Annotated in this window: 58 protein-coding genes and 5 tRNA genes (1 of these 63 running past the window's edge); 13 read left to right on the forward strand and 50 right to left on the reverse strand. The window is 66.5% G+C overall.

Translation table 11 applies throughout. From position 1 onward, the window contains the following. Positions 1-425: 425 nt before the first annotated feature. From ubiB to rlmE, 10 genes are all read right to left on the reverse strand, one after another. Positions 426-2,105, reverse strand: a complete 1,680-nt coding sequence (gene ubiB, locus ABE483_RS13285; RefSeq protein ID WP_346465508.1) for a 2-polyprenylphenol 6-hydroxylase — start codon at positions 2,103-2,105, stop codon at positions 426-428. 36 nt (positions 2,106-2,141) lie between these two features. Next, complete coding sequence (locus ABE483_RS13290) at positions 2,142-2,636, reverse strand: CinA family protein (RefSeq protein ID WP_019183317.1); 495 nt, start codon at positions 2,634-2,636, stop codon at positions 2,142-2,144. Positions 2,637-2,776: 140 nt separating this feature from the next. Further along, the gene (hflX, locus tag ABE483_RS13295) at positions 2,777-4,087 is read right to left on the reverse strand and encodes a ribosome rescue GTPase HflX (RefSeq protein ID WP_313217881.1); all 1,311 of its coding nucleotides are present in this window, start codon (positions 4,085-4,087) and stop codon (positions 2,777-2,779) included. Between the two features lie 26 nt (positions 4,088-4,113). Then, a complete protein-coding gene (gene hfq, locus ABE483_RS13300; protein ID WP_123728913.1) occupies positions 4,114-4,395 on the reverse strand; it encodes an RNA chaperone Hfq in 282 nt (93 codons plus the stop codon). 107 nt (positions 4,396-4,502) lie between these two features. Continuing rightward, complete coding sequence (miaA, locus tag ABE483_RS13305) at positions 4,503-5,456, reverse strand: tRNA (adenosine(37)-N6)-dimethylallyltransferase MiaA (RefSeq protein ID WP_346463711.1); 954 nt, start codon at positions 5,454-5,456, stop codon at positions 4,503-4,505. Then, positions 5,456-6,355 carry a dihydropteroate synthase gene (gene folP / locus ABE483_RS13310; protein ID WP_346481849.1) on the reverse strand — a complete coding sequence of 300 codons (900 nt, stop codon included), beginning with the start codon at positions 6,353-6,355 and terminating at the stop codon, positions 5,456-5,458. Before folP ends, miaA begins: the two co-directional genes overlap by 1 nt. 57 nt (positions 6,356-6,412) lie before the next feature. After that, complete coding sequence (locus tag ABE483_RS13315) at positions 6,413-6,916, reverse strand: hypothetical protein (protein WP_346481850.1); 504 nt, start codon at positions 6,914-6,916, stop codon at positions 6,413-6,415. A gap of 107 nt (positions 6,917-7,023) precedes the next feature. Next, positions 7,024-7,209 (reverse strand): hypothetical protein, encoded by a 186-nt coding sequence (locus tag ABE483_RS13320; protein ID WP_019183322.1) that lies wholly within the window; start codon positions 7,207-7,209, stop codon positions 7,024-7,026. A gap of 103 nt (positions 7,210-7,312) precedes the next feature. Then, positions 7,313-9,259, reverse strand: a complete 1,947-nt coding sequence (gene ftsH / locus ABE483_RS13325; protein ID WP_313211994.1) for an ATP-dependent zinc metalloprotease FtsH — start codon at positions 9,257-9,259, stop codon at positions 7,313-7,315. Positions 9,260-9,312: 53 nt separating this feature from the next. Then, a complete protein-coding gene (gene rlmE / locus ABE483_RS13330; protein ID WP_121041780.1) occupies positions 9,313-9,945 on the reverse strand; it encodes a 23S rRNA (uridine(2552)-2'-O)-methyltransferase RlmE in 633 nt (210 codons plus the stop codon). Positions 9,946-10,010: 65 nt separating this feature from the next. Here rlmE and yhbY point away from each other — a divergent pair, with 65 nt between their 5' ends. Next, positions 10,011-10,316, forward strand: a complete 306-nt coding sequence (gene yhbY, locus ABE483_RS13335) for a ribosome assembly RNA-binding protein YhbY (protein WP_019183325.1) — start codon at positions 10,011-10,013, stop codon at positions 10,314-10,316. Positions 10,317-10,329: 13 nt separating this feature from the next. Further along, positions 10,330-10,704, forward strand: a complete 375-nt coding sequence (locus ABE483_RS13340) for an Mth938-like domain-containing protein (RefSeq protein ID WP_123728906.1) — start codon at positions 10,330-10,332, stop codon at positions 10,702-10,704. Positions 10,705-10,756: 52 nt separating this feature from the next. Here the strand turns inward: ABE483_RS13340 and ABE483_RS13345 are convergent, their stop codons facing one another. The 4 genes from ABE483_RS13345 to surE are packed head-to-tail and all read right to left on the reverse strand — an operon-like array spanning position 10,757 to position 13,620. After that, complete coding sequence (locus ABE483_RS13345) at positions 10,757-11,536, reverse strand: peptidoglycan DD-metalloendopeptidase family protein (RefSeq protein WP_313211998.1); 780 nt, start codon at positions 11,534-11,536, stop codon at positions 10,757-10,759. Further along, complete coding sequence (locus ABE483_RS13350; protein ID WP_121041774.1) at positions 11,533-12,147, reverse strand: YqaA family protein; 615 nt, start codon at positions 12,145-12,147, stop codon at positions 11,533-11,535. Before ABE483_RS13350 ends, ABE483_RS13345 begins: the two co-directional genes overlap by 4 nt. 19 nt (positions 12,148-12,166) lie before the next feature. Continuing rightward, positions 12,167-12,844, reverse strand: a complete 678-nt coding sequence (locus ABE483_RS13355) for a protein-L-isoaspartate(D-aspartate) O-methyltransferase (RefSeq protein WP_313217871.1) — start codon at positions 12,842-12,844, stop codon at positions 12,167-12,169. Next, positions 12,841-13,620, reverse strand: coding sequence for a 5'/3'-nucleotidase SurE (gene surE, locus ABE483_RS13360; RefSeq protein WP_313217870.1), 780 nt, complete (start codon positions 13,618-13,620; stop codon positions 12,841-12,843). The genes ABE483_RS13355 and surE overlap by 4 nt, the downstream gene beginning before the upstream one ends. Positions 13,621-13,806: 186 nt before the next feature. Between surE and ABE483_RS13365 the strand changes: the two genes are divergently transcribed. Then, a complete protein-coding gene (locus ABE483_RS13365; protein WP_346465499.1) occupies positions 13,807-14,346 on the forward strand; it encodes a Smr/MutS family protein in 540 nt (179 codons plus the stop codon). A 224-nt stretch (positions 14,347-14,570) separates the two neighbouring features. Here ABE483_RS13365 and truD read toward each other — a convergent pair whose 3' ends face one another. From truD to ABE483_RS13415, 10 genes are all read right to left on the reverse strand, one after another. Next, the gene (truD, locus tag ABE483_RS13370) at positions 14,571-15,608 is read right to left on the reverse strand and encodes a tRNA pseudouridine(13) synthase TruD (protein ID WP_346463713.1); all 1,038 of its coding nucleotides are present in this window, start codon (positions 15,606-15,608) and stop codon (positions 14,571-14,573) included. Next, the gene (ispF, locus tag ABE483_RS13375) at positions 15,605-16,102 is read right to left on the reverse strand and encodes a 2-C-methyl-D-erythritol 2,4-cyclodiphosphate synthase (RefSeq protein WP_123728899.1); all 498 of its coding nucleotides are present in this window, start codon (positions 16,100-16,102) and stop codon (positions 15,605-15,607) included. The genes truD and ispF overlap by 4 nt, the downstream gene beginning before the upstream one ends. 37 nt (positions 16,103-16,139) lie before the next feature. Then, positions 16,140-16,838 (reverse strand): 2-C-methyl-D-erythritol 4-phosphate cytidylyltransferase, encoded by a 699-nt coding sequence (ispD, locus tag ABE483_RS13380; protein ID WP_313212036.1) that lies wholly within the window; start codon positions 16,836-16,838, stop codon positions 16,140-16,142. Then, positions 16,835-17,185, reverse strand: a complete 351-nt coding sequence (gene ftsB, locus ABE483_RS13385; RefSeq protein ID WP_121041759.1) for a cell division protein FtsB — start codon at positions 17,183-17,185, stop codon at positions 16,835-16,837. The genes ispD and ftsB overlap by 4 nt, the downstream gene beginning before the upstream one ends. A gap of 4 nt (positions 17,186-17,189) precedes the next feature. Beyond that, entirely contained in the window at positions 17,190-18,476 is a 1,287-nt protein-coding gene (eno, locus tag ABE483_RS13390; RefSeq protein ID WP_121041757.1) for a phosphopyruvate hydratase, read from the reverse strand. A 70-nt stretch (positions 18,477-18,546) separates the two neighbouring features. After that, a complete protein-coding gene (locus tag ABE483_RS13395; RefSeq protein ID WP_346481851.1) occupies positions 18,547-18,960 on the reverse strand; it encodes a hypothetical protein in 414 nt (137 codons plus the stop codon). Then, entirely contained in the window at positions 18,960-19,790 is an 831-nt protein-coding gene (gene kdsA, locus ABE483_RS13400; RefSeq protein WP_088433181.1) for a 3-deoxy-8-phosphooctulonate synthase, read from the reverse strand. Before kdsA ends, ABE483_RS13395 begins: the two co-directional genes overlap by 1 nt. Positions 19,791-19,895: 105 nt before the next feature. Beyond that, on the reverse strand, positions 19,896-21,560 hold the full coding sequence (locus tag ABE483_RS13405) for a CTP synthase (RefSeq protein WP_313212006.1): 1,665 nt from the start codon (positions 21,558-21,560) through the stop codon (positions 19,896-19,898). After that, entirely contained in the window at positions 21,557-21,817 is a 261-nt protein-coding gene (locus tag ABE483_RS13410) for a hypothetical protein (protein ID WP_313212007.1), read from the reverse strand. The genes ABE483_RS13405 and ABE483_RS13410 overlap by 4 nt, the downstream gene beginning before the upstream one ends. 259 nt (positions 21,818-22,076) lie before the next feature. Further along, positions 22,077-22,316: a hypothetical protein gene (locus ABE483_RS13415; protein ID WP_346481852.1), complete on the reverse strand. Its 240-nt coding sequence runs from the start codon at positions 22,314-22,316 to the stop codon at positions 22,077-22,079. A 163-nt stretch (positions 22,317-22,479) separates the two neighbouring features. On the opposite strand from ABE483_RS13415, the gene parE reads away from it, so the two are divergent. From parE to ABE483_RS13430, 3 genes are all read left to right on the forward strand, one after another. Next, positions 22,480-24,369 carry a DNA topoisomerase IV subunit B gene (gene parE, locus ABE483_RS13420; protein WP_313212009.1) on the forward strand — a complete coding sequence of 630 codons (1,890 nt, stop codon included), beginning with the start codon at positions 22,480-22,482 and terminating at the stop codon, positions 24,367-24,369. Positions 24,370-24,476: 107 nt separating this feature from the next. After that, on the forward strand, positions 24,477-24,920 hold the full coding sequence (locus ABE483_RS13425; RefSeq protein WP_346481853.1) for a GNAT family N-acetyltransferase: 444 nt from the start codon (positions 24,477-24,479) through the stop codon (positions 24,918-24,920). Between the two features lie 41 nt (positions 24,921-24,961). Beyond that, entirely contained in the window at positions 24,962-25,534 is a 573-nt protein-coding gene (locus ABE483_RS13430; RefSeq protein ID WP_346481854.1) for a GNAT family protein, read from the forward strand. 105 nt (positions 25,535-25,639) lie between these two features. On the opposite strand, the gene ABE483_RS13435 is transcribed toward ABE483_RS13430, so the two are convergent. Together ABE483_RS13435 and ABE483_RS13440 are read right to left on the reverse strand one after the other, a co-directional pair. Continuing rightward, the gene (locus ABE483_RS13435) at positions 25,640-26,761 is read right to left on the reverse strand and encodes an inorganic phosphate transporter (protein ID WP_121041745.1); all 1,122 of its coding nucleotides are present in this window, start codon (positions 26,759-26,761) and stop codon (positions 25,640-25,642) included. 13 nt (positions 26,762-26,774) lie between these two features. Continuing rightward, the gene (locus ABE483_RS13440) at positions 26,775-27,401 is read right to left on the reverse strand and encodes a DUF47 family protein (protein ID WP_121041743.1); all 627 of its coding nucleotides are present in this window, start codon (positions 27,399-27,401) and stop codon (positions 26,775-26,777) included. A gap of 282 nt (positions 27,402-27,683) precedes the next feature. On the opposite strand from ABE483_RS13440, the gene ABE483_RS13445 reads away from it, so the two are divergent. Together ABE483_RS13445 and ABE483_RS13450 are read left to right on the forward strand one after the other, a co-directional pair. After that, positions 27,684-28,994, forward strand: coding sequence for a hemolysin family protein (locus tag ABE483_RS13445; RefSeq protein WP_346481855.1), 1,311 nt, complete (start codon positions 27,684-27,686; stop codon positions 28,992-28,994). Then, on the forward strand, positions 28,978-29,634 hold the full coding sequence (locus tag ABE483_RS13450; RefSeq protein WP_313217854.1) for an exopolysaccharide biosynthesis protein: 657 nt from the start codon (positions 28,978-28,980) through the stop codon (positions 29,632-29,634). The genes ABE483_RS13445 and ABE483_RS13450 overlap by 17 nt, the downstream gene beginning before the upstream one ends. 103 nt (positions 29,635-29,737) lie before the next feature. Here the strand turns inward: ABE483_RS13450 and ABE483_RS13455 are convergent, their stop codons facing one another. The 4 genes from ABE483_RS13455 to ABE483_RS13470 form a co-directional block, all read right to left on the reverse strand. Further along, positions 29,738-30,247 carry a pyridoxamine 5'-phosphate oxidase family protein gene (locus ABE483_RS13455; RefSeq protein ID WP_121041737.1) on the reverse strand — a complete coding sequence of 170 codons (510 nt, stop codon included), beginning with the start codon at positions 30,245-30,247 and terminating at the stop codon, positions 29,738-29,740. A gap of 97 nt (positions 30,248-30,344) precedes the next feature. Beyond that, positions 30,345-31,337 (reverse strand): LLM class flavin-dependent oxidoreductase, encoded by a 993-nt coding sequence (locus ABE483_RS13460; protein WP_346465493.1) that lies wholly within the window; start codon positions 31,335-31,337, stop codon positions 30,345-30,347. A gap of 138 nt (positions 31,338-31,475) precedes the next feature. Beyond that, a complete protein-coding gene (locus ABE483_RS13465) occupies positions 31,476-32,228 on the reverse strand; it encodes a sulfurtransferase (protein ID WP_313212017.1) in 753 nt (250 codons plus the stop codon). Between the two features lie 49 nt (positions 32,229-32,277). Then, on the reverse strand, positions 32,278-32,643 hold the full coding sequence (locus tag ABE483_RS13470; protein WP_313212019.1) for a DUF6164 family protein: 366 nt from the start codon (positions 32,641-32,643) through the stop codon (positions 32,278-32,280). Positions 32,644-32,710: 67 nt separating this feature from the next. Here ABE483_RS13470 and ABE483_RS13475 point away from each other — a divergent pair, with 67 nt between their 5' ends. Together ABE483_RS13475 and ABE483_RS13480 are read left to right on the forward strand one after the other, a co-directional pair. Then, the gene (locus tag ABE483_RS13475) at positions 32,711-33,151 is read left to right on the forward strand and encodes an FKBP-type peptidyl-prolyl cis-trans isomerase (RefSeq protein ID WP_346463725.1); all 441 of its coding nucleotides are present in this window, start codon (positions 32,711-32,713) and stop codon (positions 33,149-33,151) included. A 10-nt stretch (positions 33,152-33,161) separates the two neighbouring features. Beyond that, positions 33,162-34,409 (forward strand): TIGR03862 family flavoprotein, encoded by a 1,248-nt coding sequence (locus tag ABE483_RS13480; protein WP_313217849.1) that lies wholly within the window; start codon positions 33,162-33,164, stop codon positions 34,407-34,409. Between the two features lie 107 nt (positions 34,410-34,516). Here the strand turns inward: ABE483_RS13480 and ABE483_RS13485 are convergent, their stop codons facing one another. The 8 genes from ABE483_RS13485 to ABE483_RS13520 all read right to left on the reverse strand — a co-directional run bounded on the left by ABE483_RS13485 (position 34,517) and on the right by ABE483_RS13520 (position 41,970). Then, entirely contained in the window at positions 34,517-34,996 is a 480-nt protein-coding gene (locus ABE483_RS13485; RefSeq protein WP_346465487.1) for a GNAT family N-acetyltransferase, read from the reverse strand. After that, positions 34,993-36,615 carry an FMN-binding glutamate synthase family protein gene (locus ABE483_RS13490; protein ID WP_346481856.1) on the reverse strand — a complete coding sequence of 541 codons (1,623 nt, stop codon included), beginning with the start codon at positions 36,613-36,615 and terminating at the stop codon, positions 34,993-34,995. Before ABE483_RS13490 ends, ABE483_RS13485 begins: the two co-directional genes overlap by 4 nt. 31 nt (positions 36,616-36,646) lie before the next feature. After that, positions 36,647-37,933 carry a nucleotide sugar dehydrogenase gene (locus tag ABE483_RS13495; protein WP_313212025.1) on the reverse strand — a complete coding sequence of 429 codons (1,287 nt, stop codon included), beginning with the start codon at positions 37,931-37,933 and terminating at the stop codon, positions 36,647-36,649. A 303-nt stretch (positions 37,934-38,236) separates the two neighbouring features. Beyond that, the gene (locus ABE483_RS13500) at positions 38,237-38,692 is read right to left on the reverse strand and encodes a BLUF domain-containing protein (protein WP_313212027.1); all 456 of its coding nucleotides are present in this window, start codon (positions 38,690-38,692) and stop codon (positions 38,237-38,239) included. 107 nt (positions 38,693-38,799) lie between these two features. Next, positions 38,800-39,831, reverse strand: coding sequence for a TraB/GumN family protein (locus ABE483_RS13505; protein WP_346481857.1), 1,032 nt, complete (start codon positions 39,829-39,831; stop codon positions 38,800-38,802). Between the two features lie 96 nt (positions 39,832-39,927). Beyond that, positions 39,928-40,014: transfer RNA gene (locus ABE483_RS13510), tRNA-Leu, on the reverse strand. A 64-nt stretch (positions 40,015-40,078) separates the two neighbouring features. Continuing rightward, positions 40,079-41,488 (reverse strand): oxygen-independent coproporphyrinogen III oxidase, encoded by a 1,410-nt coding sequence (gene hemN / locus ABE483_RS13515; protein ID WP_313217843.1) that lies wholly within the window; start codon positions 41,486-41,488, stop codon positions 40,079-40,081. Between the two features lie 44 nt (positions 41,489-41,532). After that, positions 41,533-41,970, reverse strand: a complete 438-nt coding sequence (locus ABE483_RS13520; protein WP_313212030.1) for a group III truncated hemoglobin — start codon at positions 41,968-41,970, stop codon at positions 41,533-41,535. Positions 41,971-42,158: 188 nt separating this feature from the next. On the opposite strand from ABE483_RS13520, the gene ABE483_RS13525 reads away from it, so the two are divergent. Further along, positions 42,159-42,452, forward strand: coding sequence for a hypothetical protein (locus ABE483_RS13525; protein WP_121041710.1), 294 nt, complete (start codon positions 42,159-42,161; stop codon positions 42,450-42,452). A 2-nt stretch (positions 42,453-42,454) separates the two neighbouring features. After that, positions 42,455-43,543, forward strand: coding sequence for a 4Fe-4S dicluster domain-containing protein (locus tag ABE483_RS13530; protein WP_313217840.1), 1,089 nt, complete (start codon positions 42,455-42,457; stop codon positions 43,541-43,543). A 55-nt stretch (positions 43,544-43,598) separates the two neighbouring features. Here the strand turns inward: ABE483_RS13530 and ABE483_RS13535 are convergent, their stop codons facing one another. The 7 genes from ABE483_RS13535 to ABE483_RS13565 form a co-directional block, all read right to left on the reverse strand. After that, positions 43,599-43,847: a hypothetical protein gene (locus ABE483_RS13535; protein WP_019183363.1), complete on the reverse strand. Its 249-nt coding sequence runs from the start codon at positions 43,845-43,847 to the stop codon at positions 43,599-43,601. Between the two features lie 270 nt (positions 43,848-44,117). Beyond that, on the reverse strand, positions 44,118-44,579 hold the full coding sequence (locus ABE483_RS13540; protein ID WP_313217838.1) for a BLUF domain-containing protein: 462 nt from the start codon (positions 44,577-44,579) through the stop codon (positions 44,118-44,120). 149 nt (positions 44,580-44,728) lie between these two features. Further along, on the reverse strand, positions 44,729-46,783 hold the full coding sequence (locus ABE483_RS13545) for an ATP-binding protein (RefSeq protein WP_346481858.1): 2,055 nt from the start codon (positions 46,781-46,783) through the stop codon (positions 44,729-44,731). Next, a complete protein-coding gene (locus ABE483_RS13550; RefSeq protein ID WP_346481859.1) occupies positions 46,773-48,362 on the reverse strand; it encodes an ATPase domain-containing protein in 1,590 nt (529 codons plus the stop codon). Before ABE483_RS13550 ends, ABE483_RS13545 begins: the two co-directional genes overlap by 11 nt. Before the next feature lie 42 nt (positions 48,363-48,404). Beyond that, positions 48,405-48,478, reverse strand: a tRNA-Cys gene (locus ABE483_RS13555). Positions 48,479-48,555: 77 nt separating this feature from the next. Beyond that, a tRNA-Gly gene (locus ABE483_RS13560) sits at positions 48,556-48,631 on the reverse strand. Between the two features lie 147 nt (positions 48,632-48,778). Next, positions 48,779-48,854, reverse strand: a tRNA-Gly gene (locus tag ABE483_RS13565). A 203-nt stretch (positions 48,855-49,057) separates the two neighbouring features. Here ABE483_RS13565 and ABE483_RS13570 point away from each other — a divergent pair. Then, positions 49,058-49,411, forward strand: a complete 354-nt coding sequence (locus tag ABE483_RS13570) for a hypothetical protein (RefSeq protein ID WP_346481860.1) — start codon at positions 49,058-49,060, stop codon at positions 49,409-49,411. Positions 49,412-49,502: 91 nt separating this feature from the next. Here ABE483_RS13570 and ABE483_RS13575 read toward each other — a convergent pair. The 5 genes from ABE483_RS13575 to kdsB form a co-directional block, all read right to left on the reverse strand. Further along, positions 49,503-49,578: transfer RNA gene (locus ABE483_RS13575), tRNA-Gly, on the reverse strand. Between the two features lie 46 nt (positions 49,579-49,624). Beyond that, positions 49,625-50,248, reverse strand: a complete 624-nt coding sequence (pgsA, locus tag ABE483_RS13580) for a CDP-diacylglycerol--glycerol-3-phosphate 3-phosphatidyltransferase (RefSeq protein WP_088433209.1) — start codon at positions 50,246-50,248, stop codon at positions 49,625-49,627. A 9-nt stretch (positions 50,249-50,257) separates the two neighbouring features. Further along, positions 50,258-52,105, reverse strand: a complete 1,848-nt coding sequence (gene uvrC / locus ABE483_RS13585) for an excinuclease ABC subunit UvrC (protein WP_346481861.1) — start codon at positions 52,103-52,105, stop codon at positions 50,258-50,260. Beyond that, complete coding sequence (locus ABE483_RS13590; protein WP_346481862.1) at positions 52,102-53,517, reverse strand: hypothetical protein; 1,416 nt, start codon at positions 53,515-53,517, stop codon at positions 52,102-52,104. The genes uvrC and ABE483_RS13590 overlap by 4 nt, the downstream gene beginning before the upstream one ends. A gap of 46 nt (positions 53,518-53,563) precedes the next feature. Continuing rightward, positions 53,564-54,182 carry the 3' portion of a 3-deoxy-manno-octulosonate cytidylyltransferase gene (kdsB, locus tag ABE483_RS13595; protein ID WP_313213044.1) on the reverse strand. The gene runs 155 nt beyond the window's last position, so the window shows 619 of its 774 coding nt (coding positions 156-774); its start codon lies beyond the right edge, outside the window; it ends in the stop codon at positions 53,564-53,566.

Consider the following 54,182-nt stretch of genomic DNA (forward strand, 5'->3'; position numbering starts at 1 on the left):
GAGCAAGGTGGCGCTGGTAGCGGTCATGCGCAAGATGCTGGTCATCCTCAACGCCCGCAAGCGGGACGCCGAGGCCGCGTTGGTCTGCACCTGATAAGACAGTTGCTACCCATGGAAGCGGTGACGGGCTGGAGCAGCCACGCATGGCGTGGCTCTACCGGTGGGTGCGGTGACGGGCTGGAGCAGCCACGCATGGCGTGGCTCTACCGGTGGGTGCGGTGACGGGCTGGAGCAGCCACGCATGGCGTGGCTCTACCGGTGGGTGCGGTGACGGGCTGGAGCAGCCACGCATGGCGTGGCTCTACCGGTGGGCAAATAGTGACGGGTCGTCAGGCAGGAGCGTCCGACCAACGGTCGGACCTACACGTAATCCCCCGCTTGCGCGGGAGATTCCGGGGATCCTGCGGATCCCAGCGGTAAGAACCCTACGGGTTCTTGCCGCTGCGCCAGATCGAAAACAGGATCCACACGCCACAGAAGCCGGCACCGATGAAGCCGGCCACGCCAAGCGCGAGCAGCCAGCGGCTGGAGATGCCGCCGACACTGTGCATGACGATCGAGGAGCCGATGATCAGCGCGGCGGTCACGATGCCCATCACCAGCCGGTTCGCCGCGCGGTTGACCTGGTCGCCGAAGCCCTGCAGCGCCGTGGTTTCAATCTTGAGCTGGAGCCGGCCGCGGCGCGCCATCTGCAGCAGGCGGCGGACATCGCGCGGCAGATCGCCGACCAGATCCATCACCCCGACCAGGCTGCGCTTGCCGCGCTTGAGCATCGCGCCGGGCGAGTAGCGTTGCCACATCACCCGCTCCAGATACGGGCGCGCGGCGCTGGCCATATCGAACTGCGGGTCCAGCTGGCGGCCCATGCCTTCCAGGGTGAGGAAGGTCTTGATCATCAGCGCCAGATCGGCCGGCAGGGTCAGCGCGTACTGGCGCAGCAGCTGGGTGATGTTGCCCAGCATCAGGCCCATGTGCAGGTCCTTCAGCGGGACCCCGCGGTACTGGTCCACGAAGGTGCTGATGTCCTGCTGTAGGCGCGACTCGTCCACTTCCACGCCACCGGCCCAGTCCAGCAGCACGTCGGCCACCTGCTCCGGCTCCTGGGTGACCAGGCCATGCAGGAGCTGGGCAACCTGGAAGCGGCGCTGCTCGGAGATCGCCCCGACCATGCCGAAATCAATCACGCCGATGCGGCCATCCCGCAGGTAGATGATGTTGCCCGGGTGCGGATCAGCGTGGAAACAGCCGTCCTCCAGCACCATCTTCAGCACGATGCGCGCGCCGGTGCGGGCCAGCTGCACGCGGTCCAGACCGGCCGCATCGACGCCGACCAGATCGCGGCCGGGAATGCCGTCCACGAAGTCCTGCACATTGAGGCTCTCGCAGGTCCACTGCCAGTGCACGTTGGGGATCAGGATGTCGTCGCGGCCCTGGAAATTGCGCGCGATGCGCTCGGCATTGCGGCATTCGGCGGCAAAATCCAGCTCGCGGCGCAGCGACACCTGGAACTGCTGCACCACCTCGGCCGGCCGATACCGCTGCAGATCGGGCAGGCGCGCCTCCACGATCTCGGCCAGCCGCGCCAGCAGGCGCAGGTCGGCTTCGATGACGTCACGGATGCCCGGACGACGGATCTTCAGCACCACGGCGGTGCCGTCATGCAGCGTTGCGCGATGCGCCTGTGCCAGCGAGGCCGCGGCCATGGGCGTTTCATCGAGCCACGCGAACACCTCGGTGGCCGGTGCGCCGAGATCACGTTCGAGCTGCTCACGCACCTGTGCATACGGCAGCGCGGGCACGGCGTTCTGCAGTTCGGAGAACTCGGCGATCCAATCCGGCGGGAACAGGTCCACGCGGGTGGCCAGCACCTGGCCGAGTTTGACGAAGGTGGGGCCCAGGTCTTCCATCGCGCGGCGCACGCGCACAGGCGCGGTCATCCGCAGCATCTGCTGGGTATCGTTCCAGTGCAGCAGGCGGCCAGCGCGTTCGAGCACATCGGCCAGGCCGATGCGGCGCACGAGGTCGCCGAAGCCATAGCGGATCAGGACCGACGCGATTTCCTGCAATCGCCCCAGGTCACGCACGGTACCCAGCGTTTCCCACATCGGCCCACTCTCCTGTCAGCACACCCGGTCAGGATGTCACAACAGCGGGAAGATTCCCGTCAGCGCCTGCTGCACGGTCTGCCGCCGTATGGCTTCGCGGTCGCCATCGAACTGGAACAGCTGCGCACGCGCGTAGCCGCCACGGCCCTTCCAGCCGATCCAGACGCTGCCGACCGGCTTGTCCTCGCTGCCACCGCCCGGCCCGGCAATGCCGGTCACCGCCACGGCGATGCCGGCACCGGAATTGATCAGCGCACCGGAGACCATTTCCAGCACGGTCTCGCGGCTGACCGCGCCGAACTGTTCCAGCGTCTGCGCGCGCACGCCCAGCAGGCGTTGCTTGGCTTCGTAGCTGTAGACCACCATGCCGCAATCGAAGAACGCCGAGGAGCCGGCGATATCGGTCATCGCCTTGGCGATCCAGCCGCCACTGCAGCTTTCGGCAGTCACCAGCTGCAGCGAGGCCTGCTGCAGGCGCTGGCCCACGTCACTGGCGAGGGCGCCCAGCTCGGCGTCGGAAGGAACGGTCATGGGGAGTCCTGGATCAACGGGGGGACGAACGCCCCCTGTTTTAGCCGAAATCGTGAGTGATGTCGTGTGTTGCCGGGTGCGACGGAGGGCGAAGCCCCGCCGGGAGAATCATGGGCGCCAGCCAGCGGCCGGCACCCGCATCACCATTCCGGAAGCTTTTCCGGAAGCATCGCGCGGATCGGTTCGCCGCCCTCGCCAGCCGCCAGCTTCTCGGCCTCGGCGATCGGGATCTCGACCTGCAGCAGCCAACCGTCTTCGTCGGTGGCTTCGCTGCGCACGACCTCCAGCTGATGCAGGCGCGAACGCAGGCGACCGGCACTCGGCGGCAGCCGCAGCTCGCCACTGACGTGCTGCAGGCCCAGGCGCTTGCCCAGCACGGACTGCAGCAGCGGCAGGCCAACGTTGTCGCGGGCGGAAATCCAGACCCGCTCGCGGCGCGCGTTGTCGGGGATGCCGTCCTGGGCATCGTGACGCACGTCGGCCCCGTCGATGCGGTCGATCTTGTTGAACACCAGCAACTGCGGCAGATCGCCCGCGCCGATGGCGGTCAGCACTTCATCCACCTGTGCGATGCGCTCCTCACGGTGCGGATCGGCCGCATCGACGAGGTGCAGCAGGAAGTCCGCTTCGCGGGCTTCGGACAGGGTCGACCGGAACGCGGCCACCAGATCATGCGGCAGGTCGCGGACGAAGCCGACGGTATCGGCGAGCACCACGCTGCCGCCCGGCAACGCGATGCGGCGCACGGTCGGGTCCAACGTCGCGAACAACTGGTCCGCGGCGAAGGCCTCGGCGCCAGTCAATGCGTTGAACAGGGTCGACTTGCCGGCGTTGGTGTAGCCCACCAGCGCCACGCGCGGCAGCTCGCTGCGCAGGCGGGCACGACGCATCTGGGTGCGCTGCACTTCCACCTTTTCCAGCTTCTTCTGCAGCTGCTCCACCCGCTTCTGCAGCAGGCGGCGATCGGTTTCCAGCTGGGTTTCACCCGGGCCGCGCAGGCCGATGGAACCACCACGCTGGCGCTCCAGATGGGTCCAGCCGCGGATCAGCCGCGTGGACATGTGTCGCAGCTGCGCCAGCTCCACCTGCAGCTTGCCTTCGTGGCTGCGCGCACGCTGGGCGAAGATATCCAGGATCAGCCCGGTGCGGTCGATCACGCGCCGTTCCAGGAACCGCTCCAGGTTGCGCTCCTGCCCCGGCGACAGCGCATGGTTGACCAGGATCAGGTCGGCGCCGGTGGCATCGGCCGCGGCCTTGACCTCGTCCAGCTTGCCGCTGCCGATCAGGATCGACGGATTGGGCCGATCGATGCGCGCGGTCAGCGTGGCCGCGATGCTGGCCCCGGCGGAGCGGGCCAGATCGGTGAACTCTTCAAGCACGTCATCTTCGAGCCGGCCGGCATGCGGCTGGATCAGGAGTGCGTGTTCGCCTCGCTTGGAACGGTCAAACACGCAGTTCTCCAGAATTCTTCACGCAGTCACTCAACGTCGTCATCACCTTGGACGCCATCGGCGCCATCATTGGATTGCACATAACCACCTCCGGGCCCGACCTTCACGTTGCGCGCCGGCACCACGGTCGAGATGGCGTGCTTGTACACCATCTGGCTCACCGTATTGCGCAGCAGCACCACGAACTGGTCGAACGATTCAATCGTTCCCTGCAGCTTGATGCCATTGACCAGATACACCGACACCGGCACGCGTTCGCGCCGAAGTGCATTCAGAAACGGATCCTGCAGCGATTGCCCCTTGGACATTGCACACTCCTGATTATTGTTTTTATGGTCTTCCGGCAGTTACCACGGCCCCCGCCGCCCGCCGGAACCCTTGATGGTACACGGGGTGGGCGGGTGAAGGCGTGGACTCAGCGTGCGACGAAGGTCGACACCGCATCCGCCAGGGAAGCCCTGTCTAGATGGGGATCGAACCAGCGCGCATCAAGCTCCCCGCGCAGCCAGGTCAGCTGGCGCTTGGCGAGCTGGCGGGTGGCCTGGATGCCGCGCTCACGGAACGCCTCGGCCGTGCCCTGCCCGTCCAGATACTCCCAGGCCTGCCGGTAGCCCACCGCCCGCACGGCCGGCAGATCCAACGGCGCGGCCACCTCGGCCATCGCCGGCAGGGCCCGCAGGGCGTGGACTTCGTCCAGGAAGCCGTGATCCAGCATCGCGTCGAAACGGGTTTCGATGCGCTGGTGCAGCACCGTGCGCTCGCGCGGCGCGAGAATCAGTTTGAGCGCCCGTACCGGCAGCCGGTCGACGCCGGGCAGCTTCTGCCATTCGCTGATCGGGGTACCGGTCAGCCGATGGACTTCCAGTGCCCGCTGGATGCGCTGCGGGTCGGTGGCGTGAATGCGCTTTGCCGCGGCCGGATCGATGCCGGCCAGTTGGGCATGCATTGCCGCCCAGCCCTGCTCGGCCGCCTCGGCGGCAATCTGTGCGCGCACCGCCGGATCGGCCTCGGGCATCGGCGACAGGCCCTGTAGCAACGCGCGGAAATACAGCCCGGTGCCACCGGCGAGGATCGGCATGCGACCGCGCGCGATGATGTCGCGGACGGCCCGCGCCGCGTCGCTGGCGAACTCCGCCGCCGAATAGGTCTGCCACGGGTCGCGCACATCGAGCAGATGGTGCGGCGCCTGTGCGCGCTCGGCCGCATCGGGCTTGGCCGAGCCGATATCCAGCCCGCGATAGACCAGCGCCGAATCGACGCTGACGATCTCACCGTCCAGCTGCTGGGCCAGTGCGATCGCGGTGGCGGTCTTGCCTGACGCGGTCGGGCCCATCACCGCGATCGCCAGCGGGCGCTGATCGACGGCCATCAGTCCTCGTCCGGCCAGCGCGGCATCGCCGGGGCGGCGGACACCCGCGGCATCGGCACGGCATCGACCGCGGCCCACACCCTCAGCGCATCGACCGTGGCGGCGACATCGTGCACACGCAGCAGCATCGCGCCACGCTGGGCCGCGATCAGGTGCGCGGCGACCGAACCGGCCACGCGGTCACGCGGCTGCTCACGACCGGTCAGTTCACCGATGCTGCGCTTGCGCGACAGGCCGGCCAGCATCGGCACGCCCAGCTCGAGGAAGCGCTCCGAGCGCGCGAGCAGGATCATGTTGTGTTCGGTGGTCTTGCCGAAGCCGAAGCCCAGATCGATGATCAGATGCTTCTTGGCCACGCCGGCCATCTCGGCCTGGAACATGCGCTCGGTCAGGAAGCGATGCACCTCGGCGACCACGTCATCGTAGTGCGGGGTGTCCTGCATGCTGCCCGGCTCGCCCTGCATGTGCATCAGCACCACCGGCACGCCGAGTTCGGCGGCGGCGTCCAGCGCACCGGGCTGGCGCAACGCATGGATGTCATTGATCAGGCCGGCACCGGCCGCGACCGCTGCGCGCATCACCTCGGGCTTGAAGGTGTCGATGCTGATCGGCACGGTGGTTTCGCGTGCCAAGCGCTCGATCACCGGGATGACCCGGCGCAGTTCTTCATCCAACGGCACCGGCGCACTGCCTGGCCGGGTCGATTCGCCGCCGATGTCGAGCAGGTCCGCGCCCTCGGCCACCAGTTGCAGGCCGTGCGCGACCGCAGCCTCCACGCTGTCGTGGTCACCGCCGTCGGAGAACGAATCCGGGGTGACGTTGACGATGCCCATGACCCGCGGGCGATCCAGCCGCAGCAGCCGGCCGCCGCAATCGAGCTGGGGGGAGATATCGAACATGGGCAGATCCACGAAGTACGCCAGCGCGTAGTTTACGCTGGCGCACCGGACCGGCTGTCAGAGGTCGCCGAGGCGGGCCCCATCGACCGGCTTGGCCAGCCAGATCGCCAGATCGTTGCCGATCGCATTGACGGTGCGTTCAAGCACGTCGCAGGAGCCCTTGAAGCCGGCAAACGCGCCACCGCGCGACACGCGGCGTGCGGTGACCGTGGCCACCTGCTGGCCGTTCTCGAACAGCACGCCGCGCACGGCCGCCGACTTGAAGTGGCCGGTGAACGCATTGCCTGCGCTCTGCGCTTCCACCAGCTCCAGCTTCAACGCGTGCCCGCTGCCGGTGTTCACCGGATCACTGCCGAAGACGATGGTGTTGCCATGCGCCGGGGCATTCTTGCCCAGCGCGGTCGCCAGCTGCGCGCCCATCCGGCACTCGGCCTTGATGTTCTCGGCAATGATCGCCGACTCGTTGAACGGCACCGGATCCTGCACGTGGATCTCGGCCGCCATGACCGGCGTGGCACAGCACAGCAGCGCAGCAACGGCTGCGCGCATCGAATGACGCATGAACATCCCCCTGGAAAGTGTGTGGGCCGATCCCCCGGCCATGCCCGACCGCGGCATGCGGCGCGGGCACGCGCATCGTGCCCACTGCCGGCCGCGCACGCAAGCACTCAGCGCTGGCGGCGCTTGCGCTCCACGTAGACGGTCTTGGCGATGCTCATCAACACGCCAACCGCGATGCCGATGCCGGCGCCGAGCAGGAAGTTGTCGCGGGTCAGGCCGATGGCCACGCCAATGATCGTGGCGATCACCATTTCAGTGGTGTGCGAGATCGGCTGCGGCGGGGGTGCGGACATGACGACTCCAGAACGAGGGGCGAAAACGGACCGTCATTATGACCTGCCCGAAACGACGAAGGCCGGGTTTCCCCGGCCTTCGTCACTTACGTGGGCAACACCCTCAGATCTGCTCGGCAGGACCGGCGATCGGCGACACGGGACGGGCATCGCCCCCCTTGTCGTTGTTGTTGCCGCCATCCTTGTTGCTGGCGGACTTGTCCCAGCCCATCGGCGGCGGCGGATCACGGCCTTCCATCACGGCATTGATCTGCGGCGCATCGATGGTCTCGTACTGCAGCAGCAGCTGCGACATCGTGTGCAGCTTGTCGAGATTGGCCGTCAGCAGTTCGGTGGTACGGGCGTACGCCTTGTCCAGGATGCTGCGGACCACTTCGTCGATGCGGCGCGCGGTGTCATCCGACACGCTCTTGTGCTGCGTCACCGAACGGCCGAGGAACACTTCATCGTCCTCTTCACCGTAGGCGATCGGGCCGAGCTCGTCGGACAGGCCCCACTTGGTGACCATGTTGCGGGCCATCTTGGTGGCGCGCTCGATGTCGTTGGAGGCACCGGTGGTGACCTTGTCGGTGCCGAAGATCAGCTCTTCGGCCACACGACCGCCGTACAGCGAGCACAACTGCGATTCGATCGCCACCCGGTTCATCGAGTACTTGTCGCCTTCCGGCAGGTACATCGTCACGCCCAGCGCACGACCGCGGGGAATGATGGTGACCTTGTAGACCGGATCGTGCTCGGGCACCAGGCGACCGACGATGGCGTGGCCAGCTTCGTGATAGGCGGTGAGCGTCTTTTCTTCTTCGCTCATCGCCATTGAACGACGTTCGGCACCCATCAGGATCTTGTCGCGGGCACGGTCGAAGTGGTCCATGCGGACTTCCTTCTCACCGCCGCGCGCGGCGAACAGTGCTGCTTCGTTGGCCAGGTTGGCCAGGTCCGCACCAGAGAAGCCCGGGGTACCGCGCGCGATCACCATCGGCTCGACATCGTCGGCCAGCGGCAGCTTGCGCATATGCACCTTGAGGATCTGCTCGCGGCCCTTGACGTCCGGCAGGCCGACCACGACCTGGCGGTCGAAACGGCCCGGGCGCAGCAGCGCCGGATCCAGCACGTCGGGACGGTTGGTGGCGGCGATGACGATCACGCCCTCGCCTCCCTCGAAGCCGTCCATCTCGACCAGCAGCTGGTTCAGGGTCTGCTCGCGCTCGTCATGACCGCCGCCGAGACCGGCGCCACGGTGGCGACCGACGGCGTCGATTTCATCGATGAAGATGATGCACGGCGCCTGCTTCTTGGCCTGCTCGAACATGTCGCGCACGCGGCTTGCGCCGACGCCGACGAACATTTCCACGAAGTCCGAACCGGAGATCGAGAAGAACGGGACCTTGGCTTCACCGGCGATCGCGCGGGCCAGCAGCGTCTTGCCGGTACCCGGCGGACCCACCATCAGCACGCCGCGCGGAATCTTGCCGCCCAGCTTGGTGAACTTGGTCGGGTCGCGCAGGAAATCGACCAGTTCGCCGACTTCTTCCTTGGCCTCGTCGCACCCGGCAACGTCGGCGAAGGTGACCTTGATCTGGTCCTCGCCCTGCAGCTTGGCCCGCGACTTGCCGAAGGACATTGCGCCCTTGGCCCCGCCGCCACCGCCCTGCATCTGGCGCATGATGAATATCCAGAAGCCGATGATCAGGATCACCGGGAGGAAGTTCATCAGGATCGCGCCCAGCGAGATGCCACTGGAGGGCTCCTCCTGGACGATTTCCACGTTCTTGCCGCGCAGCACGTTGATCAGGTCGCGATCGAACGGGGCGGTGATGGTGGCCGACTGGCCGCCACGGGTGGTGTAGGAAATCTGATTGGTGCCGCCACGCATGTCACCGCTGAAGGTCACCTTCTGGACGTTGCCGCTGTCCACCTGGTCCAGGAACTGCGAGTACGTCGCGCCCTGTGCGCCGGCTCCGCTGCTCTTCGGCGAGAAGCTCTGGAAGACCACCATCAGCACGACGGCGACGACCACCCATAGCAGGAGGTTCTTGGTCAAGTCGTTCATCCTCATTGGCTCCGGTGTTCCTCTAATTCCTGACGCGATTCGTATGGTTGAGCTTACTTGATCTGCGCGCGTTTTCCCTGCCCCAAGGCGTACACCTCGGGCGAGCGCTTCCGGGAGGCTTCAGGCTTGCGGATCACTACTTTGTCGTACCGGCGGCGCATTTCGCGCACGTAGTCGTCAAAGCCCACGCCCTGGAACAGCTTGATCAGGAACGCGCCACCCGGCTTGAGATGGTTGTCGGCAAAATCCAACGCCAACTCCGCCAGGTGCATCATCCGCGGTTGGTCCACCGCATCCATTCCACTCTTATTGGGGGCCATATCCGAGAGCACAAGGTCTACCGGCTGATCCCCCAGCATGGCTTCGAACTCCGATAGGACGGCTTGCTCCCTGAAGTCACCGTGAAGGAACTCCACGCCGGCCAGCGGCGGCATCTCCAGGATGTCCAGCGCCAGCACCCGGCCGGTATCGCCGATCTGGCGGCGGACCTGTTGGGACCAGCCACCCGGGGCGGCGCCCAGATCGACCACGACCATGTGCGGCTTCAGCAGCCGATCGCGCTGCAGCAACTCCTCCAGCTTGTAGGCCGCGCGCGAGCGCATGCCCTCGGCCTGGGCCTTCTTCACGAAGGGGTCGGCGAAGTGCTCTTTCAACCAGCGTTGACTGCTTTTGCTACGGGTTGCCATTGAGATGCGGGTCGGATGGGGAGGTCATGATACCCTGATCGCCCCAGTTAACCGCTTGTTCCTGAATGGCTATCGCCCTGACTTCTTCCCAAACCCGTTTCCTCCGCGGCCACGCGCATGATCTGAAAGCCCTGCTCCAGATCGGCGGCAAGGGGGTGACACCGGCCTTCCTGGCTGAACTGGAAGAGGTGCTGGAGCGCCACGAGCTGATCAAGGTCAAGGTTGCCGCCGAAGACCGCGAGGCCCGCGACGCCCTCATCGCCGAGCTGGTCAGTGCCAGCGAAAGCGCGCTGGTGCAGCGTATCGGCCACGTGGCCGTGCTGTACCGCCCGAGCAAGGAACAGCGCCAGATCGTCCTGCCGCGCGGCTGATCCCGGAACGCCCATGCAGCTGAGCCACGAAATCCCCGACTACGCCTACGCCCTGCGTGCCGCCGATGGCCGCAGTGCGAAAGTGAATGACCGGACCCTGGCCGCGAGTTTCATCCTCGCCCCGGACACGTTGATCGAAGCGTGGCCGGTGGCCGATATCGCCCAGTTGACCCCGGAAGACCTGCAGCCGGTGCTGGCACTGAACCCCGCGCTGGTGGTGCTGGGCACGGGCGACACCCAGGTGTTCCCGCCGGCCGCGGTCATGGCCGCGTGCCTGACCCGCGGGATCGGCCTGGAAGTGATGAACAACCCGGCGGCGGCACGGACCTTCAACATCCTTGCCAGCGAGGGCCGCAAGGTGGCCGCGGCGTTCATCCTGAAGGGGTGAGACCGGGATTTCCGTTCAGAAAAGGCCGCCCTTGAGGCGGCCTTTTTCGTGCTTACTTCGGCGGCAGGTACAGCAGCGGGTCGACCGGCTTGCCGTTGTAGCGGATCTCGAAGTGCAGCATGTCGCGTGCGGCGCCGGTGCGGCCCATCTCCGCGATCTGCTCGCCGGCCTTCACGCTCTGGCCTTCGTTGACCAGGCGCTTGCGGTTGTGACCATACGCTGACAGCCACTGATCGCTGTGCTTGATGATGATCAGCTCACCGAAACCGACCAGGCCGGCACCGGAGTACACCACCACGCCGGCGGCGGTCGCGCGGACCGGCTGGCCACTGGTGCCGGCAATGTCCACGCCCTGCTTGGTCGCTTCACCGGCGACGAAACGGCCGACGATCGCGCCATCGGCCGGCCAGCGCCAGCTGATGTTGCTCTTGATCGCGGTGGTCGGCGACGGGGTGGCGGCCGGCGCGGTGCTGCCCGGCCGCGGCGCGGTGACCACGGTGGTCGGCGCGCGGGCCGGACTGCCACCACTGCCGCCCGGGAACAGCCGCAGCGACTGCCCCGGATAGATCGTGTAGGGCTCGGCCAGCCCGTTCCAGGCGGCCAGATCGCGCGGGGTGATGTTGTGGATGCGCGCGAGTGCATACAACGTGTCGCCACGACGGACGACAGCGGTCTGGCCGGGCTTGGCCACCGAGGTCTGCGGGGTGCTGTGGGCCACACCGCCCGAGCCCGAAGGCCGCACCACGGTGGCGGTGCCACAGGCGCTCAGCGCCGACACCACCAGCAGCAGCGCGCCGGTGCGCACTCCCTTGCTCAAACGATCAGCACTCATGCGAACTTCGCTCTCCATACAAGCCAGGCCACCAGCACGACCACCAGCGCGGTCGCGATCCAGCCCAGCGGTTCAATCCAACGGCGCAGCGCAGCTTCCGCGCGCGGCCCGCCAATACGAATGACCGCCGCCAGCACGTACACGCGCTTGCCACGGCCGATCAACATGCTCAGGAAATACTGCGGCAACGGCACGCCGACGATACCCGATGCCCATGTGAAGACCTTCATCGGGATCGGCATGAAGCCGCCCAGCACCAGGAAGGTGAACACCGCCCAGGGCGACTCGGCCATCTTGGCCTGCACGATGGCGATGCCGCCTTCGATGCTGGTCAACATGCCCAGCGCGGCGAACACCGGCTTGAGCGCTTCAAAGGCGAAGTGGCCCAGCGCATAGCCGACCAGCGCACCGGCCATCGAACCGGCCAGGCTGAGCGTGGCGAACCACCAGCCGCGCTTGGGCTGGGCCACGCACATCGGGGCGAGCATCACCTCGGGCATCACCGGGAAGATGATCGCCTCGATGAAGCTCAACACCGTCAGATAGGTCGGGGCGCGCTCGTGCGCGGCCCACTTCATTGCCCGCTCGTACAGCGGACCAAAAATCTTCATGACGCAACGCTCCTTGGAATCAGTCCAGCATGCCAGACAGCAGCGGTACGAACGTGACCGGCGCCAGTACCTGCTGTTCAACACTGCCGTCATCGCGACGGGTCAACTGGATCAGCGACTGCGCGCCCGGGCCGCCGACCGGCGCGACCAGGCGGCCACCCACGGCAAGCTGTTCGACCAGTGCATCGACCAGCGCCGGTGCGGCTGCGGTCACCACGATCGCATCGTAAGGACCGTGCTCGGCCCAGCCGATGCGGCCATCGTCATGTTTGCTGCGGATGTTCATGCCCAGCGCACGGAAGCGCTTGCGCGCCTGGCGCAGCAGATCACCGATACGCTCGACCGTGTAGACCTCCAGCCCGATCGCGCCCAGCACGGCGGCCTGGTAGCCCGAGCCGGTGCCGACTTCCAGCACCTTCTTCGGCGCCGACTGCAGCACCGCTTCGGTCATGCGCGCGACCACCCAGGGCTGGGAAATGGTCTGCCCGTGCCCGATCGGCAGCGCGGTGTCTTCGTAGGCACGCGACGCCAGCGCTTCATCGATGAACAGATGGCGCGGCACCACGCGGATGGCATTGAGGGTGGCTTCGTCGGCGATGCCGGCCTCGCGCAGGCGATCCACCAGGCGATCACGGACCCGCTGCGAGGTCATGCCGATGCCGACGGCTTCGGGCTGCAGGCGCAGGCGCGGGGTCATGCCGGCCGGTCCAGCGCGTCGGTCAGCCCCGCCACCCAGCTGGCCACTTTCTCCAAGGCCTGGTAACGGGTGAGATCGACCTGGATCGGGGTGATCGAGATGTAGCCGTTGCGGACCGCGTGGAAATCGGTACCGGGGCCGGAATCCTGCTCGCGCCCGGCCGGGCCGATCCAGAACACCTCATTGCCGCGCGGATCGCGCTGGGCAATGCAGCCTTCGGCGCGGTGGCGGTTGCCCAGGCGGGTCACTTCAAAGCCACGGACCTCGCTCCACGGCAGGTCCGGCACGTTGACGTTGAGGATGGTGTCGGCGGGCAGCGGGTCGGCCTTGAGCCGGGTGACGATCTCGACCGCGGCGCGGGCGGCGGTGTCGAAGTTACGCGGCTCGTGGTTGTGCGTGACCAGTGACATCGCCACGGCGGGCAGGCCGAGGAATCGCCCTTCCATCGCCGCCGAGACGGTACCGGAGTAGATGACGTCGTCGCCGAGGTTGGCGGCGTTGTTGATACCCGATACCACCATGTCCGGTTCGTACTCGAGCATGCCGGTCAGGGCCAGATGCACGCAATCGGTCGGGGTGCCGGCCACCGAGCAGGTGTAGTGGTCGATGCGCTTCATGCGGATCGGCAGGTCCAGGGTCAGCGAATTGCTGGCGCCGGAGCGATCACGATCGGGGGCGACCACGGTCACTTCATGACCGGCGTCACGTAAAACCGTGGCGAGCATCTTGATGCCCGGTGCATCGACACCGTCATCGTTGCTGACCAGAATCCGCATCTGCGATTTAACCGCTTGATTTTTCAAGACTTCGATTCCATCACTTCCCACTGTTGGCGGCGGTGGCCGTGCCCCCTTGGGAGCATGACGACCTCGCAAGTGCGTCCGCTATTGTGCCGCAAGCGGACAGATCGTCCTACCCCGATAACGGTAGGCATCGCCCTCCCCGCCCATTAGGCTGTACGCATGTCACATCCTGAAGACGAAGATCCTGCCGCGTTGTTCCGCGCCGCTATCGGCGAGGTCAAACCGCTGCGCAAGGTGGTCACCCCGCCGCCGGCCGCGCCGCGGCCGAAGCCGCGTGCACGGATGGCCGAGCAGGATGAACAGGACGCACGCGGGGAATTCGCCCGGCTGCTGCGCGACAGCAGCCCCCTGGAGGCTGGCGATACGGCCAGCTACCGGCGCGAGAACCTGCCGCCACGAATGTTCCAGCGACTCAAGCGCGGCCAGTACTCCGTGCAGGACGAACTGGACCTGCATGGAGCGACCGTGGCCCAGGCCGAGGCGCTGGTGCGGCAGTTCCTGGTGGAAGCGCATGCGCATGAGTACGGCTGCGTGCGCATCATCCACGGCAAGGGGCTGCAATCCGATGGCGGCGCACCGGTGCTGAAGAATCTGGTCGATCGGCTGCTGCGCCTGCGCAACGATGTGCTGGCGTTTCATTCCGCGCCCGCCGGTCAAGGCGGGACGGGTGCGGTACTGGTGCTGCTGGCGAACCGGTAACGACGGGCCCGGAATCACCGCCATGCACCGCGCGCGGTAGAGCCGACCGTTGGTCGGCTGAGGTGGAGCCGACCGTTGGTCGGCTGAGGTAGAGCCGACCGTTGGTCGGCTGAGCGGTGCAGGTTTTCCGGTGCAGGGACGGAAGGCAGCCGACCAACGGTCGGCTCTACGTAATTTCCGGTGCCGGACGGGAGGCAGCCGACCAACGGTCGGCTCTACGCGGCTCAGGTATCGGACTGGCTGGCGTCTTCCACCGGGCCCAACTCGTGCAGCACCGCGGTGGCATAGCAGCCCGGCGGCAGCGCGAAGCTCAGTTCCAGCACATCCGCGGCCAGCCACTGATGCTGCAGCATGGCCGGACGCAGGCGCAGCGCACGGCGCTCCTGCTTCAGGCGGGCGCCTTCCAGGCCGGCGCGCAGCGCGAGCGATTGCTCGTCCGCGACCGCGCCCAGTTCCAGTTCGGCGGCGGCGCCGGTGCTGCGCAGCTCACCTTCGCCCCACAACGGGCCGCTGGGGTGGATGTCGAACCGGCCAAGGCGGTCGGCCAGCAGATCCGTCCACGGCTCCGGGCCGAAGACACTGCGGCTGCCATCGAGCATCCAGACCTCGCCGTCCAGCGGCGTGTCCCAGTTGCCCTGCTCCACGCGCGCCGCCAGCACCTGGTTGAACAGTGCCGAGCGCGCGGCCGAGAGCAGCAGCGAGCGCTGGTCCGGGCGCATGCGGCGGCCGCCGAACATGGCCAGCGCAGCCGGCACGTTGCCGCCGTCGCGGCCGAAGCGCTGCTCACCGAACCAGTTCGGCAGGCCGCGCGAGGCGATATGGGACAGGCGCTCTTCGATGGCCGCGGCATCGCCGCGCACATCGCGCAGTACCAGCTTGAAGCGGTTGCCAGCCAGAGCACCGCGCTGCAGCTTGCGGTTGTGCCAGGTCGACTCGACCACCTCGATCTCGTCCGAGGCCAGCAGCGCCGGATCCGGCGCCACGCGCTTGGGCAGGTGCACGCTGAAGCGCTGCGTGGTGACCGCGTGCCGATCTTTCATGCCCGCGTAGCTGACCGCCATGTCCGGCAGGCCAGCCCACCTGGCCAGCACCTTGGCCACGTGCACGGTGTTCGCCCCGCGCTTGCGGATCGTCAGCAGCAGGTGCTCGCCCTCACCGCTCGGCTCGAACGCCGGCAGTTCGTCGACCTGGAAATCCTCGGGTGTGGTGCGGATCTTCGCGCTGAGCAGCGGCGCACCGAACGCCAGCGGCAACGGGATCACAGGGCCACCAACAGCACGCTGGCCTGGGCGGCGATGCCCTCGCTGCGGCCGGTGAAGCCCAGCTTCTCCGACGTGGTGGCCTTCACGCTCACGCAGTCCAATGCAATGCCGAGCACGCCAGCGATGCGCTCACGCATGGCCAGCGCGTGCGGACCGACCTTGGGCCGCTCGCAGATCACGGTGATGTCGGTATTCCCGACCTGCCAGCCGCGCTCGCGCAGCAGCCCGTTGCAATGATCCAGCAGGTGCGCGCTGTCCGCGCCTTTCCAGCGCATGTCGGTCGGCGGGAAATGCACGCCGATATCGCCCAGTGCCAGCGCACCAAGCATGGCATCGCACAGGGCGTGCAGGATCACATCGCCATCGCTGTGCGCGAGCACGCCGCAGCTGTGCGCGACGCGGATGCCGCCGAGCATGATGTGATCGCCCTCGCCAAAGGCATGGACGTCGTAGCCCTGTCCGATGCGGAAGGGAGGAAACTGGGGGGTGGTCATTGCAAGAACCTGCGGTTGGGTGTGGGGCGTGCGGACGTCAGGGTTCGCGACGCGACAACACAAATTCGAAACGGGACAGATCAGCCGGGGTGGTGACCTTGAAGTTGTCTTCGCTGCCTTCCACCAGCAGCGGGCGCAGCCCCTGGCGCTCCATGGCCATGGCCTCGTCGGTGACCTCCACGCCGGCGTCAGCCGCCTCCTGCAGCGCGCGCGCCAACTGGTGGCGGCGGAACAGCTGCGGGGTCAGCGCACGCCACAGCCGTTCGCGCGGCTCGGTGGCATCGATACCGCCGTCATCGCCGGCACGCTTGAGCGTGTCGCGCACGGGCGCGGCCAGGATCGCGCCGACCGGGTCGGCACGGCCGACTTCCAGCAGGCGACCGAGATCGGCAGCGGCCAGGTTCGGGCGTGCGGCGTCGTGCACCAGCACGAAATCGTCCGCGCGCACGTCATCGGGCAACGCATGCAGGCCGGCCAGCACCGAGCCGGCGCGGGTGGCACCGCCGATGCAGGTCAGAATGGGTTTGTCCGCCAGTGACTGCCAGCCCGGCCAGTCGGCGTCGTTCTCGGCGACCACCACCATCACTCCGGCCACGACCGGGTGCGAGAGCAGCGCCTCAAGGGTATGGGCCAGCAACACGCGGTCGCCGGCCAGCAGATACTGCTTGGGTGTGGGCCCACCGAAGCGGGTGCCACGGCCAGCAGCGGGAACCACCGCCCAGATGCCCGCCATCAGGGCACATCCTGGTGCGGCGCATCCGGATCGGTGACGGCCGTCGGCGCGCGCGGTGGCGGCACCGGCGCGTCTTCGACCACGCGGTAGAACTTCTCGCCGGGCTTGATCATGCCCAGCTCGCTGCGCGCGCGTTCTTCGATGGCGGCCTCGCCTTCCTTGAGGTCCTTGACCTCGGCAGCAAGCGCATCATTGCGCTGCTGCAGGCCGGCGTTGTCCCGCTTCTGGTTCTCGACCTGGGCCTCAAGCATCATCACTTCGCCCGAGTTGCCCGGCCCAAACCAGAAGCGGTACTGCAGCCATCCGAGCAGCAGCGCGAGCACCAGCAGCAGCCAGCGCCAGTCGCGCATGGGATCAGCGCTTCAGCGACACGAACGCGTCACGACCGGCGTAACGCGCGCCGGCACCGAGGGCTTCCTCGATACGCAGCAGCTGGTTGTACTTGGCCACGCGATCACTGCGGCACAGCGAGCCGGTCTTGATCTGGGTGGCGGTGGTGGCCACGGCGATGTCGGCGATGGTGGTGTCTTCGGTTTCGCCCGAACGGTGCGAGACGATCGAGGCATAGTTGGCCGCGTGCGCCATGGCGATCGCTTCCAGGGTCTCGGTCAGGGTGCCGATCTGGTTGACCTTGATCAGGATCGCGTTGGCGGTGCCGGACTCGATGCCTTCCTTGAAGATCTTCGGGTTGGTGACGAACAGATCGTCGCCCACCAGCTGGACCTTGTTGCCGATGCGGTCGGTCAGCAGCTTCCAGCCGGCCCAGTCGTTCTCGGCCAGGCCGTCTTCGATGGTCACGATCGGGTACTGCGCGGCCCAGTCGGCCAGGAAATCGACGAACTGCTCGGAGGTCAGGCGCTTGTTCTCGCCGACCAGGTTGTACTTGCCGTTCTCGTAGAACTCGCTGGAGGCCACGTCCAGGCCCAGCAGCACGTCTTCACCGGCGGTGTAACCGGCCTTGCCGATGGCTTCCAGGATGGTGTCCAGTGCTTCGACGTTGCTGCGGAAGTCCGGCGCGAAGCCGCCTTCGTCGCCCACCGCCGTGCTCAGGCCGTGGCCCTTGAGCACCGACTTGAGCGAATGGAAGATTTCGGTGCCGGCACGCAGCGACTCGGAGAACGAGGTGAAGCCGACCGGCAGCACCATGAATTCCTGGAAATCGACGTTGTTGTCGGCATGCGCGCCGCCGTTGATGATGTTCATCATCGGCACCGGCAGGGTGACGTCGCGGCCGTTGGCCAGGTGCTGCCACAGCGCCTGCTTCTTCGAGGCGGCCACGGCGTGGGCATTGGCCAGCGAAACCCCCAGCAGCGCGTTCGCGCCCAGGCGGCCCTTGTTCTCGGTGCCGTCCAGATCGATCAGGCGGCGGTCGAGGCCTTCCTGGTCGGCGGCGTCGAAGCCCTTCAGCGCCGTGGCAATCGTGGTGTTGACGTTGGACACGGCGTTGCGCACGCCCTTGCCCAGGTAACGGGTCTTGTCGCCGTCACGCAGTTCCACGGCTTCCTTGGTGCCGGTCGAGGCGCCGGACGGCACCGCGGCACGACCGAACGAGCCGTCCTCGAGGATGACTTCGGCTTCCAGCGTGGGGTTGCCACGGCTGTCGAGGATTTCACGGGCGTGGATGCTGCGGATCGTGGTCATAGCGGGCCGGTTACCAGTCAGAGAGGGGGAGGCGCCGCCAACGCAGCGCCAAAAAAAACATGCCGCGTGATTATCCCTGCACACCCGTCACTTGCCAAATCGGCAGGGTGGCGGGCGGCACCCCGGCCACGCTGGCGTGGCGCGAGGTCAGCGACGGGATCAACAACACCAGCATCAACAACGCCAGCAGGGCCAGCGCCACGCCGCCGCCGGCGGGTTGCCGGCGCAGCCGGAACGCGAGCACGCTGGCGGTCACGCAGGCCAGTGCGGCGGTGCCGGTCAGCGACAGCGTCGCCAACAGCATGGGCATCACCGCGCGCAGTGTGTTGTCGCCATCACCGGGCGAGCCCATGCTGGTGAACATCAGCACCACCAGCAGGAACACCCCGCACCAGGTGGCGATCGCCGCGCCCAGCGCGATCCAGCCCCAGGTCCAGCCGCGCCAGCCGCGGCGCACCGCGGGGGACGCCGGAACGTCGGCCATCATGCGAAGCGCGAGAACCCGTGCTTCTTGGTGACCGCGTCGAGTTCCATCAGGGTTTCGAGCAGTTCTTCCATGCGGTCCAGCGGCCACGCGTTGGGGCCGTCGGACAGCGCCTTGGACGGATCCGGGTGGGTCTCGGCGAACAGGCCCGACACACCGACAGCGACCGCCGCACGCGCCAGCACCGGCACGAACTCGCGCTGGCCGCCGGAGCTGTTGCCCTGCCCGCCCGGCAGCTGCACCGAATGGGTGGCGTCGAACACGACCGGGCACCCGGTATCGCGCATCACCGACAGCGAGCGCATGTCGCTGACCAGGTTGTTGTAGCCGAAGCTGGCACCGCGCTCGCAGACCATGATGTCCTGGTTGCCGGTGGCCTTGGCCTTCTCCACGACAGGTTTCATGTCCCACGGGGACAGGAACTGACCCTTCTTGATGTTGACCGGCTTGCCGGTCGCGCACACCTTGGTGATGAAATCGGTCTGGCGGACCAGGAACGCCGGGGTCTGCAGCACGTCCACCACCGAGGCCACTTCGTCCATCGGGGTGTATTCGTGCACGTCGGTCAGCACCGGCACGCCGATCTGCTTCTTCACTTCGGCCAGGACCTTCAGGCCCTCCTCCATGCCCGGGCCGCGGAAGGCGGTGCCCGAGGTGCGGTTGGCCTTGTCGAAGCTCGACTTGAAGATGAAGTTGATGCCGAGGCGATCGGTGATTTCCTTCAACTTGCCAGCCACGTCCAGCTGCAGCTGCATCGACTCGATCACACACGGGCCGGCGATCAGGAACAGGGGCTGGTCCAGCCCGACGTCGAATCCACACAGTTTCATGGCGTTTCCTTGTTGTCCGGCGAACACTGGCCAGGCCAGCCGCCGTGGGTGATTAGCGCTCTGCAATGGGGGCACGCGGCCCCCACTGCAAGTGCGGCATGCCGATCAGGCGGCTGCGTCCTGTGCCAGCTTGCCACCGGCCTTGCGCTCGCGCGCGGCACGGATGAAGCCGATGAACAGCGGGTGGCCTTCGCGCGGCGTGGACAGGAACTCCGGGTGCGCCTGGCAGGCCAGGAACCACGGGTGCTGGTCACGCGGCAGCTCGATGACTTCCACCAGGGTGTCATCCATCGACTTGCCGGCGATCACCAGGCCCGCATCTTCCAGCTGGGTGCGGTAGCGGTTGTTGAACTCGTAGCGGTGACGGTGACGCTCGGAGACCACGTCCTTGCCGTACAGCTCGCGGGCCAGCGTGCCCGGCTTCAGGCGCTGTTCCTGCAGGCCCAGGCGCATGGTGCCGCCCAGATCGCTCTTGTCGTCGCGCTTTTCCACATCGCCGGTGGCGGTGCGCCATTCGGTGATCAGGCCGATCACCGGGTTCGGCGACTGGCGGTCGTTCTCGGTGCTGTTGGCACCTTCCAGGCCGGCCACATGGCGGGCGAAATCGACCACTGCGGCCTGCATGCCGTAGCAGATGCCGAAGTACGGCACATTCTGCTCACGGGCGAACTGCGAGGTCAGCACCTTGCCTTCGAAGCCACGGTCGCCGAAGCCGCCCGGCACCAGGATGCCGTCGACATCTTTCAGCGCGGCCAGGTCGCTGTCTTCCAGCTCCTGCGCTTCGAGCCACTTCAGGTTGACCTTGGTGCGCTGGCGCAGGCCACCGTGCTTGAGCGCCTCGCCGACCGACTTGTAGGCGTCCTGGTGATCGACGTACTTGCCGACCACCGCGATGGTGACCTCGTCCAGCGGGTGCAGCGTGGCATCCACCGCCGCTTCCCACTCGGCCAGATCGACCGGGCCGGCCTTGTCGCCGAGCTTGAGCTGGTTGACCACGATGTCGTCCAGACCCTGCGCGTGCAGGCCCATCGGGATGCGGTACAGCACGTCCACGTCCGGCACGCTGATCACGGCGCGCTCGGAGACGTTGGTGAACTGGGCGATCTTGCGGCGCTCCGAATCCGGCACCACCTGCTCGGAACGGCACAGCAGCACGTCCGGCTGGATGCCGATCGAGCGCAGTTCCTTGACCGAGTGCTGGGTCGGCTTGGTCTTCAGCTCGCCGGCCGCAGCAATGTACGGCACCAGGGTCAGGTGCATGAACAGCGCCTTCTCCGGGCCGCGCTCGGTGCGCACCTGGCGGATCGCCTCCAGGAACGGCAGCGACTCGATATCGCCCACGGTGCCACCGATCTCCACCAGCGCCACGTCGAAGCCTTCGGTGGCCTCGTCCATGCAGCGGCGGATTTCATCGGTGATGTGCGGAATGACCTGCACGGTGGCGCCCAGGTAGTCGCCGCGGCGCTCCTTGCGGATCACGTTCTCGTAGATGCGGCCGGTGGTGACCGAGTTCTTGCGGCTCAGGCGGGTGCGCACGAAGCGCTCGTAATGGCCCAGGTCCAGGTCGGTCTCGGCGCCGTCATCGGTGACGTAGACCTCACCGTGCTGGAACGGGCTCATGGTGCCCGGGTCGACGTTGATGTACGGATCAAGCTTCATCATCGTCACCCGCAGGCCGCGGGCCTCGAGGATGGCGGCAAGCGACGCGGCGGCAATGCCTTTGCCGAGCGAGGACACTACGCCGCCGGTTACGAAGATCAAGGGAGTCATGGCTGGGGGTGTCCTGTCAGGAAGGGGGAAACGGCGCCGGCGCGCAGGGCGACGGACGACGTAAAGGGGGAAATCGAGGCGATCCGGCTGGCGGCGGCGTCTTCACGCGCCAGGACCGGGATCAGGGGGGATGCGGTGCGGGAGTGGGTCAGCGACGTCGGGTCAGCCGTGCCGGCCGCTGTCTGGACCGTCACCTCCTGCCTACCCTGCTGGCGATCGCGCACGATCAGGCCAGTCCATTCGCTGATGGATGACACGCACTACTCCCGGAAAGCCATAGTTTACAGATTGACGGCCTCCAGCCCAAGGGGCGGATGACGGCCTTCACATAAAAAGAAGAGCCCCGGCGCGATACCGGGGCTCATGTTGCGTACTTTTTCAGATCCCCAGGTCTCTGTCGTGGAGAGCCCCCTTGGCGTTCAAGGGGGCGCCGACAGGCGCGGGGATGTGGAAGAGAGGGTGAGCGGGGCCCACGGTTTGCCGCGCAAACCGTGGGGAAGCGTCAGCGCGAAGCGCTTATCGCTTCTTCCGCGCTTCTTCTTCCTCTTCCTTCTGCGGGGCCTGGTCGCCCTTGGCCTTCATTTCGGCCGTGGCGGCGGCGCGGCGCTTGGCCTTGGCGTCCGCTTCCGCCTGGGCCCTGTCGGCCTGTTCGCCCTGCTGCGGCGTGGGCTGGCCCTGTCCGGCGTTCTGGGCCAGTGCCATGGGCACGGCCACGACGGCGGCGGCGATGGCAACGATGGTCAGCAACTTCTTCATGGGGTGCTCCTCGCGGTATGGCATGAAATGGGGCGCCGGAGGCTCCGGTTTCCCATCCAGCACAGTCTATCGCGCCCCAGTCGGCCGCCCCCTGAACGTGTGGCGTGCAAAAAACCCGTCCAGACCGCAAACTTCGCCGTCGCATTGCGCTTTATGAAGACAGATGAACGCCCGCTATAACGCCGCCGATATTGAAGTCCTGTCCGGCCTGGACCCGGTCAAGCGCCGCCCCGGCATGTACACCGACACCGCGCGCCCGAACCATCTGGCGCAGGAAGTCATCGACAATGCCGTCGACGAAGCCTTGGCCGGACATGCCCACACGGTCGAAGTCACGCTGTTCAAGGACGGCAGCTGCGAAGTCAGCGATGACGGCCGCGGCATGCCCGTGGACATCCACCCCGAGGAGAAGATCCCCGGCGTCGAACTGATCCTGACCCGCCTGCACGCGGGCGGCAAGTTCAACAACAAGAACTACACCTTCTCCGGCGGCCTGCATGGCGTGGGCGTCAGCGTGGTCAACGCGTTGTCCACCCTGGTCGAAGTGCACATCAAGCGCGAGGGGAGCGAACACCGCATCACCTTCCGCAACGGCGACCGCGCCACCCCGCTGGAAGTGGTCGGCAGCGTCGGCAAGAAGAACACCGGTACCCGCGTGCGCTTCTGGGCCGACCCGAAGTACTTCGATACGCCCAAGTACAACCTGCGTGCGCTGCGCCACCTGCTGCGCGCCAAGGCCGTGCTGTGCCCCGGCCTGACCGTGAAGCTGCACGATGAAGCCACCGGCGAGCAGGACACCTGGTACTACGAAGATGGCCTGAGCGATTACCTCAAGGCCGAGCTCGGCGAGCGCGAGATGCTGCCGGCCGACCTGTTCGTGGGCCACCTGAAGAAAGAAAACGAGATCGTGGACTGGGCCCTGGCCTGGATTCCCGAAGGCGAGCTGGTCCAGGAAAGCTACGTCAACCTGATCCCGACCGCCCAGCACGGCACCCACGCCAACGGCCTGCGCACCGGGCTGACCGAGGCGCTGCGCGAGTTCTGCGACTTCCGCAACCTGCTGCCACGTGGCGTCAAGCTGGCCCCGGAAGACGTCTGGGACCGCGTGTCGTTCGTGCTGTCGCTGAAGATGACCGATCCGCAGTTCAGCGGCCAGACCAAGGAACGCCTGTCCTCGCGCCAGGCCGCAGGCTTCGTCGAGGGCGCAGCGCATGATGCCTTCAGCCTGCTGCTGAACCAGAACGTCGCATTGGGCGAACAGATCGCCCAGCTGGCCATCGAGCGCGCCAGTGCGCGCCTGAAGACCGAGAAGCTGGTGACCCGCAAGAAGGTCACCCAGGGCCCCGCCCTGCCCGGCAAGCTGGCCGACTGCATCAGCCAGGACCTGTCGCGCACCGAGCTGTTCCTGGTCGAAGGCGACTCCGCGGGCGGCAGTGCCAAGCAGGCCCGCGACAAGGACTTCCAGGCGATCCTGCCGCTGCGCGGCAAGATCCTCAACACCTGGGAAGTGTCCTCGGGCAGCGTGCTGGCCTCCGAAGAAGTGCACAACCTGGCCATCGCGATCGGCTGCGACCCGGGCAAGGACGACATCGCCGGCCTGCGCTACGGCAAGGTGGTCATCCTGGCCGACGCCGACTCGGACGGCCTGCACATCGCGACCCTGCTGACCGCGCTGTTCCTCAAGCACTTCCCGGCGCTGGTCGATGCCGGCCACGTGTTCGTGGCGATGCCGCCGCTGTTCCGTGTCGACGTGGGCAAGCAGGTGTTCTACGCCCTGGACGAGGAAGAGAAGCGCACGATGCTGGACAAGATCGAGCGCGAGAAGATCAAGGGCCAGATCAGCGTGACCCGCTTCAAGGGCCTGGGTGAAATGAACCCGCAGCAGCTGCGCGAGTCCACCATCCATCCCGATACCCGCCGTCTGGTACAGCTGACCATCGATGACGGCGAGCAGACCCATTCGCTGATGGACATGCTGCTGGCCAAGAAGCGCGCCAGCGACCGCAAGGGCTGGCTGGAGAAGAAGGGCGATCTGGCCTCGCTGGAAGTCTGATCGACCGGTTGTGACACTGGAAAAACCCGCCTTCCGGCGGGTTTTTTCCTGGGCGACGCCGCGCACTAGCGGTGATAATCGGGGCAACCTGCATCAGGACGTCCCGCATGTACGATATCCAGCCTGCGCTGACCACCGATCACGACCGCATCACCGTCGTCTGGGAAGCCTCGGTACGCGCTACGCACGGCTTCCTGCCGGAGGCGGCGATCCACGCACTGCGTCCGCTCATCCGCCAGCAGTACCTGCCAGCCGTGACGTTGCGCGTATGCAAGGATGCCGATGGCGTCATTCAGGGCTTCGTCGGCGTCGCCGATGATCGGATCGAAATGCTGTTCATCGAACCGCGCGCGAGGGGCACCGGAATCGGCAAGGCATTGCTGCGCCATGCCATCGAGGTACTCGGTGCCGATGCGCTGGACGTCAACGAACAAAATCACCAGGCGGTCGGCTTTTATCAACACCAAGGGTTCGTGGTGACCGGTCGCTCAGCGCTGGACGAACAGGGCCAGCCCTACCCACTGCTGCACATGCGCCTGGCCCCTCACTGACCCATCATCGCGGCAGCGCACTACATCCCCGGAGTTCAGTCATGCCGTTCGATCCCACCCTGCAACTGGAGAGCGCGCGCCTGGTGCTGACCCCGATCGGCGCGACGGACGCGCAGGCGATGTTCGCAATCCAGTCCGACCGTGCCGGCATGCGCTACTGGAACCATCCGGCGTGGACCGACCTCAAGCAGGCCTATGTGCAGATCCTCGACGATCTGGCCGCGCTCGATGCGGGCACGCAGTTGAAGCTGGCGATCCGGGAGCGTGTGGACGGGCCGCTGCTGGGGATCGTGGTGGTGTTCGCGATCGACGAGACGTCCCGGCGTGCGGAGATCGGGTATCACCTGGCGCCGTTGGCGCAGGGCAAGGGCTACATGCACGAGGCGCTGTCACGGTTCGTGGCGTATCTGTTCGATGTGCTGCGCCTGCGTCGCCTGGAAGCGGAGATTGATCCGCGCAACGTGCCCTCGGCGAAGGTCCTGGCGCGGCTCGGCTTCCAGCGCGAGGGACTGCTGCGGGAGCGCTGGCGGGTCGCCGGCGAAGTATCGGATTCGGCGGTGTATGGGTTGCTGGCACGGGAGTGGCAGAGGCCAGGCAGCGCAGTGTCGGGGTGACCGTCGCACGAAACACCCCCGGCCATTCCGGCCTCTGCATCCGCGGTGCCCCACGAAAAAGCCCGCCTTCCGGCGGGCTTTTCGATGTTCAACCGTGCTGACCGATCAGGCCCAGCCGAACAGCTCGAACAGACGCAGGATCAGGTACGCACAGCCGCCGGCGGCCGGGATCGTCAGGATCCACGCCCACACGATGCGCTCGATCACGCCGAAGCGCAGCGAACGCGGGTTCTTGGCGAAGCCCACGCCCATGATCGCGGTGGAGATGCTGTGGGTGGTCGAGACCGGCATGCCGAAGTGCGCCGCCACGGTCAGGATCGTGGCCGAGCTCGTTTCCGCGGCGAAGCCGTGGATCGGGTGCAGCTTGACCATCTTGTGGCCCAGGGTCTTGATGATCTTCCAGCCGCCCGAGGCAGTACCGGCGGCCATCACCACGGCGCAGGTCAGCACGATCCACATCGCGATGCCGTCACCGGCGGTTGCATCCGGGTGCATGAACGCCAGCCAGGACGGCAGGTCGTTCAGCGCACCGGTTGCCTCGGCGCCGATCAGGGTCATGGCGATGATGCCCATGGTCTTCTGCGCATCGTTGTGGCCGTGGGCGAAGCCCATGTAGGCCGCCGACACGATCTGCGCCTTGCCGAAGAACGCATTGACGATGCGCGGCCGGGCCAGACGGCCCAGGAAGCCACCGATCTTCGCCATGCCGGCGATCATGCCCCACAGCAGCAGCATCACCGCGATGCCGAGCAGGAAGCCGGCGATCGGCGAGGTGATCATCGGCAGGAACACCTTCCACAGCAGGCCCTTGTTCTGGGCCCAGGTGCCGATGCGCTCGGACCAGATCAGGGCATCCCAGTTGTTGTGGGCAGCGGCCAGGCCGGCGCCGCACAGGCCGCCGATCAGGGCGTGCGAGGACGAGGACGGCAGCCCCTTCCACCACGTGATCAGGTTCCAGATGATGCCGCCCAGCAGCGCGCACAGGATCACCTGCGGGGTCACATCGACCACGTTGGTGTTGAGCAGGCCCGAAGCGATGGTCAGCGCGACGGCGGTGCCGGTCAGCGCGCCGATCAAGTTCATGAACGCGGCGAGCATCACCGCCCAGCCGGGCGAGAGCACTTTGGTCGCCACCACGGTGGCGATGGAGTTGGCGGTGTCGTGGAAGCCGTTGATGAACTCGAAAACGAGCGCGGCCAGGATCACCACCAGGACAAGGGTCAGCATGCTGTGGCGTCCGTCAGCTGTTCTTCAAGACGATCTGGTACGCCACCACGCCGGCCTCGCGGCAACGATCGATGGCCTTTTCCAGGATCTCGAAGAATTCCTTGAGCAGGAACATCTGCAGGCTGTCCAGGCGGCCGGAGTAGATGTCGCGGTACAGCTCGAGCATCAGGCGGTCGGCTTCGTTTTCCAGCGAACGCAGCTTCTCGTTGAGCGCGGTCATCCGGTCCAGGTTCATATGGCGCAGGTCGTTGACCATCTCCACCACCACGCTGGCAGCCTGTTCCAGCATCGCCGCGCGCGGCGCGAAATCGATGTGTTCCAGATGCTGGGTGGCCAGCGAATAGCGATCGGCGAACTTCTCGATCTGCTTGGGAATCTTGTACAGCGCCGAGCCCAGCGCTTCGATGTCTTCGCGCTCGATCGGGGTCATGAAGCTGTCAACCAGCGCCTGGCTGATCTTGTCCGAAGCCGCGCGCTCGCGCAGGCGGGCCAGCTTGAAGGCGTCCAGCGCCGGCTGGCGGTCCGCTTCGCGCAGCATGGAGTGCAGCGCCTTGGAACTGTCCTGGGCGGCCTGGGCAGCCTCGTCCAGCAGGGTATAGAACTGTTTGCCGGAGCCAAAAATGGTCTGCAGAGAGAACATTGAGAAACCTATTCGCCGTCGAGGAAGGACGGCACCGGGCGGAATTATGACGGTTTGATGTCTGTTCCGGGTACTCCCCCCCTTCTTCACACTGGGACGGCCCCGTCTGAACGACTCTGTTTGCACCCCTGCCCCGGCCTTTTGTTAAGATGCGCGGGCACCTTCGGGTGCACTCTATGGACGACGACCCTTACCCCCCGCCGCACCGCCGCGCTTACGCGCCCTCCGGTAGCCGACATCGCTTGAACACGCCCTCCCTGCCACCAACCGGGGAAGCCGCCCGTGTTTGAACTGATTATTGTCCTCGCCCTGATCCTGCTGAACGGATTCTTCGCCATGTCCGAGATGTCGGTCATGACCTCGCGCAAGAGCCGGCTGAAGCAGATGGCAGGTTCCAGCAAGCGCGCCGAGCGCGCCCTGGCGCTCTCCGAGAAGCCCGAGAACTTCCTGTCCACGGTCCAGATCGGAATCACCCTGATCGGCATCCTGACCGGCCTGTTCGGTGGCGAGGCGATCGGCCTGACCATCGCCGAGTGGCTGCAGGGCATGTTCCCGGCGTTCGCGTATTCCGGCGTAGTCGGCAAGACCCTCGCAGTGGCCCTGATCACCTTCCTGACGCTGATCTTCGGCGAACTGGTGCCCAAGCGGCTGGCCCTGACCCGTTCGGAGGACATCGCCGGCCTGGTGGCGCTGCCCATGAGCTGGCTGGCGAAGATCGCCGCGCCCGGCGTCTGGCTGCTGTCCCACTCGACCCGGCTGGTGTTGCGCGTGCTGGGCCTGGGCAAGGACGAATCGGCCTCGGTGACGGAAGAAGAGATCCGCATGCTGGTGGCCGAAAGCCACGAGGCCGGCGTGATCGACGCCCATGAGCGCGACATGATGAACCGCGTCATGCGCCTGGGCGACCGCACCGCCGACAGCCTGATGACCCCGCGCAACCGGATCGCCTGGCTGGATACGCTGGCCGAGCCGGAAAAGAACATCGCGACCATGCGCGAGAACGAATTCTCGCGTTATCCGGTGTTCCGCGGCAACGATCAGGACATCGTCGGTGTGCTGGAGGTCAAGAGCCTGGTGACGCGCCTGGTGCGCGATGACCATTCGCTGTTCCAGAACCTGCGCGAGCCGCTGTACGTCTCGGAGTCCACCCATGCGATGAAGCTGCTGGAGATCTTCCGCGAGGAACAGCAGTCGATGGCGCTGGTGGTGGACGAGTACGGCGAGATCCAGGGCCTGGTGACCATCAGCGACCTGATGGGCGCGGTGGTCGGCCGCCTGCAGTCGGTGGAGAACGTGGACGAGGACGCCCTGGTGGTGACCCGTGAGGACGGCTCCTACCTGGTCGATGGCTCGCTCTCGATCGAAGACCTGCGCGAACTGATGGGCAACGCCGAGCTGCCCGATGCCGATGATGGCGACTACTACACGCTGGCCGGCATGTGCATCCACTATTTCGGGCGCATCCCGCATGCGGGCGAGTACTTCGATTGGGCCGGCTGGCGCATCGAGATCGTCGATCTCGACGGTGCCCGTGTCGACAAGCTGCTGCTGCGCACCCTGAGCGAAGACGAAACCGATGACATCACCGGCTGAGCCGACGCCGCCGGATCCGACGCGGCCCCAGTACCGCAACGAGGGTATCCGTACCCTGCTGGCGATGTTCGACCACGGTGACCCGGAGCAACGGCTGCTGCTGGGCCAGATCCTGCAGGATCTGCAGCAGAGCGCGTTCGGTGTGTTCCTGTTCGTGGCGATCCTGCCGGCCTTCATCCCGATCCCCGGGCTGGGCGGTGCGGTCAGTGGACCGCTGGTGGTGCTGATCGGCGCGCAGATGCTGTGCGGCATGCGCCGCCCCTGGCTGCCCGGCTTCATCCGCAACCGCGGACCCAAGCGGGGCACCATGCATCGGTTCCTGGAGCGCATCGACCGTCCGCTGCGGCGGCTGGACCGCCTGCTCAAGCCGCGGATGCCCGGGCTGCTGGTACCGCTGCCCGCGCATGCCTTCAGTGGCCTGTTGCTGATCCTGACCGGGGTGCTGCTGTCGCTGCCGATCCCGCTCACCAATTATCTGTTCGGCTTCCAGCTGCTGCTCTTCGCGTTGGCACTGCTGGAACGCGATGGCGTGCTGATGCTGCTCAACTGGATCGGCGCGGTGGCCGCCGTGTTGTTCTTCGGCTTCAGTTCGGGGCAGCTGGTGGGCTATACGGTGGATCTGTTCCAGCGCTGGTTCTGAAGTACCGACCAACGGTCGGTACCTACCGAAGTACCGACCAACGGTCGGTACCTACCGAAGTACCGACCAACGGTCGGTACCTACCGAATTACCGAGTCGGCACCTACGCGCCGGGCTTGAGATCCACCGTGCCGGTGTCGGACATCGCGCCCGGATCATCGGTCACCGCCGACAGCACGAAGTACAGTGCCTTGCCGAGCAGGCCGCCGGGGCCATCCCAGTATTCGGCCGATTCGGCGCTGACGTGGATCAGACGCAGGTTCGGGTCGTCCTTGCCGCCGGGGAAGAAGATCTTCATCGCCGGCGACCAGAGTTCGTCGATCTTGGCGCGGTCATTGACCACCCGCGCGGTACCCGAGACCGAGACATAGGTATTGCCCGACGGCGATGCGTAGGCCACGTTGACGCGCGGGTTGGCGGTGATTTCCGCGATCTTCGGGCTGTCGGCGCCGGTGGCGAACCACAGGTCGCCATCGAACTCGACTTCCTGTGTGCCCAGCGGACGACTGAACAAGCGTCCATCCGCACCGACCGTGGTGAACATCGCGATGTCCACGCCGCGGATCAGTTCGGCCAGTTGTTTGATGTGCTGCTGACGATCGTGCTCGGCCATGGGGTGGCTCCTGTAAGGGGAGCCACCATCACAGCCGATCGGCGGCTACGGCGACGTGAACCGCACGGTCACGCCCTCTTCGCGCGCCGCACCGGTTTCAGACCTGCAGTGCGCGCCACGCCTGCATCGCCAGCCCGAACGAGCGCTTGCGCGCGGCGTGGTCGTAGATGTTGGCGGTGACCAGCACTTCATCCGGCTTGTGTCGCGCGACGAACGCGGCGAGGCCTTCCTGCACCTGCTGCACGTCACCGACCACCGCACAGGCCAGCGCGTTCTGCACGCCGGCCTTTTCGTGCGGCTGCCAGAACGCTTCGATGTCGTCGATCGGCGGCGGGATCAGACCCGGCAGGCCACGGCGAAGATTGACGAAGCTCTGCTGCTGGGTGGTGAACAAGCGCTTGGCCTCGGCTTCGGAATCGCTGGCGACCACGTTCAAGCCCAGCACCGCGTACGGCGCCTGCAGATACTGCGAGGCACGGAATTCGCGGCGGTAGACCGCCAGCGCTTCATCCATCGCGTCCGGGGCGAAGTGCGAGGCGAAGGCGAACGGCAGACCCATCGCCGCCGACAGCCGCGCACTGAACAGACTGGAGCCCAGCAGCCACACCGGCACCGGGATGCCCGCACCGGGCACGGCGCGCACGGCCTGGCCCTTCTGGGCCGGCTCGAAGTAATGCAGCAGCTCGCGTACGTCCTGCGGGAACTGGTCGGCGCTGTCGAAGTAGCGGCGCAGTGCGCGGGCGGTCGGCTGGTCGGTGCCGGGCGCGCGGCCCAGGCCGAGGTCGATGCGGTCCGGGTACAGCGAGGCCAGCGTGCCGAACTGCTCGGCCACCTGCAGCGGCGAGTGATTGGGCAGCATGATGCCGCCGGCACCGACGCGGATGCGCTTCGTGCCCCCGGCCACATGACCGATCAGCACCGCGGTGGCGGCGCTGGCGATGCCGGGCATGTTGTGGTGCTCGGCCAGCCAATAGCGGTGGAAGCCCCAACCTTCGGCGTGCTGGGCCAGGTCCAGCATGTTGGCGAAGGCCTGCGTGGTGTCGCTGCCTTCGCAGACCGGCGCCAGATCAAGAATCGACAGCTGCATCATGAATGCTCGTTCCAACCAGGAGATATCCCACTGAGATGGGGCTGGCTGGCCGGTTTGCCACCGCCCACAAGGCGCAGGTGGCAAGACGCTGATTTCCGTCTCGCGACGATTCAGGACAATCGAGGCCGTGAAGGCGGCTCAGGCGGCGCCGGCGTCCTGATCGACCAGTGGCTGCAGGGCCGCATCCAGCGCCACGCGCTCGTCGAAGACGAAGCAGCGGCCGTCATAGCCCTCACCGCCCACGGCCTCGAAATAGCCCAGGATGCCGCCGTCCAGCTGCAGGACGTTGTCCATGCCGTCGTTGCGCATCCACAGCGCCGCCTTCTCGCAGCGGATGCCGCCGGTGCAGAAGCTGACCACGGTGCTGTCCTTGAGCGCTTCGCGGTGTGGGGCCAGGGCCTCGGGCAGATCGGTGAACTTGGTGATCGGCAGCACCAGCGCGTCCTGGAAGGTGCCGTACTCGATCTCCTGGGTGTTGCGGGTGTCCAGCATCACCACCGGCTTGCCGGCGTCATCGTGCCCCTGGCGCAGCCAGCGCTGCACCGTGGCCGGATCGATCGAGGGCGCGCGCGGGTAGGCCAGCGGCTGGCCGTCGTCGATGCGGAAACTGATGATCTCCGGCTTGACCTTGGCCTTGAGCCGGGCGAACGGCTGCATCTGGCTGTAGCTGGTCTTCACGCGCAGCCCGGCAAACCGCGCATCGGCGCGCAGGGCGGCGTAGAAGCCGTCGATCTGCGGCTCCGCACCGGCGAGGAACAGATTGATGCCCTCGCCCGCCACCAGGATCGTGCCGCGCAGCTGCGCGGCGGTCGCCCGCTCCAGCAGGGTCGCGCACAGCGCGTCCGGGTCGGCGACGGGGGTGAAGTGGTAAGCGGCGGTATTGGCGATCATCCCGCCATTTTAGCCGCTGGGCAGGCGCTACGCCTGAGCGGCCCTGGAATCAGCCGCGCAGCAGCACGAACGGCAGCAGCACCAGCGCGGTCGCGACGGCCATGCCGAGCAGCACCGCCACCACGAACACCGGGCGGCGGCGGATCAGGCTGCCGAAGGTCTCGGCCGTCCCCTCACGCAGCGCGGCCTCACGCTCGCCACGCACGCGCTCGCCGCGTGCCTGCTGGTACTCGCCCATCAGCGCCTTGGCCCGAGGGTGATCGGCGTCATCGCGGACCCAGATCCCGCCAAAGGAGATCCCCCAGGGGCTGGGCTCGGTGCGGTAGTGGGCGATGCCCGCCTTGTCCAGCAGGGCGGTGACATCCTGGATTTCATCGTCTGCGACATTGCGCAGGTTGAGCAGCAGTTTCGACATGTGCCCATGATAGCGCCCGGCGATGCGCTACCCTTGCGTCCCCGTTTTTTGGATCCGGAGCCCGCCCATGCGCCGTCTGCCGCGTTACCTGCTCGCCCCCCTGATGTTGTCGCTGCTGGCCGCCTGCACCCCGCCCGGCCCGCCGCCCGGCGGCAGCATCGCGCAGTTCGAGAAGATCGATACCCAGCCGGGCACCGGCGCCGAGGCCACACCCGGCAGCAAGGTGACCGTGCACTACACGGGCTGGATCTACGACGAGCGCACCGCCGACAAGCACGGCGCCAAGTTCGACAGCTCGGTCGACCGCGGCGAGCCCTTCACCTTCAACCTCGGCCAGGGCCAGGTCATCAAGGGCTGGGACGAAGGCTTTGCCGGCATGAAGGTGGGTGGCAAGCGCACGCTGATGATTCCGGCCGAGTACGGCTACGGCACGCGTGGCGCCGGCCCGATCGCACCGAATTCCTCGCTGGTGTTCGATGTCGAACTGCTCGACGTCAAGCCGCGTTGATCCTGCCTGCATGAGCATTGCCGTGAACACCCCACGCCGGGTCGCGATCATCGGCGGCGGCCCCGCCGGCCTGATGGCGGCGGAAACCGTGCGCGCTGCCGGCCACACCGTCGATCTGTACGAAGCCAAGGGCTCGCCCGGGCGCAAGTTCCTGATCGCCGGCAAAGGCGGCCTCAATCTGACCCACTCCGATGCGCGTGAGGTGTTCATCTCGCGCTACCGCGAGCGCGCGGACGCGGTGGGCGGCTGGCTGGCCGATTTCGATGGCGAGGCGCTGCGTGCCTGGGCGCTGGCATTCGGCGTGGAGACCTATGTGGGCAGTTCGGGACGTGTGTTCCCGGTCGACCGCAAGGCCGCCCCGCTGCTGCGCGGCTGGGTGCGCCGGCTGAAGGAACAGGGGGTGCGCCTCCACGTGCAGCACCGCTGGACTGGCTGGGATGACGCAGGCGCGCTGCGCCTGGAAACCCCCGAGGGCACGACCACGATCACGGCCGATGCGGTGGTGTTCGCGCTCGGCGGTGGCAGCTGGCCGGAGCTCGGCTCGGACGGTGCGTGGGTGGCGCCGATGACCGCCAGCGGCATCGACATCGCCCCGCTGAAGCCGGCCAACTGTGGCTTCGACATCGGCTGGACGCCCTACTTCAGCGAGCGCCAGGCGGGTGCCCCGCTCAAGCCGGTGGTGGCGCACTGGACCGACCTGCAGGGTGAGCCGCGCTCGCTGCAGGGTGAATGCGTGATCACCGCGACCGGCATCGAAGGCAGCCTGATCTACGCGCTGTCGGCCGATCTGCGCGACAGCCTGGCCCGCGACGGGCAGGTGACCCTGCAGCTGGACCTGCTGCCGGGCCAGACCGAAGCGCAGGTCGCGGAAAAACTGCGCAAGCCGCGCCAGGGCCGCAGTTTCGGCGAGGTCCTGCGCCGCCAGCTGGGTCTGGGCGGGGTCAAATCCGCGCTGCTGTTCGAGGTACTGGGTCGCGAGGCCGGGCAACTGCCGCTGGACCAGATCGCGCATGCGCTGAAGCGGCTGCCATTGGCTCTGCAGCGAGCCCGTCCTATCGATGAAGTGATCAGCACCGCCGGCGGCGTGCGCCTGGAAGCACTGGATACGCAGCTGATGCTGCGCGGGCGCCCGGGCATCTTCTGTGCCGGCGAGATGCTGGACTGGGAAGCGCCGACCGGCGGCTATCTGCTGACGGCCTGCTATGCCAGCGGGCTGCGCGCCGGGCGTGGCGTGGTGGCGTGGTTGGCGCAGGCGTGAATCACGCGGTGCCGGCCAGCGGCCGGCACTACCGAGGTAGTGCGCACCGTGGCGTGCCGGACCGCCTGTCAGGACATGCAATCGGTAGTGCCGGCCGCTGGCCGGCATCAGCGCCTGCGCTGCATCCGCACCGAAGCGAGCGCTACCCCGCTGGGGTGTGGGTAGCTTTCCTCGCGCAACGCTTCAAAGCCACAGCGACGATAGAACGCGACCGCATTGAGCGAGGCTGAGAGCACCAAGGGCCGCGCCGGATCCGCCCGTGCTTGCATCGCCTGCATCAAGGTCAGGCCGATGCCACGGCCGCCGCAGTCGGGATCGACGAACAACGCATCGATTTCGTTGCCGGCCAGATCGATCACGCCATAGCCCAACAGCGCGCCGTCGGCATCTTCGGCAATCACGCAGCCACCGGCGGCGAGCAGCGCGCGGTAGTGGTCCGGTGGCGGTGAGGCCGACCACGGGGCGATCACCTCCGGCGGATAGGCCGCACTGCACAGCTCACGTACGCAGCGCGTGCGCAGCAGCCACAGTCTGTCCGCCTCCTCGGCACGGCCAACGCGCAAGCGCAGGTCACGCGCATCGGTCATCGCGATTTGCTTGTCCGCAGCGCCTGGATGCGCGACGGCGGCTGGAACGAATCACTGCGCGCATCGGCCCAGTAGTCGTGGAAGACCGCATGGTCCGGCACTTTGCGCAGCAGCTCACCCGGGGCCAGATAGCGGTACAGCGAAGCCAGTGAGCGGATTTCCACCGGCGAGACGCGGCGCAGGATGTGCTCCGGGCCCAACTCGGAAGGATCGTTCAAGCCGGCCGCGCACAACAGGTCGCGCAGCGCACGCAGGGTGTTCTCATGGTAGTTGTGAACGCGCGTGGCCTTGTCAGCGGCGTCCAGGTGACGCCAGCGATGCGGGTTCTGCGTGGCGATGCCGGTGGGGCATTTATCGCTGTGGCAGCTCAGCGACTGGATGCAGCCCAGCGCGAACATGAAGCCACGCCCGGCATTGCACCAGTCCGCGCCCAGCGCGATGGTGCGTGCGATCTCGAAGGCACTGGTGACCTTGCCCGCCGCACCGACGCGGATGCGATCGCGCAGGTCCAGGCCGACCAGCGTGTTGTGCACCAGCAACAGCGCCTCGTGCATCGGCACACCCACGTGATCGATGAACTCGGCCGGCGCCGCACCGGTACCGCCCTCGGCGCCATCGACCACGATGAAATCCGGCAGCAGCCCGGTTTCCTGCATCGCCTTGGCGATACCGAACCACTCCCAGGGGTGGCCGATGGCCAGCTTGAACCCGACCGGCTTGCCGCCGGACAACTCGCGCAGCCGCGCAACGAACTGCAGCAGTTCCACCGGCGTATTGAACGCGCTGTGCCTGGAGGGCGATACGCAATCCACGCCCATCGGCACGCCACGGGTGATCGAAATCTCCTCGCTCACCTTGGCCGCCGGCAGCACGCCGCCGTGGCCGGGCTTGGCGCCCTGCGACAGCTTGATCTCGATCATCTTGACCTGATCATGGGTGGCGTTGGCGACGAATTTCTCTTCGCTGAAACCACCGGCATCGTCACGGCACCCGAAGTAGCCCGAGCCGATTTCCCAGACCAGGTCGCCGCCCATTTCGCGGTGATAGGGCGAAATCGACCCTTCGCCGGTGTCGTGATAGAAGCTGCCACGGCGCGCGCCTTCGTTGAGGGCGCGGATCGCGTTCGCCGACAACGAACCGAAGCTCATCGCGGAGATGTTGAACACACTGGCCGAATACGGCTTGGCGCAGTTCGGGCCGATCTGGATGCGGAAATCGTGGTGGCCGATCTCGGTCGGCGCCAGCGAATGGTTGATCCACTCGTAGTCCACCGCATAGGTACTGCGCAGCGTACCGAACGGCACCACGTCCATTTCATTCTTGGAGCGCTGGTAGATCAGCGCGCGCTGCTGGCGCGAGAACGGCACATCCTCCAGATCGCTCTGCACGAAGTACTGGCGGATCTCCGGCCCGATCGATTCCAGCCCGTAGCGGAAGTGGGCCATCACCGGATAGTTGCGCCGCAGCGTGCTGCGCTTCTGCAGCAGATCCCAGGTGCCCAGCACCACCAGCAACGCCGTCACGCCGACGCCCCAGTACCAGGCGGGCCAGATCGTGGCCAACCACAGGCAGACCGGGAACAACCCGATGGCGAGCAGGTACGCGAGATAGCGATGCATGGCTTTCCTCAATCAATAGCTGCCCCCGAGTCTACAGGCGGTCGTCCACCACTTCCCGGGGCCACACGGATTTGACGTCGTACACCACACCGCCCGGCGTGAGCAGCGCGCGCACCTGCGCGGCATCGAAGGCACGGAAACGATCATGCGCCACCGCCAGTACGACGGCGTCATAGCCGGCCGCATCCGGGGCCTCGACCCAGCGCACGCCCGCATCGGCCAGTGCGGCCGGCCCCACCCACGGGTCCTGCACGTCCACCCGGGCGCCACTGACCTGCAGGCGCTGCGCCAGTTCCAACGCGCGGCTGTTGCGCAGGTCCGGGCAGTTCTCCTTGAAGGTCACGCCCAGTACCAGCACGCGTGCCTGCGCGACATCGATGCTGCGCGATGCCAGCAGTGCCAGCACGCGTTGTGCGACATGCTCGCCGACCCGGTTGTTGACCTGTCGCGCGGTGTGGATCAGGTCCGGGTGATACCCCACGCTCTCGGACTTGTGCAGCAGGTAGTACGGGTCCACGCCGATGCAGTGGCCGCCGACCAGGCCGGGGCGGAACGGGAGGAAGTTCCACTTGCTGCCGGCCGCATCCAGCACGTCCTGGGTATCGATGCCGAGCCGATCGAAGATCAACGCCAGCTCGTTGACCAACGCAATGTTGACGTCGCGCTGGATGTTCTCGATCACCTTGGCCGCTTCGGCCACGCGGATCGAGGGCGCCGGCCAGGTGCCGGCCGTAATGATGCGCTTGTACAAGGCATCGACCACGGCGGCGACTTCCGGCGTCGAGCCGGAGGTGATCTTGCGGATGTCCGGCAACCGTCGTTCGCGGTCACCCGGATTGATCCGCTCCGGGCTGTAACCGCAATAGAAATCGACGTTGAAGCGCAGCCCCGATCCGGCCTCCAGCAGCGGCACGCAGACTTCTTCTGTCGTGCCCGGGTAGACGGTGGATTCGTAGATCACGATGTCGCCCGGCGTGAGCAGGCCGGCGATCAGGGTGCTGGCACTGCGCAGCGGCCCGAGATCGGGCTGCTCATGCGCATCGATCGGGGTGGGCACGGTCACGATGTAGACGTTGCACCCGGCCAGCTCTGAAGGATCGGCGGTGTAGCGGGCATGCAACGCAGCAGCCAGTTCATCCGCGTCCAGTTCCAGGGTGTGATCCATGCCACGCTGCAGCTCGGCGACCCGCGCCTGATCGATGTCGTAGCCCACCGTGGCCTGGTGCCGGCCAAAGGTCACGGTCAACGGCAGCCCAACGTAGCCGAGCCCGATGACCCCGATGCGCGCGGACACCGCGGCGGAAATGGCGTGCGTCATCGAGCGGCTCCGCACCGCGGAACCGGGCCAGCCATCAGGCGGGGCATCATCAGGGAATACGTCATGCGATACGGAGCCGGGAGACAGGTGGTGCAAGACTAACGCGCCCGACCCTGCCCCACAAAGAACAAAGCCGCCGCCCGCGGAGAGTACGGACGACGGCCAAAGGAATAATGGTCCAGCTGCGGTTACTACCCTTTCAGACAGCCTCCAAGGGCAAACCCCGCAAGACTGGTCACAGCTGGTAGAAAGAGGATAGGCGTGCAACCGTGATCATTGTGTTACGGACAAGGTTGTTTTGCGTTACGACCCCAATGTCACTGCTGCCGGTTCCAACTCGCCGGACACACCGGTCCATGCCTCCAGCAGACGACCAAAACCTGCGGGCATATCGTCTGGCTCGGAACACCGCTGTTGGAACCCCTGCCAGGGCGCCTCGACGATACGCGCAAGCGCATCCGGTTCGACCGCTGCCGATGCCATCGTCCAGCAGGGGAAATGGCGTTTCTCCACGAACCCTCGCGCGAGTTCGCGCAGATTCGTATGGATGCGCGCGTTGAACACGCGCTGGAACACCGAGTCGACACCGTCCTCCGGTCCCTCGAAGTACTGCAGGAAACACCGGCCGTCGAACATCAGCACGCCGGTCACGCCTGCCACTTTGTTAAACCCCATTGCTGCTCGCAGGATCTGATCGATATCAGACGTTTCGATTCCATCGATAGCGTCGCTGACATAAGCGACCGCATGCAGCGGCATGAAGGATTTCCGGAATGAACTGAAGCTGACTATGCCATGAAGTTTTCGCACTGGGTAGACACCGAATGTGCTCACGGTCTCGTTACGAATCGCCCGTTAGTCACGCCTTATTCCGGTGCCTGGACCTCATAGCCCCGGGCACGCAATTGATCGGCATAGCCACCGGGCACCAGCAGCGAGGTGACCGGGACGGTCGCAAAGGTGACCGCATTGCGCGCCAACGCCTCGCCGGCCAGGGTCATCCATTTGCGCTGCGCCTGCGCATCGACATCGGTCAAGCCACGCCGCCGCCCGAAATCGCTGTTGGCCACGGCATCCACGCAGGCCAGGTACTGCCCCTTCACCGCCAGCCGCTCCAGCGCCTCGATATCACCGACCGACCAGGCGTTGGCGCGCTCGGCCAGCAGCGGCAGGCCGTGTTCGACCACATCCAGGGTACGGCGGAAGCACTCGACATCCTGCAAGGCGGTGCCACGCACTTCCTTCAACGCCTGCCGCGGGTCGGCGATCTTGATCGTGACCTGGGTCGGGACCGGCGTGAGACCGTGCGCCTTGCTGGCCTTCTGCACGATCCTGGACACCGGTGAGGAACGGCCGAGGCCGACATCCTTCAGTGCGGCGGCATACAGCTGGGTCGCGGCCACCAAGGGCCGGTCTTTCTCGATGCCTCCGTCGCGGCCGATGTGGCGTTGCTTGAGCACTTCCCAGCGCGCGTAGAGATCGGGCGGCAACACCTCGCGCAAGGTGCGTCCGCCGGGATCACGGGCAGCCTTCATCGCCGAGGGCACCAGGGTCAGCCCGCGGAAAAAGCCCACGTCGGCATCCAGTGTCCAGCCCGGCGAGCCGAGCACTTCCTGCGCGCTGGCGATCACCGCCTGCACCTCGTCGGCACGCCACGTCAGCTTGGCTGGCAGCGGCGAAACCGTCCCGAGAATCCACAGTGTGTGTCCCTGGGCATTTCGGACCTGCCACATGCCTGGCCCGGGCTGCTCACCCGAGACCACCACCGGGGCGAGATCGATCACCTCGCCTGCGGCCTGCGCCGGCACCTGCGTCTGGGCCTGCGCATGGGCCACGCCGCCGAACAGCAGCGCCACGCCCCACACCAGTGCTTTCCCTGCACGAACTGCGTTTGCCATGTGGCGTGTCCGAGGTGGGTTGCTGCGCAGCGTACGGTGGCACGCGGCCGGCTGCGTAAAGTTTGCGTTGCGCGGGCAACGCGTGAAACTGGCCGTTGGTGCCCGGGGCCGGAATCGAACCGGCATGGGGTTGCCCCCGGCGGATTTTAAGTCCGATGCGTCTACCAATTTCGCCACCCGGGCAACGGCGCGCATAGGGTGCCTGATCGCGCCCGGTTTTGGAATGCACGCGTCACAGCGGCCCCGCTCAGATCGCGCGGGAATACCGCACGGGCTGGTCCGGCTGCGTCAGATAGCGGTCGAAGCACATCGCCAGCAGCCGCAGCAGTGGGCGCCCGCGCTCGCTCGCGCGCACCACGCCCTGCGCGTAATCGGCCAGGCCGTCTGCCTGCAGTGCCGCCAGCGCGCGCAGTCCCTCGGCGAAATACGTCTCGAAGTCCACGCCGTGCCGTGCCGCCACGGCTGCCCCGTCCACTTCTCCCTGGCACATCAACTGGCCGATCACTTCCGCGCGCAGCACATCGTCCTGGTCCAGGGTCAGGCCGCGCCAGACCGGCAACCGCCCTGCATCGACCGCCGCTTCCCAGGCCGGCAGTTCACGCGGGTTCTGGCTGTAGGTCTCGCCGATGTGGCTGATCGCGCTGGCCCCCAGGCCCACCAGATCGGTGTCGGCGTGCGTGGTATAGCCCATGAAGTTGCGGTGCAGTTGCCCCGCCCGTTGTGCCCGTGACAGGTCTTCCTCCGGCAACGCAAAATGATCCATGCCGATGTACTGATAGCCCGCGTCTGAGAGGCGCTGCACCGCCAAGCCCAGCAAGGCCAGCTTCTGCTCGGGGCTGGGCAGATCCGCATCGGCGATCTGGCGCTGCGCGCGGAACAGGTGCGGCAGGTGCGCGTACCCATACACCGCCAGGCGATCCGGTCGCTCGCGCAGCACGGTTTCCAGCGTCTGCGCGAAACCGGGGAGTGTCTGCTTCGGCAGGCCGTAGATCAGATCGACATTGACCGAGCGCAAGCCATGCTCGCGGCAGGCACGCAGGATATCCAGTGTGTCCTCCACGCCCTGCTCGCGGTTGATGGCCTTCTGTACATCCGGATCGAAATCCTGCACGCCGAGGCTGGCGCGGTTGAAGCCCAGCTCGGCGAGCACCGCGATATCGGCCCGTGTGACGAAGCGCGGGTCGAGCTCGATGGAGAAATCGCGCGCGGCCGCCGTGCTGAAGTTGAAGCGCTGGCGCAGACCATCGATCAACTCGCGCATCTGTGCCGGCGCCAGGAAGTTGGGCGTGCCACCGCCGAGGTGCAGCTGGATCACTTCGCGCGCCGGATCGAACTGCGGCGCCATCAGGTCCGCCTCGCTCAGCACGCGGGCGACGTAGCTGATGCCTTTGCTGTGATCGCGGGTGATGACCCGGTTGCAGCCGCAGTAGAAACACGGGCTGCTGCAGTACGGCACATGCACGTACAGCGACAGCGCGCGGCCCCGGCGGTTGCTGTCCACGATGGCCTCGCGCAGGGCCAGCTCACCGTAGCCGTCATGGAAATGCGGGGCGGTGGGATAGGAGGTGTAGCGCGGGCCCGGCCGGTCGTGGCGACGCAGCAGCTCGGGATCGAAGTGCCAGGCGAGCCCGGCGGCGGCAGGCGAGAAGGTATCCATGCCGCCAGCTTGCGCGTGCGCGGGTGCGCACGCATTGCGTCAGATCAATTCACGCCCGGGCGGCCCGCCATCGGCAGGCTCGGCCAGCGCAGCATCTGGAAGCGACGCCAGAAGGTATCGGCGATCCGCTCGGCGACATCATCGGCCAGCCGCTGCATCGGTGGATTGCCGCATTCGGCGGTGGTCTGCCGGAACAGGGCCAGCCAGCGGTCGAACAGATCGCGATCCAGCTCATCCATGGCCATGTGCTTGGGCATGGGCGCGCCTTTGAAGCGCCGCGTGCCGCGCAGCATCGCCGACCAGAAATCCACCAGCTGCGCCAGATGCGCATCCCAGTCGTGGATCCGCGCCGTGAACACCGGGCCCAGGCGCGGCTCCTCGCGGACACGCGCGTAGAAATCGTGCACCAGGCGGGTGACGTCCTCTTCGCTGCACAGGTCCAGTGCCGGAAGAGGCAGCACGTTGTCGGTGGGATCGGACATGAACACCCTCGGGCAGCAACGCCCAGCATCGGCGGCAGGGGCTGCCGCTGCCTTGATCAGGATCAATGAAGCCGACGGCGAAGCCTTCTAGTCTGGGAGCTCGACAGGAAGCGCGCACTCGCGGTCCCGGCCCCCGGTCGGCGCGAAGTATAGCCGTGCCCTGCCCCCTCCTCCTGACCGTGGCCGCAATGAACGACCTGCACGACCCGCCCGACGGCAGCCGCCGACGGCTGATCCAGCAATGGGGCGCCATCCTGTGGCCCAGCTTCGTCGCGGCGGGCCTGGCCAGCGTGGTGTTCTTCGCCTTTGTGGACCCGCTGCGCCTGCGCGACATCAGTTTCCCGCAGCACGAGATCAGCCGCGAGCTGGGCTACACGCTGGGGTTCTTCATGTTCTGGGCGGTCACCGCCGCCGCCAGCGCGATCACCTGGTACCTGCTGCGGCCGATGCCCAGCGACGATGACGACCTGCCACTGGGGTGACCATGACAGACCGCCTCACCCTGCATCTGGTCGATCCCTCGCCTCCGTCCCCGGCCCCGGGCCGGCGCGCGCCGCTGCGCTGGCGGCCACTGCTCTCGGTCATCCTGCTGGCCGGCTTCTATCTCCTGCCGTGGCTGCGCTGGGAGGGTCGCCAGGCGCTGTTGTTCGACCTCACCGCGCGCCGCTTCGATCTGTTCGGCTGGACCCTCTGGCCGCACGACGTCGGCATCCTGCTGGGCCTGGCCGCCGTGCTGGCCACCGCGTTGGTACTGCTCACTCACCTGGCCGGCCGGGTGTGGTGCGGCTACGGCTGTCCGCAGACCTTGTGGAGCCGGTTGTTCCGGTGGATGGATCAAGGCACCGCACGCTGGCTGCCGGCCACCGGCGCAGCGCGTGCGGTCAAGCATCTGCTGTGGCTGCTGGTGGCCGCGTGGACGGGCATCACCTTCGTGGGCTTTTTCAGCCCGATCCACGGTCTGGTCGGTACGCCGTGGCCACCGGTCTGGAGTGGCTGGGAAACGTTCTGGATCGTCTTCTATGCGGCAGCCACCTGGGGCAATGCCGGCTTCCTGCGCGAACATGTCTGCCGCGAGCTGTGTCCGTATGCGCGCATCCACGGCATGTTCTGCGACAACGACACGCCGCGCATGCAGTACCACGCACGCCGCGGCGAACCGCGCGGCCCACGCGTGGCTGGGCTGGGCGGTGTCCAGGCGCGGGGACGCGGGCTGCTTGATCCCACCAGCGCCAGCGACTATGCCTTCCGCGCCGCACATGAAGACATCGCTGGCCCGATGCCGCACTTCAGCGCCGATCGCCTCGGCGATTGTCTGGATTGCGGCGCCTGCGCCAACGTGTGCCCGATGGCGCTGGACGTGCGTGCCGGACCGAACGCTGATTGCATCAGTTGTGGCGACTGCCAGGATGCCTGCGATGCACGCATGCGTGCCTGGCAGTTCCCGACCGGGTTGATCCGCTATGCACGTCCATCGGCCATGCAGCAGCACCCGACCCGGTGGATTCGTCCGCGCACGCTCGCCGCCGCCGGCACGCTGCTGGCGCTGCTGGCCATCGGTCTTCATCACCTGTAACGGCGCCGCGTTGGCGGTTGTCCCCCGTACCGGTTCCCGGTCCCCCGACCCGGTCTCAGCGCGCGCGCGGGCGTGCGCTGCGCGGCGGCACCAACTGGGCGCGCCGCACGATCCCCAACTGTTCAATGATCAACGCCAGCTCATTGGTGACACGGGTTCGCGCGGTGCCCTGCGCGGGTGGGACCAGACGCTCGAGCACGCGCTGGTAGGTGGACCAGAATTCCGGGCCGCAGCCATGTTTCACGTAGCTGGCTTCCAGCTCGGTTCGCACTCCATCAGCCAAGTCATGTTCGCCGTATTCCATACGACCTCCGTGGGACTTGCTTGCTTCAGGGACGACAAAACCCCCTCAGGGGCGGATTCACTTCGGGTTCACCTAAAATTTGCACGGTCATCGCATTAAGTCAATTACCCGAAGGGTAAAGGCCACGCCCCTGATGAACCGTTCATACAACGTCCGAACCCGTGCCTGCATCATGCAGGCCGGGTATTGACAGCAATATGTCAGGGCAGCGCTTCGGATACTCCGCGCCTGGCCGCCCCGCCCCGGGAAGCTGCACAGGGGCGCGCCACCTCACTCGGCCGCCGAGCGGCTCTCCTGCATACCCGCGCGCGCGGGCAGGTGCGGCGCGACGAACTGCATCAGACGTTCCATGGCACTGCCTGCCGGCGGTCCGCCCGCGGCGCGATCGGCAAACGCCTCCCATTCTCCGGCAGACAAGATCTCGACCAGGGTCGGCTCCACGCCCAGCCAGCGCATGCTCCAGTAAGGAAAATAGCGCGCAGGCACGCGGGCGTGACCGAGTTTGCGAATGTTCCGATGACTGCGGGCCTGCAGTACCCGCTCGTGTACTGCCGACACCCCATCATCCGGGCCTTCGAAGTACTGCAGGAAACGACTGCCGTCGCAGAGAAGCACACCGGTGACCCCGGCCAGGCTGTTGAAGCGGATGGCATCTTCGACAAGGGCGTCGAGATGCTCCGCAGACAGCGGGCCTGCAACGTCGCTGACATACGCGATCGCGCAAAGGGGCATGGGTAAACTCCGACGATTTCAAAGCACTATGCTGTCACTTTCAGGTATCTAAATAAAGCCGTTGCCTGAAGCGTTCAGAACACTTTCAAAACGAATGCTCCTTGTCGCGCACGCTTTCGCCGGACAGGCACACGCCGGCTGCCGCGGGACTACCGATGTCCCGCCATCGAGCTTCTTACCGCCTCACTGAACGCATCGAGCAGAAACGGCTTGGCGATCATCGCCATGCCGTTATCGAGGAATGCCGAGCGTTCCTGTGCTTTCTCTGCGTAGCCGGTCATGAACAGCACCGGCAACGACGGCCGCGATTGCCTCGCGATTTCGGCCAGCTGGCGTCCGTTGAGGCCGGGCAATCCGACGTCGGTGATCAGCAGGTCGATCTTCTTCGATGAGCCGAGGATCGGAATGGCGCCATCGGCATCACCCACGACTTCGGCGGTATACCCGAGGTCTTCCAGCACCACGGTGACCAGCATGCGCACCTGCTCGTCATCCTCCACCACCAGGATCGACTGCCCGGCGCCGAGCGACACCGGCTGTGCGCTCGGTGCACCGTCGTCCTCGGCGGCGTCGTGCACCACCGGCATGAACAGCGCTACCGTGGTGCCCTGCCCTGGCGTGGAATCCACCGTGATGTGGCCGCCGGACTGCTGCATGAAGCCGTAGATCATCGACATGCCCAAGCCCGTGCCCTTGCCGATCGGCTTGGTGGTGAAGAACGGCTCGAAGATCCGCTCGACCACCTCCGGTGGCATGCCGGTGCCGGAATCGGAGACCGATACCACGGCGTACTCGCCTGCCGGAATGGTCGGCACTTCGCCCTCGGCCGCAAAGACGTGCGAGGTCCGCAGGATCAACTCCCCCCCTTCAGGCATCGCGTCACGTGCATTGATCGCCAGATTCAGCAGCGCGCTTTCGAACTGGTTGCTGTCCAGGTTGGCGCGCAGCGGCGCGTCACTGGTCGCCATCTGGATGCGGATCTTCTCGCCCAGCGTGCTGCGCAGCAGGTGCTGGACCGAGCCCACCAGCGCATTGAGTTCCACGGACTTCGAATCCAGCGACTGACGTCGCGAAAACGCCAGCAGACGCTGGGTCAAGGCCGCCGCGCGCTGGCTGGAGGCGGTGGCCGCATCCAGGAAGCGCTCCATCCCTTCCATGCGCCCCATGTCCAGGCGCATGCGCATGATGTCCAGCGAGGACAGGATGCCGGTCAGCATGTTGTTGAAGTCGTGCGCGATGCCGCCGGTCAACTGCCCGATCGCATCCATCTTCTGCGACTGGCGCAGGGCCGCTTCGCTGGCCTCGCGCGCGACCATCTGCCGCTCCAGCTCCGCCGTGCGCTCGGCCACCATCGCCTCCAGGTCCGAGGCATGTTGCTGACTCGTTTCCAGGGCCAGCTTGGAGGCAGTGATATCGGTGACGAACACGTGGAACCCGTCCGGCGCGCCGTCGGCATCGAAGCGCGGCGAATAACGGATCTCACTGTCGCGCCGGCGGCCGTCACTGAACGGCCAGTTGGCCTCGAACACGATGTGCTCGCCCGCCAGCGCACGTTCGATCAACGGGCGGCGGCTGCTCCATACCTCCTGCCCGAATACCTCCGGCACGCGTTTGCCGATCACGGCCGATACCGGACGCTCGAACCAGGCCTCATACGCCTTGTTGGCGAAGCGGTAACACAGGTCGCGGTCGATGAAGGCGATCAGCACCGGCATCGCATCGGCCACCAGGCGCAGCTCTGCTTCGCTGCGCTCCAGTGCGGCACGGCCATCGGCCAGCGCCCGCATCTGATCGCGGACCAGGAACTGCTTGTCGCGCGCCCGCAGCGCACTGCGCACGGAGCTGAGCAGCGAGCTGCTGCCCAGCGGCCGGTCCAGCTCGATGATGTTGATCGACAACTGCAGGCCAGGATCGGCCAAGGGGCGCTTCTGCGAGCGCGGCGAACGCAGCAGAATGAAGGGAATATCCGACCAGGACGGTTGCCTGGCCAAGGGCTCCAGCAACGCGGCGGTGCCCTTGGCGACCGCCTCTTCGGTGACGACCACCGCGCCAACGTCATCATCAAGCGCGTCGGCCAGCCGTGGCAGGCTCTCCTGGATCGCGGTCCGCAGCCCGGCGGCATTGAGTACGCCGGCAATGCTCTGCGCATCGCGCCCGAACGGCGCAACGATATGCACCACACCGGAAACGGAGTCACTCTGCACGGGTGTGGCCGAGCAGATGCGCCGTATTGCCCACGAATTCCGGCGTGCCGGTCAGAATGCCCTTGAACTCGTTGAGCGGGGCACTCAGCGAAATCCCCTTGCCGTCGATCTTCAGCTCGCGGATCGTATTCTCGTGCGCACCGCCCCGATTCTTGATCACCGAGATCGCCTTGCGGATGCGCCCCTGCGATTCGAAGAACCGGAACAACACGACCGAATCGGCGATGTAGGAAACGTTGAGGTTGCCGGTCGACATGGTGCCGACCAACCCGTGTTGCGGATTGATCAGGATGGTCGCCACGCCCTTCTGGTTGAGGTAGGACAGCATCTCGTGCAGCTGAAGCATCAACTGCTTTTCCTGGGGCATCGCGGTGACGTAGCCGTTGAGGCTATCGATCACCAGCAGGCGGCAGTGGCGCTCCTCGACCGCACGCTGCATGTTCCAGGCGAACTCGCCCGGTGAGATCTCGGCCGGATCGACCTGGAGGATTTCCAGCAGGCCCGACGCCAGGTGTTTGCTCAGATCGATATCCAGCGACTCGGCGCGGGCGAGCAAGGTGCCGATGCGCTCATCGAATTCGAAGATGCAGCAGTGTTCACCGCGCTCGCAGGCCGCCCAGACGTACTGCAGCGCCACATTCGTCTTGCCGCTGCCAGCCGGGCCGGTCAACAGCGTGCTGGTGCCCCGCAGCGGACCGCCGCCGAGCAGACTGTCGATCTCGCCGACCCCGCTGCTGATGGGCGTGCCGTTGAACGTGGCGTGGTGGTCCGAGGCGATCAACCGCGGGAAGACCTCCAGGCCCCCTTCGCGGATGGTCATGTCATGGTAGCCAGCGGTGAAGTTCACTCCGCGCAGTTTCTGGACATGCATCCGGCGGCGCGCCGGGCCGAAATCCAGCGTGAGCCGTTCCAGCGACACCACGCCATGACACAGACTGTGCAACTGGCCATCGCGCTCCTCACCGGAGGCCGTCATGTCATCGACCAGCACCACGGTCGCGCTCTTGGGCGCGAAGAACTGCTTGAGCGAGAGAATCTGCCGGCGATAACGCAGCGGATCCTGCGACAGCAATCGCAGCTCGGACAGCGAATCGAACACCACCCGATGCGGCTTGATGCGCTCCACCTCGCCGAGGATCAGCTTGACCGTTTCGTCCAGCTCGACTTCCCAGGAGTGCAGTACCGACTGCATCCGTCCGTCGCCCAGCGCTTCCTCGGCCGAGGCCAGCTCGAACAACTCCAGCCCATCCAGGGACCAGCCGTGCGCATTGGCAACTTCTCGCAGCTCGTCAGCTGTCTCGGAGAGCGTGATGTAGAGGCAGCGCTCGCCCTTGCTCAGCCCATGCAGCAGAAACTGCAGGGACAGCGTGGTCTTGCCGGAGCCTGGGGGTCCTTCCAGCAGGTACAGCCGTCCCTGCGGGAAGCCCCCGCCGAGGATGCTGTCGAGGCCTTCGATACCCGTCGCTACGCGTGCTTTTTGTGTCTGCATAAGGCTGCCAAAGTGGACGGCCGCAGCATACGAAGCGCGTTGTGTAGGCCCTGTCGGCTCTGGCCTCCGAAACTGAATGGAGGCCCACAACGCACAAAGCCCGCTTTCGCGGGCTCTGGGCTACTTTCTATTTGGAGGCCTGGGTCGGAATTGAACCGGCGTACGCGGATTTGCAGTCCGCTGCATGACCACTCTGCCACCAGGCCGGTGACCCTACGATCATCGAAGGCGTGTTGCGTGCCCCGATAAAACAAGACCCCGAGAACGGGGCCTGGTCAGGATTTGGAGCGGGAAACGAGACTCGAACTCGCGACCTCAACCTTGGCAAGGTTGCGCTCTACCAACTGAGCTATTCCCGCAAAATCAAGCCTATATGTTACCGAAACCACTCGAAACACACCAGCTTTTTCACACTTTTTTTCACATCCCGGCCGATGCTTCCGGCCCGGATGCCCGCGTGCCACCGCGGAGAAAAACAAGGCCCCGAGGGGGGCCCTGTCGAAATCTGGAGCGGGAAACGAGACTCGAACTCGCGACCTCAACCTTGGCAAGGTTGCGCTCTACCAACTGAGCTATTCCCGCAGACTTTCGCTTGCCCCGACGGCACCGCACCCTGAGGCGCTGGAGGCTGTCGGCCCCTCGACCTGCGTCGAAGGAGCGCTATTCTGTCGGAATTCCTTCACGTCGTCAACATCCTTTTCGCACCACGTCAGTGCGCTGTTCCGATCTGCCCGGACGCCTCCACAGCGCTGGCGCAGCCCCTCGATCCCAGGAACCCTTCGGCCATGCCACGCCATCTCCGTATCGCCCGCCTCGCCAGGGGCACTGCGATCAGCCTCGCCGCCGTCACCCTCCTGCTGGGTGCAACGACGCACGTCTTCTCCAACGCCTGGCTGATGCTGACCGACAGAAGCAACGTGATCCCGGCCGAGTCCTCGATCCTCTGGTTCGAGCCCTACGTCATCAACCAGGGCGCATCGAACTACTGGCTGTACGGCAAAGACCGCACCAACTACTACCACTTCGCGCATATGGAGCAGGCGCTGTACCTGTACCTGCCGATCAATAACAGCTGCCCCGGGTTTGATCGGGAAAACATCCGCACCTGGTGCAACGTCCGGATCGGGAAGCACCACTGACCCTCGACACGCACAAACGAAAAAAGCGACCCGGAAGGTCGCTTTTTTTCGTTGCATCGCATTGGGACGAATCCCGATGAAATGCGCTATCTGGAGCGGGAAACGAGACTCGAACTCGCGACCTCAACCTTGGCAAGGTTGCGCTCTACCAACTGAGCTATTCCCGCTTGGGAGGCGAAATTCTACAGCCAAATGCACCCCTGTCAACAGCCCTCACGCATTCTTTTTTGCTTTGGCGTTCTCACGCGCAAGGCGCTCGTCTTCGCGCAGGCTCGGCCACGCGGCGTGCAGGTATTGCAGGCCCGACCACAGTGTCAGGATCGAGGCGATCGCCAGGGTCCAATCGCCGATGTGGAAGACCTGGGTGCCCATCCAGATGTCCTGCATCGGGGTGTGCGGCGCGACCGAGTACAGCAGGCACAGCAGCGCGACCATCTGCGCGGTGGTTTTCACTTTGCCGATCACCGCCACACGCACTTTGGCCCGCTGGCCGATTTCCGCCATCCATTCGCGCAGTGCCGACACGGCGATTTCACGGCCGACGATCACGGCCGCCCAGACCGCCATCCACGCGGTGGGATGGCCCTGCACGATCAGGAACAGCGCCACGGCCACCATCAGCTTGTCCGCGACCGGGTCGAGGAAGGCGCCGAACGCGGACTGCAGGTCGTAGCGGCGGGCGATCCAGCCGTCGAGCCAGTCGGTGAGCGCAGCCAGGCCGAAGATCGCCGCCGAGGCGAAATTGGTCCACTTGTAGGGGAGATAGAACACCAGCACCAGGACGGGGATCATCACGATCCGCAGCAGGGTCAGCCAGGTGGGGAGGGTCAACTTCATTGCGTCTCTCTACTCGCCCGCCGCGTCGGGCGTGGGCAGTCCATGAAGGTTAGCGTAGATACGCGCAGCGAGGGCGTCATTGATGCCGTCCACTTTCGCGATTTCCGCTTCGCCGGCGGCTTTCAGGCCGACCAGGCCGCCGAAATGTTTGAGCAGGCTGGCGCGCCGGCGCGGGCCGATGCCAGGAATATCCTCGAGTTTGCTGGTCATCCGGGCCTTCTGGCGGCGCCCACGGTGGCCGGTGATGGCGAAGCGGTGGGCTTCGTCACGCACCTGCTGGATGAACTGCAGCGCCGGTGAGGCCGCGCCCGGGCGTAGTTCGCGGCCATCCGGCATGACCAGGGCTTCATGCCCTGCCCTGCGCTCCACACCCTTGGCCACGCCGACCAGCATCACCCCTTCCACGCCCAGATCGGCCAGCGCCGCCTGCGCCTGGGCCAACTGGCCGGCGCCACCATCGATCAGCAACAGATCGGGCAGCACCGCATCTTCCTCCACCGCCCGGCGGAAGCGCCGCTCGATCGCCTGGCGCATGGCCGCGTAGTCATCGCCGGGCTCGATGCCGCTGATGTTGAAACGGCGGTACTGGCTGCGGACCGGGCCCGCCGCATCGAACACCACGCACGAGGCCACGGTGGCTTCGCCCATGGTGTGACTGATATCGAAACACTCCACGCGCTTGACCTGTTCGGTCAGACCGAGCATCTGCCGCAGGTCTTCGCTGCGCGCGTGCTGCGCGGTGCGGCTGCCCAGTTCGGTCACCAGGGTGATCTGCGCGTTGCGCGCGGCCAGTTCCACATAGCCGGCGCGCTCACCGCGCACGTTCCAGCGCAGCTGCACCTTGTGCTCGGCGGAGGCACTCAACGCCGATTCGATCAGGCTGGCATCGGGAATCTCGCGATCGAGCAGGATCTCGCGCGGCGGCGCGTGCTCGGCGTAATACTGGGACACGAACGCGCCCAGCACTTCATCGGCACTCTCTTCGCCATTGGTGCGCGGGAAGAATGGGCGCGTGCCCATGTTGCGGCCATCGCGGAAGGCCAGCAGCAGCACGCAGGCACTGGCGCCCTGGGTGGCACAGGCGAGCACGTCCAGATCCGCCGCGCGGCCGTCCACGTACTGGCGGGTCTGCATGCTGCGCAGCGAGGCGATCAGATCGCGCAGGCGCGCGGCCTGCTCGAACTCCAGTGCTTCGCTGGCGGTCTGCATCTGGGTGCCGAGCTCGCGCGCCAGCTGATCGCTCTTGCCTTCCAGGAACATCGAGGCGCGGCGTACCGACTCGGCGTAATCGTCCGGCGCCACCAGCTCCACGCACGGCGCGCTGCAGCGGCCGATCTGGTACTGCAGGCAGGGCCGCGAGCGGTTGCGGAACACGCTGTCTTCGCAGCTGCGCAGCTTGAACAGCTTGTGCATCAGGTTGAGCGTTTCGCGCACGGCAGTGACGCCCGGGTACGGACCGAAGTAGCGCCCGGGTACCGCCCGCGGGCCACGGTGCAGCGCGATGCGCGGCCATTGCTCACGGGTCAGCAGCACGTGCGGATAGGTCTTGTCGTCGCGCAGGGAGACGTTGTAGCGCGGCGAGAGCGACTTGATCAGCTGGTTTTCCAGCAGCAGCGCCTCGGCCTCCGAGCGGGTCACGGTCACGTCCATGCGCGCGACCTGCGACAGCATCGACATGATCCGCGTGGTCTTGGGCGTGCCGTTGAAATAGCTGCCCACGCGGTTGCGCAGCGCACGCGCCTTGCCGACGTACAGCAGCGTGTCATCGGCGGCGTACATGCGGTACACGCCGGGGGCGGTGCTCAGGTGGGCCGCAAATGCCTTGCCATCGAAGGCGGGGGCGGAAGAAACAGTCATTCGTTGATCGGCACGTCGCTCAGGACACCACTGACGGGGTCGAATCGCAGCACGGCATGGGCATCGGTCTCGGCAATCCAGACCGCGCCACCGCCGAGCGCCAGGCCAGCCGGGCCATGCAGGCGGCGCGGCAACTCCAGCGTACTCAGCTCACCACCGCCCAGGCGCAGCGTGCGCAGGCGGCCGTTGCCGGCATCGGCGATCCACAGCAGCGGCGCATCCGGACTGAGCGCGATCGCCTGCGGGTACTGCAGCAGTGCCGAGGTGCGCGGGCCGTCCTGTTCGCCGAAGGTCCACAGCCCCTGCCCGACCAGCGTCTGCACCAGATCCCCACGCAACTGCATGGCGCGGATAGAGGAGCCCAGCGCATCGCAGACGTACAGCACCTGCTGGACCGCCGCGACCGAGCACGGCTGCGCGAACGCGGCCATGTGGCCACTGCCGTCGCGCTCGTCGATCGCCCCACTGCCGGCGCGCCAGTGCAGGCTGCGCTGGCCAAGGTGATAGCTCCAGATACGGTTGTCGCCGGCCATCGCAATGTGGATCTGGTTGTCGGCGACGGCCAGTCCCTGCGGATGGTTGAGCGCGGTGTAGCGCGGATCGGCCACCGGCCCTTCGATCGGTTCGCCGGGGCGGCCGGTGCCGCACAGCGTGTCGACCTGGCCGGAAAGCAGATGGATGCGGCGCAGGGCATGGTTGCCGGTGTCGGCCACGTACAGCCATTCGCGCTCCAGCGCGAGGCCCTGCGGATGGTGGAAGGCCGCCTGGGCCTGGTCGCCATCCATGAAATCGGCGGTGCCCATGCCGAACTGGCGCAGCACGCGGCCACCATGGCTGCATTCCAGCACGCGGTGATGGCCGGTGTCGGCGATGTACAGGCGCTCGGTGGTCACCGCCAACCCGGTCGGGAAGCGCAGCGGGAGGCGCGGCTCGGGACTGAGTTCACGGGCGCCGTGCAGATCCTCATCGGACGGCCGCGAGCTGCCTTCGCACAGCGCAGTGAGCGAGCGTTCCAGTTCCCCGCCGAGACCGACCAGTCGCTCGCGCTCGCGCCCTTGGGCATCGAGCAGGACCAGGGTCGGCCATGCGGTCACGCCGAAGCGGCGCCAGCCATCCCAGTCCGCATCCAGCAGGGCCGGCGCGTTCAGCCCCTGGCGGCGCAGCAGCTTGAGGGACTGATCGGGATCGCGCTCGCCGTCAAAACGTGGCACCTGCAGCACCAGCAGCTGAAGCTTGCCCGGGTTGCGTGATTGCCACTGGGCCAGCTCGGCCAGCCGCTGCGCGCACCACACCGAGGCGGCATTGACGAAGGCCAGCACGACCGGCCGCCCCTGCAGCTCGGCCAAGGTGGTCGGTTTGGCGTTGAGCCAGGTGGCGAACTCGGGCAGATCCTGGACGGGCTGGACGTTCATGCCCCGATTATGCCGGACTACGCGTCATGCAACCGTCGTGCCACGGTCACGGGTGTGCCGCCCACCAGGCTTCGGCGCGCGCCAGATCGTCCGGGGTATCAATGCCGGGCGGGAACTCGGCCGGGGTCAGCGCCACGCTGATGCGGTGCCCCGCTTCCAGCACGCGCAACTGCTCCAGCGACTCCAGCTGTTCCAGCGTGCCAGCCGGCAACGCGGCGAACTGGCGCAGGAAACCGGCGCGGTAGCCGTAGATGCCGATATGGCGCAGCCAGTGCGCGCCGGCGAGCGTGTCGCGCGAGCGGGCGAAGGCATCGCGGTGCCACGGAATGGGCGCGCGGCTGAAGTACAGCGCGTCCAGGTTCTGCTTGCGCACGACCTTGACCACGTTCGGGTCGAACAGGGTGTCCGCGTCTTCCACCGGCGTGGCCAGCGTGGACATCTCCGCACCGCTGTAGACCAGGGCTTCGGCCACCGCGCGGATGCCTTCTGCCGGGGCGAAGGGCTCGTCGCCCTGCAGGTTCACCACCAGGGTGTCATCGGACCAGCCCGCCTGCGCCGCGCACTCGGCCAGCCGATCGGTGCCGGAGGCGTGCCCGGTGGAGGTCATCGCCACACGTACCTCGGCCATGCCCTGCAGGGCATCGGCGATGCGCTGATCGTCGGTG

Origin of the sequence: Stenotrophomonas sp. TWI602 (assembly GCF_039674045.1) — a bacterium.
Classification (GTDB): Bacteria; Pseudomonadota; Gammaproteobacteria; order Xanthomonadales; family Xanthomonadaceae; genus Stenotrophomonas.

What these genes read in the sequence shown, in the direction of transcription:
- ubiB (WP_346465508.1), bottom strand. Translation starts at nt 2,105, where the DNA reads ATGTGGGAAACGCTGGGTACCGTGCGTGACCTGGGGCGATTGCAGGAA.
- ABE483_RS13290 (WP_019183317.1), bottom strand. Translation starts at nt 2,636, where the DNA reads ATGACCGTTCCTTCCGACGCCGAGCTGGGCGCCCTCGCCAGTGACGTG.
- hfq (WP_123728913.1), bottom strand. Translation starts at nt 4,395, where the DNA reads ATGTCCAAGGGGCAATCGCTGCAGGATCCGTTTCTGAATGCACTTCGG.
- miaA (WP_346463711.1), bottom strand. Translation starts at nt 5,456, where the DNA reads ATGGCCGTCGATCAGCGCCCGCTGGCGATCGCGGTGATGGGCCCGACC.
- folP (WP_346481849.1), bottom strand. Translation starts at nt 6,355, where the DNA reads ATGTTCGATATCTCCCCCCAGCTCGATTGCGGCGGCCGGCTGCTGCGG.
- ABE483_RS13315 (WP_346481850.1), bottom strand. Translation starts at nt 6,916, where the DNA reads ATGCGTCATTCGATGCGCGCAGCCGTTGCTGCGCTGCTGTGCTGTGCC.
- ABE483_RS13320 (WP_019183322.1), bottom strand. Translation starts at nt 7,209, where the DNA reads ATGTCCGCACCCCCGCCGCAGCCGATCTCGCACACCACTGAAATGGTG.
- ftsH (WP_313211994.1), bottom strand. Translation starts at nt 9,259, where the DNA reads ATGAACGACTTGACCAAGAACCTCCTGCTATGGGTGGTCGTCGCCGTC.
- rlmE (WP_121041780.1), bottom strand. Translation starts at nt 9,945, where the DNA reads ATGGCAACCCGTAGCAAAAGCAGTCAACGCTGGTTGAAAGAGCACTTC.
- yhbY (WP_019183325.1), top strand. Translation starts at nt 10,011, where the DNA reads ATGGCTATCGCCCTGACTTCTTCCCAAACCCGTTTCCTCCGCGGCCAC.
- ABE483_RS13340 (WP_123728906.1), top strand. Translation starts at nt 10,330, where the DNA reads ATGCAGCTGAGCCACGAAATCCCCGACTACGCCTACGCCCTGCGTGCC.
- ABE483_RS13345 (WP_313211998.1), bottom strand. Translation starts at nt 11,536, where the DNA reads ATGAGTGCTGATCGTTTGAGCAAGGGAGTGCGCACCGGCGCGCTGCTG.
- ABE483_RS13350 (WP_121041774.1), bottom strand. Translation starts at nt 12,147, where the DNA reads ATGAAGATTTTTGGTCCGCTGTACGAGCGGGCAATGAAGTGGGCCGCG.
- ABE483_RS13355 (WP_313217871.1), bottom strand. Translation starts at nt 12,844, where the DNA reads ATGACCCCGCGCCTGCGCCTGCAGCCCGAAGCCGTCGGCATCGGCATG.
- surE (WP_313217870.1), bottom strand. Translation starts at nt 13,620, where the DNA reads ATGCGGATTCTGGTCAGCAACGATGACGGTGTCGATGCACCGGGCATC.
- ABE483_RS13365 (WP_346465499.1), top strand. Translation starts at nt 13,807, where the DNA reads ATGTCACATCCTGAAGACGAAGATCCTGCCGCGTTGTTCCGCGCCGCT.
- ispF (WP_123728899.1), bottom strand. Translation starts at nt 16,102, where the DNA reads ATGACCACCCCCCAGTTTCCTCCCTTCCGCATCGGACAGGGCTACGAC.
- ftsB (WP_121041759.1), bottom strand. Translation starts at nt 17,185, where the DNA reads ATGCGCGACTGGCGCTGGCTGCTGCTGGTGCTCGCGCTGCTGCTCGGA.
- eno (WP_121041757.1), bottom strand. Translation starts at nt 18,476, where the DNA reads ATGACCACGATCCGCAGCATCCACGCCCGTGAAATCCTCGACAGCCGT.
- ABE483_RS13395 (WP_346481851.1), bottom strand. Translation starts at nt 18,960, where the DNA reads ATGGCCGACGTTCCGGCGTCCCCCGCGGTGCGCCGCGGCTGGCGCGGC.
- kdsA (WP_088433181.1), bottom strand. Translation starts at nt 19,790, where the DNA reads ATGAAACTGTGTGGATTCGACGTCGGGCTGGACCAGCCCCTGTTCCTG.
- ABE483_RS13405 (WP_313212006.1), bottom strand. Translation starts at nt 21,560, where the DNA reads ATGACTCCCTTGATCTTCGTAACCGGCGGCGTAGTGTCCTCGCTCGGC.
- ABE483_RS13415 (WP_346481852.1), bottom strand. Translation starts at nt 22,316, where the DNA reads ATGAAGAAGTTGCTGACCATCGTTGCCATCGCCGCCGCCGTCGTGGCC.
- parE (WP_313212009.1), top strand. Translation starts at nt 22,480, where the DNA reads ATGAACGCCCGCTATAACGCCGCCGATATTGAAGTCCTGTCCGGCCTG.
- ABE483_RS13425 (WP_346481853.1), top strand. Translation starts at nt 24,477, where the DNA reads ATGTACGATATCCAGCCTGCGCTGACCACCGATCACGACCGCATCACC.
- ABE483_RS13430 (WP_346481854.1), top strand. Translation starts at nt 24,962, where the DNA reads ATGCCGTTCGATCCCACCCTGCAACTGGAGAGCGCGCGCCTGGTGCTG.
- ABE483_RS13435 (WP_121041745.1), bottom strand. Translation starts at nt 26,761, where the DNA reads ATGCTGACCCTTGTCCTGGTGGTGATCCTGGCCGCGCTCGTTTTCGAG.
- ABE483_RS13440 (WP_121041743.1), bottom strand. Translation starts at nt 27,401, where the DNA reads ATGTTCTCTCTGCAGACCATTTTTGGCTCCGGCAAACAGTTCTATACC.
- ABE483_RS13450 (WP_313217854.1), top strand. Translation starts at nt 28,978, where the DNA reads ATGACATCACCGGCTGAGCCGACGCCGCCGGATCCGACGCGGCCCCAG.
- ABE483_RS13455 (WP_121041737.1), bottom strand. Translation starts at nt 30,247, where the DNA reads ATGGCCGAGCACGATCGTCAGCAGCACATCAAACAACTGGCCGAACTG.
- ABE483_RS13460 (WP_346465493.1), bottom strand. Translation starts at nt 31,337, where the DNA reads ATGATGCAGCTGTCGATTCTTGATCTGGCGCCGGTCTGCGAAGGCAGC.
- ABE483_RS13465 (WP_313212017.1), bottom strand. Translation starts at nt 32,228, where the DNA reads ATGATCGCCAATACCGCCGCTTACCACTTCACCCCCGTCGCCGACCCG.
- ABE483_RS13470 (WP_313212019.1), bottom strand. Translation starts at nt 32,643, where the DNA reads ATGTCGAAACTGCTGCTCAACCTGCGCAATGTCGCAGACGATGAAATC.
- ABE483_RS13475 (WP_346463725.1), top strand. Translation starts at nt 32,711, where the DNA reads ATGCGCCGTCTGCCGCGTTACCTGCTCGCCCCCCTGATGTTGTCGCTG.
- ABE483_RS13480 (WP_313217849.1), top strand. Translation starts at nt 33,162, where the DNA reads ATGAGCATTGCCGTGAACACCCCACGCCGGGTCGCGATCATCGGCGGC.
- ABE483_RS13485 (WP_346465487.1), bottom strand. Translation starts at nt 34,996, where the DNA reads ATGACCGATGCGCGTGACCTGCGCTTGCGCGTTGGCCGTGCCGAGGAG.
- ABE483_RS13490 (WP_346481856.1), bottom strand. Translation starts at nt 36,615, where the DNA reads ATGCATCGCTATCTCGCGTACCTGCTCGCCATCGGGTTGTTCCCGGTC.
- ABE483_RS13495 (WP_313212025.1), bottom strand. Translation starts at nt 37,933, where the DNA reads ATGACGCACGCCATTTCCGCCGCGGTGTCCGCGCGCATCGGGGTCATC.
- ABE483_RS13500 (WP_313212027.1), bottom strand. Translation starts at nt 38,692, where the DNA reads ATGCCGCTGCATGCGGTCGCTTATGTCAGCGACGCTATCGATGGAATC.
- ABE483_RS13505 (WP_346481857.1), bottom strand. Translation starts at nt 39,831, where the DNA reads ATGGCAAACGCAGTTCGTGCAGGGAAAGCACTGGTGTGGGGCGTGGCG.
- hemN (WP_313217843.1), bottom strand. Translation starts at nt 41,488, where the DNA reads ATGGATACCTTCTCGCCTGCCGCCGCCGGGCTCGCCTGGCACTTCGAT.
- ABE483_RS13520 (WP_313212030.1), bottom strand. Translation starts at nt 41,970, where the DNA reads ATGTCCGATCCCACCGACAACGTGCTGCCTCTTCCGGCACTGGACCTG.
- ABE483_RS13525 (WP_121041710.1), top strand. Translation starts at nt 42,159, where the DNA reads ATGAACGACCTGCACGACCCGCCCGACGGCAGCCGCCGACGGCTGATC.
- ABE483_RS13530 (WP_313217840.1), top strand. Translation starts at nt 42,455, where the DNA reads ATGACAGACCGCCTCACCCTGCATCTGGTCGATCCCTCGCCTCCGTCC.
- ABE483_RS13535 (WP_019183363.1), bottom strand. Translation starts at nt 43,847, where the DNA reads ATGGAATACGGCGAACATGACTTGGCTGATGGAGTGCGAACCGAGCTG.
- ABE483_RS13540 (WP_313217838.1), bottom strand. Translation starts at nt 44,579, where the DNA reads ATGCCCCTTTGCGCGATCGCGTATGTCAGCGACGTTGCAGGCCCGCTG.
- ABE483_RS13570 (WP_346481860.1), top strand. Translation starts at nt 49,058, where the DNA reads ATGCCACGCCATCTCCGTATCGCCCGCCTCGCCAGGGGCACTGCGATC.
- pgsA (WP_088433209.1), bottom strand. Translation starts at nt 50,248, where the DNA reads ATGAAGTTGACCCTCCCCACCTGGCTGACCCTGCTGCGGATCGTGATG.
- uvrC (WP_346481861.1), bottom strand. Translation starts at nt 52,105, where the DNA reads ATGACTGTTTCTTCCGCCCCCGCCTTCGATGGCAAGGCATTTGCGGCC.
- ABE483_RS13590 (WP_346481862.1), bottom strand. Translation starts at nt 53,517, where the DNA reads ATGAACGTCCAGCCCGTCCAGGATCTGCCCGAGTTCGCCACCTGGCTC.